Below are 56,296 nucleotides of genomic sequence, written 5' to 3' on the forward strand. Positions count from 1 at the left end.
AAAATCAGTATAGTTTTGATTTTAGAAAAGAATAAATCTGCGAATCTGCGGCGGTATTAAATGGTCACTAATTCACTGATTATTTTTTATGATGGTGTAAAGATGGTGTATGTATTTTGTATCGAAAATCAGTATAGTTTTTATTTTAGAAAAGAATAAATCTGCGAATCTGCGGTGGTTTTAAGTGGCCACTAATTCACTTATTATTATTTGATGAAGAGTTAAAAACGGTGATGTAAATCTTTGTTTGAATTTTTGCAGGAATCCAAGGTTTAAAGTAATTTGTGGACAATTTTTTATTCTAAATTTAGTAATGCGAATAAACCCGCCTAGATTTCTAGAATCGTAATTTCGGCATTGTTTAAATCTTTTGTGAGGTACAATTGGCAGGAAAGACGCGTAGATTCATCTATGTAGCCTAAACGCTCTAATGTGGTAGGCTCGTTCCGTTCCTTAATTAAGGAGTCGCCTGTGATTCCTTTTGCAGTGACAAGACAGGTTGCACATCGGCCCACGCCGCCACACTCACCAAAACTTTCTAATAGGAATTCTTCCTTTAGCAAAAACATCAAATTAGGATATGCGCCGTGATGTGTACTCACCTGATGTATGGTGTCATTTTCTATTACCGTGAATCGTATGGGAGCTTGGTTAGAATTCAAAATAAGTGGACTTTAAACAAAAAACGTCCCGATGGATCGGGACGTTTTCGTGAAGTTTATTGTATTAGCAATACTCGTTGTATGCGTCTTGTAAGTTCTCAGCAATTAATTCAGCTGGGCGACCTTCAATGTGGTGACGTTCTAGCATGTGTACTAATTCTCCGTTTTTGAACAAAGCCATAGCTGGCGATGATGGAGGAAAAGGGAACATGTGTTGTCTTGCAGCATCAACAGCATCTTTATCAACTCCTGCAAAAACAGTAATTAAATGATCTGGTTTTTTTGCTCCTTCTAAACTCATTTTAGCTCCCGGACGCGCATTTCTAGCAGCACAACCACATACAGAGTTTACTACAACTAGCGTAGTACCTTCTAATTTCATTGCGTTTTCAACTGCTTCTGCACTATGTAAATCTTGAAAACCTGCTGCTGTTAATTCAGCTTGCATTGGGTTTACCATTTCTTGTGGATACATATCGTTATATTTTAAATATTAATTTTGAATTAGCAAAGTTACGAAGTTTAAAAAGAACTCTATAAGATGAACTATAAAGTTTTGTTATTGTTTGATAGTTATTGATTTTGCTAGAATAGATAACGAACGCACCTAACCAATGCACTAATAAAAGGCATTTTTGGACACTTTAAAATTACTTTTATATCTTCGTAAAAAGAGGTCTCTTCATCTAAGAATTTAAAAATAAGCGCCGGACGCCCTTTTTTGAACATAGACGAGAAAATGCTTGCGCCAAGTTCGTTATGTCTATCTAGAATATCGAGCAGCAGCAAATCGTAAAACCAGAACTTCGTTTTGGTATGAAATTTTTTGAAGTCGGATTCTCTTTGTAAAAATGAAACAAGCTTGGTTGATTTTTTGTCCGAGCTTTTAAAGGTATAGCCTGTACTAGCTTTCGTCCATCCACCGGCAGTACCGATGTTTAATACCCGTTGGGTGTTTTTTTTCCAAAAGGGATAGCAGGTCATCGGGATACTTCCTTGTTCTTTTTCGATTATTTCGTATTCTGTAACTTCGAGGTTTTTTAGGTATTTTTTAATTTCGTTTTCATATTCTTCTTTTGCTAAAAGCGTATGCGAAAACAAAGTATATTCTAGTAAAGCTTCGGTTGTAGAAGTAGGCAAAACATACATAAAACGGGTATTGCCCTTTTGCTCCACAGAGAAATCCATGAAAGTAGCTTGCTCCGGATTAAAAGCGGCTTCTTTGCTTTTTATAAACCAACCTATAAAGTGCTGTTGTAAAACGGGATATTTAGTTTGGCTTCCGGCTTCTATTTTTCGATAAATGCTATTGAAAACTTTATCAGTCGTGAAACTTTCAGATGCTGTAGCAACGTAAACGTGTGTTTTAAGTTCGTTAATATCCGTTACTTCCTCATTAAAAAAAGTGATATTTTTTTGTTTCGAAATTAAATCAAATACTTGATTGTAGAAATCCAGTCCTTTTACTTGGTTGTATTTATAAGGCTTTAGTTCTAAATCCCGACTAAAGTCAGCATTAGCAAATAAAGCCAAGTCCCATTTTTTAGAAATAGAAGCTTCCCAAATTGATTTATCCTCTTGCCAGAAACACCAGGTTCTATCATTGGTTTTCTTACTGTCGGCGTCAATTAGTAAAATAGACTTATCTATGAATTTTCCAGATAAAATCATTTTGTATGTGGTCATCAATGCCGCTAAACCCGAGCCTGTAAAAATGTAATCGTAGTGTTTCATAAAGTGAAAAGGAAATTGCTCTCAAAAATAAGAATTACTTGCGAAGCTAATCCGTTTTAATTAAAAAATCTAACTCCTACAAATACTGTTCTTGGCAAAGAGGGTCCGTAAACAAAATTACTATCACGATTTTTACCAGAATCAAAATTAGATTGATACTGGTTGAACATGTTTTTTAGTCCGCCATAAATTTCAAAATTCATATTGTATTTTTCGCTCGGAATTGTATATGCGATTTTACTATTCACTTCAGAAAAGGTGGGTGTATTTAAAAACTCATCTGTTGTTTGATTTTCTGCTCCGGCAAAGTGAGCGATTTTCATTGTTCCGGTAAATACATAATTTAGATTCAATTTTAATCGATCCGTTGCAGTCATAGTAAGATTTGCAAATCCATAAGTATTAGGAGTTCTTAGGAAATCTTTAGTTGGAGCAACGCCTTCTATATAATTCACCTCGTTTTCATAAGTACTGGTTTGAAAAGTAAAACCCGACTCTAATTGTATTTTTTGATTGTAATTAGCGCGTAATTCTAGAGTTACCCCTTGAACTGTTGCTCCGTCGCCATTTTGTTTTTCGAAAACCTGACCAAATTCATCTTGACCGATATTTTCTAATACAAAAGCATCATTTAGGTGGGTATAAAAACCTTCCAACGTAAATCCTCCAATGAATTTTTCGGTTGCCTTGTCATAATTGATCGAAGCGCTCCAGCTTTTAGAACGTTCTTCAATTAAATTTGGATCATAAATAACTCTTGAAACACCACCACCCGCAAAGGCAATATGTAAATCAGTATCAAATGCTTGGGGAGCACGAAAACCAGTACCGTAACTTAATCGGAATTGTGTGTTTTTGCGAAATTTATACAACAACGCTAACCTTGGACTAAAAACTACCTTATCTACTAAATTATGAACATCCATACGAACACCCGAAAGTAAATCTATGCTTGGTGTGATTTCCCAGTCACTTTGTATGAAAGAACCAAAATCTTTGGTGTGTTGATCTACTAAATAATTGTACGAGCTTATTTCATCAAAAACTTTATCAGAAATATACTCTGATCCTACAGTGAAAGTATTAGTACCGTTCAAAAATTCATCTAATTTATAATTGAATTGTAAGCCCCCTTGAATTGTTTCAGTGGTCGAAATACCGTAAGGTGGATTTATTAAATGATTTTCTACTTCGATTGGATCGTCAGGAAAGATACCGGTATAATGCTTTCTATCTGTGTTTTGCCATGCTGCGTAAGTTATCAATGAAGATTTTCCGTCGTTAAAATTAATTTGGTAATCTAAACTTCCCAACCATATTTTGTGCTTACGTTCTTCGGATTGTTGCGTTAAATAGGCCGGCTTATCTACCATTTCACCACCAAATCGGTATTCGTTTAGATTACTTAAACTAATTTCAATTTTCTGATCTTTGGTAGGTTTAAAAAATATATTCGCCCCTAAAGAGTTATTCTCAATCATTGGGATTTCCGAAAAGTTATCGCCATTTTGATCATAATATCCGCGTTCTCTATGAGTCATAAAAAGGGAGATTCCTGCATTTCTATCGTCAGAAACAAAAGAGGCATTACCGTTCACCAAGTAGTCATTAGATTGACCATCCATATTTTGATAAAAAGTATTCAGTTCGAATGAGTCTTTTTGAGGGATTTTAGTGATCACATTCACTGTACCACCAATGGCGCTAGAACCGTATAGTGAGGAGCCACCACCACGAACAACTTCAATTCGGTCAATCATATTTACAGGTAATTGCTCAAGTCCATATAATCCCATTAACGGACTAAAAATAGGTCTGCCGTTAATAAGGATTTGGGAATATCCTCCAGCTAATCCATTCATTCTAAGTTGTTGGTAGTTGCAAGTTTGGCAATCAGTTTCAACACGAAGACCAGGCTGAAATTTCAACCCTTCGGATAAGTTACAAACTTGTAAATTATTTAATGTTTTACTGTCCAGAACATTCACAACGACGGGACTATTTGTTTTTCGTTTGAATGTTTTTGTTCCCGTTATTACTACTTCTTGCAAGTCATTTTGAAAATTAGTTAAATCAAAATTGACAACTTGCATTTGATTGTCTTTGATTTCAATCTTCTTTTTCACCGTTTGAAAACTGATGCCGCTTAACTGAACTTCATAAGTTCCCGCATTTAAATTGGTAAAAATAAATTTACCATTAACATCGGTTTTAGTGCTTTTTGCACCTGGATTTAATAAAACCTTTGTATTAGGAACAACTTCATTTTTTGAAAATACGCTACCAATGATTTTACCTTCTTGTGCATTTAGTAGTACTGTGATAGATAAAAAGAGTAAAGTAATTATTTTTTTCATTTAGGTTTAAATTAATTTTTAGACAAATCTAAAAATTATATGTGATAAAACAAAAAAATACAATTATATTTGTCTCAAATAGTTATACGATGGGTAAATCATTAGAAGAGGTAAACGAGTCTGTTTCAACTCAGAATAAAAAATCAGTTTTCCGTAAAATATTAGCATTTTTTGGTCCTGCCTACTTAATAAGTGTTGGATATATGGACCCGGGAAACTGGGCAACGGATCTTGCCGGAGGGAGTCAATTTGGTTATTCCTTACTTTGGGTTTTATTAATGAGTAATATCATGGCGCTTCTTTTACAAAGTTTAAGTGCGCGATTAGGCATCGTAACCCAGCGCGATTTAGCACAAGCTTCACGCGAAACCTATTCACCTTTTATCAATTACATCCTTTATTTCTTGGCAGAGATTGCCATCGCAGCCTGTGACCTTGCTGAGGTTTTAGGAATGGCGATTGGTATTAATTTATTGTTTGATATTCCGCTGATAGAAGGAGTAATGATTACGGTTCTGGATACGTTTTTATTGTTGTTTTTAATAAATAAAGGGATTCGAAAAATGGAAGCCTTCATTATTGCTTTAGTACTGGTAATTGGGGTTTCTTTTATTTTCGAAATGATTTTTGCACAGCCAGAAATGGATAAAGTACTATTAGGTTTAATCCCGACAATGCCTAATGAAACTGCGCTATACATTGCCATTGGTATTATTGGAGCTACGGTGATGCCTCACAATTTATATTTACACTCATCATTAGTACAAACCCGAAAGTTTGACCGTTCTAAAGAAGGAATTAAACAAGCTTTGAAATACAATTTCATCGATTCTACAATTGCCTTAAACCTTGCTTTTTTTGTCAACGCCGCTATTTTAATTTTGGCAGCAGCCACATTTTATAAAGTTGGTATGCATAATGTTGCCGAAATTCAAGATGCTCACAAATTTTTACAACCGCTTTTAGGGACTAAATGGGCGCCTATACTATTTGCTGTGGCTTTGATTGCTGCAGGACAGAGTTCGACAGTTACAGGAACTTTAGCCGGACAAATTATCATGGAAGGCTATTTGAATTTAAGAATCCAACCTTGGGTACGTAGAATTATTACACGATTAATTGCCATCATCCCAGCTGTAATTGTAATTACTATTTTTGGGGAAGGCGTAACTGGAAAACTGTTGATTTTTAGTCAGGTGATTTTGAGTTTACAATTGGGATTTGCGATTATTCCGCTGATTCACTTTGTGAGTGATAAATCAAAAATGAAAGGATTTCACATAGGTAAATGGACGCAAATGGCTTCCTGGACTGTGGCTTCGATTATTGTAATCTTAAATGGAAAATTAGTTTTAGATGAAATCACCGGTTGGTTAGAAACTTCTGAGAACCCAATTGTGCTTTGGCTTACCGTAGTTCCATTGGCTTTTGCTTTCTTAATTTTATTATTATATATTGTAATCAAACCTTTTATTTCTAAGTCAAAAGTAAATTTCCATAATCATTCACCACACAATTTAAAGCTTCGATTTTCTAAATCTGAAGCTTATGATAAAAGGAATATTGCTGTTACCGTCGATTTCTCAAGTGCTGATGAGGTTGCTTTGAACAGCGCCTTTGAACTTGGAGGAAAACAAGCTAATTACACTTTAATTCATATTGTAGAAACCGTGGGAGCGTTGATTTACGGTGAGAATATTGATGATCACGAAACATCGGTCGACGAAAAACTACTGAATGAATACAAAGAAATGCTTTCTGAAAGAGGTTTTAAAGTGGATATTCAGTTAGGCTTTGGAAAACCAAATAAAGTAATCCCAACAATCATAAATGAAGGTGCTTTTGATGTTTTGGTGATGGGAACACACGGCCACACTGGTTTCAAGGATTTGATTTTTGGAACAACCGTAGATAAATTAAGACATAAAATTACGATTCCGTTATTGATTGTGAAAGATTAAATTCTTTAATTAATTTGCTATTATTCTCAGGAGCTATTTCCTGCTCCTGAAACATTGGGAGGCTATCTCTATTAAATAAAAAACAACACGGATTTTCGCTTTGATTGCAGCTAGGATATCTGCAATCAAAAATCGTTAATCATCAATCAAAAACTCAATGACTTTTTCAGAAGAAAATTACCTCAAGGCCATATACCATCTTACTGTAGTTTCAAATACGGATGTGAGTACTAATGCAATTGCCGAAATGATGGAGACCAAAGCTTCCTCAGTGACGGACATGATCAAAAAGTTAGCAGAGAAAGACTTGGTTAATTATAAAAAATACCAAGGGGTTTCCTTAACGGATGCAGGGAAGCTTGCGGCTAAAATGATTGTTAGAAAACACCGCCTTTGGGAAGTTTTCTTAGTAGAGAAATTAGATTTTTCTTGGGATGAGGTACATGATATCGCAGAACAATTAGAACACATCAAGTCAGAAAAGCTGATTAACAAACTAGATGACTTTCTAGGTAATCCTACCGAAGATCCTCATGGTGATCCAATTCCTAATGCACAAGGACAAATTTTAAAAGTGGATAAACAATTACTTTCAGAACTGCTTGTTAGTAAAAGCGGAATATGTGTGGGAGTTAAAGATACTTCATCTGAATTTCTAAAATATTTAGATAAGCAAGAAATTGCTTTGGGATCAAAAATTGAAATCATGGGTAAAGAGAGTTTTGATTTGTCCTTAAGAATAAAGGTAGACGGGAAGAATTTAACGATTTCGAACAAAATAGCAAGCAATCTGTTTGTAAAGGTAAATTAGGATTCTAAGACTATTTTTTGTGCATAAATATTAAATAAAAATCATGAAATACAAAATTACTTTCGTCGTTTTATTGTCAAGTAGTTTAGGTAATTCTCAATTGATAGTACCAAAAGCGGTAACTCAACAAATGAGTGCTGGATCATAGCCTGCGGGATTACATTTTTTATACCTAATGTCTCTGAAGATAATGTTGAAGACGCCAGTAAAGAGGTTACAAAGCCTTTTAAAGGTGAGGATACAAAAATCAGAAGGGTAGTGAATTTTATTTAGATAACGCTGCAATTGACAAAATTAGCACTAGTACAATAGGTATTGATCAGGTTATCGCTAAAACTGACAGCGGTTACAATTACACTGTTTTTTTTAATATGGGTGGTTTGTTTCTAGATAATGGATATAGTGCTGAGAAATTTCAATATGCCTATGATATTGTGAAAAGCATTGCTGTCAAAGCATCTGAAATGCATATGGATGGCGTTTTAGAGTCAGAAAATGAAGTGCTTGAGTCTTTAGGAAAAGATAAAGAAAAGTTAGCTAAAGGATCTGAAAAACTAGAAAAAGAAATTAAAAAAGCTAAGGATTTAATAAAAGATAGCGAAGATGAAATTCAAAATAATATTAAAGTGATGAAAAGCAAAACTGACGAAATCGAGGCGCAACGCCAGAAAGTAATTATGTTGCAGAACGTCAAAAAGAGCATTAATTAATTAGTAATCTTTTAGTATTAAAAAACGCAAAGTAGTATTGAACTGCTTTGCGTTTTTTTTTGTTAGCTATTAAAGTTGATCTTCTTAATGGCAGCCACAATCATCAGTCCCGCAATTACCAGATGGTTTTTTCTTCTTAAAAAAGTATTTCTTAATTAGAAAACCAACGGCTAAAGCTAGAATTGTAAAGGCTATTATTTCTTGAAACATAATCTTTTATTTTAAAATTTGATAGGCAATCAGCGCTACGATATAAGCAAATCCACTCATGAAAATAAGTTGACCTACGGGCCATTTCCAAGAGTTAGTTTCCTTTTTTGTTATGGCAAGTGTGCTGGCACATTGTAATGCAAAAGCATAAAACAATAACAATGATATTCCAGAGGCAAAATTGAATACTTTCTCGCCAGTTTCTGGATTTATTTCAGCAGCCATTTTATTTTTGATAGTATCTTCATTGTCGCTACCACCTACACTATAAATTGTTGCAAGTGTTCCCACAAAAACTTCTCTAGCGGCAAAAGAACTAATAACCGCAATTCCTATTTTCCAGTCGTATCCTAAAGGAGAAATCGCGGGTTCAATGCTTTTTCCCATAATCCCGATGTACGAATTCTCTAATTTATAAGAAGACACTTTACTCTCTAATTCTAATGGAGTTAAAGAGGTGTTTTCCGCTTTTGACTGAATTATTTCTTCGGCATTATTGAATTTTTTTCCTGGTCCGTAAGAAGCTAAAAACCACAAAACGATAGAGATTGCCAGGATAATCTTTCCAGCACCATAAACGAAGGCTTTTGTTTTTTCGATCACGTTAATCGCCACGTTTTTAAACATGGGCAATTTGTAATTAGGCATTTCGACCACGAAGAAAGTTTTTCCTTTTATTTTCATTACTTTATTCAAAGCATAAGCTGAGAATATTGCCATTCCGAAGCCTAAAAGATACAAAAGCATCAACGTTAAGCCTTGAAGATTAAATATCCCTAAAACATGCGTGTCTGGAATAACAAGTGCGATAATAATGGCATAAACAGGTAATCTAGCAGAGCACGTAGTAAACGGAGTTACTAGAATTGTAATTAATCGTTCTTTCCAATTTTCTATGTTTCTAGTCGCCATAATTGCAGGAATAGCACAGGCGGTTCCAGAAATTAAAGGCACAACGCTTTTACCAGATAAACCAAATTTTCGCATGATTTTATCCATCAAGAAAACTACACGACTCATATAGCCACTTTCTTCTAGGATCGATATGAAAAGAAATAAAAAGGCAATTTGAGGGATGAAAATTAATATTCCGCCAATACCAGGAATGATACCTTGAGATATTAAATTTGTCAAAACTCCTGCGGGTAGTGATTCACTAGCTAAGGCGCTTAAAGATGCAAAAGAACTGTCTATAAATTCCATTGGAATTTTTGACCACTCAAAAATCGATTGGAAAATGACAAACAAAATAAGAAAGAAAATTGCATAACCCCAAACCTTATGTGTTAACACGCGGTCTAGTTTACTTCTAAAATCTTTTGCGACTGTAGCATCTATTTTTAAACTTTCTTTTAAAACGTCATTAATAAATTGGTAGCGCTTGATGGTTTCTTTTTGCTGTAAACGTTTTAAATCAGAATGAGATTTAGTAAAAGAACCTTGAATCTCTTTACGTTCTAAATTTAAGAAGTTTACATCTTGGGTAATTACCAACCATAATTTGTAAATTAATTGGTTAGGAAATGCTTTGCGTAAGCTATCAAAATATTCGGGATCAATTACGGAGGCATTCAGGCAAGGTTCGCTTGAAATGGTTTTGTAAGTGATTATTAATTTTTTTAATTCGTTTATTCCAAAACCTTTCCGAGAACTCACCAAGGCAATTTTTGTCTTTAAATGTTCTTCTAGGTAGGGAATGTCTAAAGTAATCCCTTTATGTTCCATTCTGTCAGCCATATTAATGACAAGAATAGTTGGAATTTCAAGGTCTTTTATTTGGGTAAAGAGTAATAAATTTCGTTTTAGATTTTCTACATCTGTCACTACAAGGGCAACATCAGGATAGAGTTTGTCGTTTTTATTTAAAAGTAATTCGATTACTACGTTTTCATCAATAGAACTAGCATTAAGACTATAAGTTCCGGGTAAGTCTAAGATATTTGCTTTAACATTATTGGGTAATTTGCAAAAACCTATTTTTTTTTCAACCGTAATCCCAGGATAATTTCCTACTTGCTGGTTTAATCCTGTAAGTTGATTAAAAACGGAGGTTTTACCCACATTAGGATTTCCTATTAATGCTACATTGATATTTTGATTAATCATTTTATAATTGGATTTTGATTAATTCAACTTCAATTTCTGCGGCTGTTTCCACACGAATGGCCAAGTGAGAACCATTTATATCTAAATATAGGGGATCGCCAAAAGGTGCAATTTGAAGCAGTTCAACCGTATTACCAGGTAAACATCCCATCTCAAGTAATTTCAAAGGAATGACATCAATATCAAAATCTTTGATAATTGCCTTTTCTCCTTTTTTAAGTGAATTTATTGTAGTTCGCAAGACTTATTTAGATTGAATTAATATTGCAAAAATACATATTATAATACTAAATCATATGATAATTATCACTTTTATAACGTCTGTTGAATATATTAAGAGTATGAATAACTGGTAAAAGCCTAGTGTCTAAAAAGTAAAAATTATTTTTTAGCTTATTACTCGTTGCTTAAAAAATTAATGTCGGTAATTAATTTTTCGATGTCCTCTTTTTTTGTGCCATCATAAAAACCACGTACCCTTCTTTTAGCATCTACAAGAACAAAGTTTTCGGTATGAACCATATCGTATAGTTCGCTTGGTTTTCCTAATTTGACAGCCAAATACGATTTTCTGGCCATGGTGTAAATCTCTTTTTTATCGCCAGTAACTAGATTCCATTTTTTATCATCAACGCCATACTTTATCGCATATGCTTTTAAAACAGGAACACTGTCAACTTCTGGAAACACGGTATGAGAAAGCAACATCACTTTTGGGTTGTTTTTGATAGCTTTTTGGACTTCAAATAAATTAGCCGTCATTTTTGGACAAATCGAACCACAAGTCGTAAAGAAAAAATCAGCGACATATATTTTGCCTTCGTAGTCTTTTTGAGTAATCGTTTTTCCATTTTGATTGGTAAACGAGAAATCAGCAATGGTGTGGTACTTACTAATATATTGCACGGTACTGTCTACTAATTCAGGATTTACATCAGACGGATTGTAGATAGGTAAGGTTTTGCTAGGCTTTAATGCGCCGTAAAACAAGTATAAAGTGATGGCTGAGAAGACTATGAAAATACCAATAAAAATTCGGTATTTCTTGAAAATAGATTTCATAAAAAAAATAATTTATGCAAAAATACAAAAAAGGCAGCTTTCAAACGTAAATTTATGCAATTGTAATTTTAATATGATATTAAACATTTTTATATTTTTTATCAATAGCTTTGTAATATTAACTAACTCAATTAAAAAAATGAAAATAAAACTGAATAAGGGACTTCTTTTAGTGATTCCCGCAATAATTGGATTTGCTGAGGCGCAAGCTCAAAAAGTTACGTCAGTCAAAGAACCGGGAATTAATACCACGTTCTTTGATAATAAAGTTAAGCCCGCAGATGACTTTTTCCGCTTCGTAAATGGAACTTGGCTTGATAAAACCGAAATTCCTAGTGACAGAACTTCTTGGGGAAGTTTTAATGAACTACTTAAAAAAACTGATAAAGATGCGTTGGCAATTTTAAAAGATGCTTCTAAAAATCCAAAATATAAATCAAATACGGATCAAGGAAAAGCAATAAACCTTTTCAATTCAATTTTAGATACTGTAGCAAGAGACAAACAGGATATAATTCCGTTACTACCTTATCTCGCCAAAATTGATAATGTTAGGAACATTCAAGATTTACAGAAGTTGCTAATTGAAATGGAACCTATCGGAGGTATTGGCTTTTTCGGAGTTGGAGTAGGTGCTGATGACAAGAACAGTGCTAAAAATTCATTGAGTATTGGTGTTGCGAGATTAGGTTTGGCAGATAAAGATTATTATTCATCAGAAGAAAAAGACACCAAAGAAAAAAGAGAGAAGTACGAGCAACATGTAAGTAGAATGCTACAATTTATAGGTGAAGCTCCAGAGCAAGCTAAAGTAAGTGCAGCCAAGGTTCTAGCTTTAGAAACAGAGATGTCTAATCCCCGTTTGGATAGAGTAGAGCGCAGAGACGGTAGATTGCAATACAATCCTATGACTATTGCAGAATTGCAGAAAATGACACCCGCGATTAATTGGAAAGAATACTTTACTGGTATTGGCTTTACAAAGCTAGACAGCGTAATTGTTTCACAACCTAAGTATATGAAAGCCTTGCAAACTATTTTCACAGAAAATAATGTGGCTGCTTGGAAAGAATACATGAAGTGGAACTTACTGAATAATTCAACGGGATTATTATCTACAAAAATCGAAGAAGCTAACTTTGATTTCTACGGAAAAACGTTGACAGGGGCAATCAAACAAAGACCTCGTGAAGAGCGTGCGTTGCAAACTGTTAATGGAACTGTAGGTGAAGCTTTAGGGAAATTGTATGTTGAGAAAATGTTTCCTGCTCAAGCAAAAGAAAAAGCAGAGAAAATGATTCGTAATATTATTTTGGCGTACCAAAATAGAATCAATAATTTAACTTGGATGTCAGCAGAGACAAAAGTGAAAGCGATTGAAAAATTGAATAAGATTAGCATTAAAATTGGATATCCAGATAAATGGAAAGATTATTCTAAATTAGAAATTAAAAGTATTGCAGACGGTGGAAGCTATTTTGAAAACATGAAGAGTCTTTCTCGTTGGAATTTCCAAAAAGATATCGACAAGTTAGACAAAGCAGTTGATAAAACAGAATGGTATATGTCGCCACAAACGGTAAATGCCTATTACAATCCATCTTATAACGAGATTGTATTTCCAGCAGCGATATTACAGCCACCTTTTTACAATTACCAAGCTGATGAGGCGGTGAATTACGGAGGAATTGGAGCTGTAATAGGTCATGAAATTTCTCATGGTTTTGATGATTCAGGTGCTCGTTACAATGCCGATGGTAATTTAGTAGACTGGTGGACTGCCGATGATTTAACACAGTTTACAGCTCTTGGTACTGCGCTTTCTAATCAATACAGTGCGTTGGAACCACTTCCAGGTGTTCATGTTGATGGAAAATTTACTTTAGGTGAAAATATTGGAGATTTAGGAGGAGTAAATGCCGCTTATGATGGTTTGCAATTGTATCTAAAAGACAATAAAAATCCAGGTCTTATTGACGGATTCACACCAGAGCAACGTTTCTTTATTGCTTGGACTACAGTTTGGAGAACTAAATCTCGTGATGAAGCGATTAAAAATCAGGTAAAAACAGATCCACATTCTCCAGGAATGTACCGTGCGTATGTTCCAGTTCAAAATGTAGATGCTTTTTATAAGGCCTTCAATATTAAAAAAGGAGATGGTATGTATATCGAACCTGAAAAAAGAGTTAAGATTTGGTAGTCGTTAAACTATTATAGATAAGAAGTCCCAAGTGAAAGCTAGGGATTTCTTATTTTAAAAAAGCACACGTCAACAAATGTTAAAGTTATTCTAATTGAAAATTACTTTTATATATTTATAAATTATTTCTATTACTATTTCAAATAGTAGGAATAAGCAATACGAAATCAACTAATTAACTAAAAAAAATGAAAAAAAACAGCAATAGGTCGTTACTTTTTGTGATTCCTGCACTTTTAGGACTTACGGTGACACAGGCACAAACAGCTTCAACGGCGAAAGAGCCTGGTATTAATGTCAATTATATGGACAAGGCGGTAAAGCCCAGTAATAACTTTTTCCGTTATGTAAATGGTACTTGGTTAGATAATACTGAAATTCCATCTGACAGAACGCGTTGGGGAAGTTTTGACGAACTAAGACAAAGGACAGATGCTGATGCTTTGGCAATACTAAAAGAAGCTGCAACAAACCCAAAATACAAATCAGATACTGATCAAGGGAAGGCTATCAATTTGTATAAAACAATATTAGATACTGTAGGGCGCAATAAATTAGGGATAACTCCATTAAAGCCCTACTTGAAGAAAATTGATGCCGTTAAAAATACTAAGGATTTAGAAGCCTTATTAATCGAAATGGAACCTTTGGGAGGAATTGGTTTCTTTGGTGCTAATATTGGTGCCGATGCTAAAAACAGCAATAGGAATGTAATTAGTGTGGGGCCTGGTGGTGTCGGTTTACCAGATAGAGATTATTATGTTTCTGAAGATGCTGACTCCAAAGAAAAAAGAGAAAAATACGTGCTGCACGTTGCAAAAATGCTTGGGTTCCTTGGTGAAAAACCAGCCGAAGCTAAAGCACATGCAGAACAAATTCTAGCGCTTGAAATCGAAATGTCAAAACCTAGATTTGACCGTGTAGAAAGAAGAGACAGAAGGAAGTCGTATAACCCGATGACAATTGCCGATTTACAAAAGTTGACTCCATCAATTAACTGGAACACGTATTTTACAAAAATAGGCTTGAAAAATGTAGATTCTTTAATCGTTTCACAACCGAAATACATGACTGCTTTTGAGTCCATTTTGAAGGAAAACAAAGTGAACGACTGGAAAGCCTATATGCGCTGGTCATTGTTAAACAGAGCGTCAAGTCAATTAACAACTGCGATTGAAAATGCAAATTTTGAGTTTTACGGAAAAACATTAACAGGTGCTGTAAAGCAAAGACCTAGTGATGAACGCGCACTGCAAGTAATCAATGGTAGAATAGGGGAAGCTTTAGGAAAGTTATATGTAGAGAAAAAGTTTCCAGCTGAAGCCAAAGCCAAAGCAGAGAAGATGATCAAGAACATCTTTGTCGCTTTTGAAAACCGAATCAATAATTTGACATGGATGTCTCCTGAGACTAAGGTGAGTGCAGTTGAAAAACTACACAAATCAAAAATTAAAATTGGATATCCTGATAAATGGAAAGATTATTCTAAGCTTGTTATTAAAAGCCCAGAAGAGGGGGGTACTTATTTTGACAATGCAAAAAGTATGGCTAAATGGTCATTCGAAGAAGATTTAGTCGACTTGAACAAACCTGTTGATAAAACAAGATGGGGAATGTCACCACAAACCGTGAATGCCTATTACAATCCGTCGTACAATGAGATTGTATTTCCAGCAGCTATCTTGCAACCGCCTTTTTATAACTACCAAGCTGATGAAGCGGTAAATTATGGTGGAATTGGAGGAGTTATCGGACACGAAATTTCTCATGGCTTTGATGATTCAGGATCAAGATACAACGCTGATGGAAATTTAGTTGACTGGTGGACTGCTGAAGATTCAAAACAATTTGCAGCTTTAACAACGGCTCTTGCAGATCAATACAGCGCATTAGAACCGTTGCCAGGAACTTTTGTTGATGGTAAGTTTACTTTGGGAGAAAACATTGGTGATTTAGGAGGTGTAAGTGCCGCTTATGATGGATTACAATTGTACTTGAAAGAAAATGGAAATCCAGGGTTAATTGATGGGTACACGCCAGAACAACGTTTCTTTATTTCTTGGTCAACTATATGGCGTACTAAATCTCGTGATGAGGCTATAAAAAACCAAGTAAAAACAGATCCACATTCTCCGGGTATTTACCGTTCTTATGTACCGTTGCAAAACATTGATTATTTCTATAAAGCATTTAATATTCAGCCGAATGACGGAATGTTCATCGCTCCAGAAAAAAGAGTTAGAATCTGGTAGAAAAAAATAATTTATATCAAAAGAAATCCCAAGTTAGCGCTTGGGATTTTTTGTTTATATTACTTTGGCGAAAGCCGAAAATTGATTGTTTATTTTATACTGGCTGCAGCCAATCGACGGGTTTTTCTAATGGAATGATTAACCATGTACAAACCAAAAATAGTTATTCCTCCTCCAATTGCGATCGCCATTGATAGTGATTCTCCAAAAATTACGGCACCTAATAAAACGGCCACAATGGGGTTAATGTAAGCATAAATACTATTTATTTCTGGAGGCAGTTTTTGTAACATATAGACGTAAGCAATAAACGTTAATACGGAACCTATAATGACCAAGTAGGCAATGGACCACCACGAAATTGCTGGAATTGACAGAATGTTAACTCCAGTTCCAGTAGCACCTGTAACGGCAAAAAGAATAAAGCTCGAAAGCAACATTTGCAAGCCAAGGCTAAAATAAGGATTAAAAGTAGCTGCTTTTTTCTTCGTGTATAAGCTTCCAAAAGCCCAACTAATCGTTGCGATTAAGGAAAGAAGAATTCCAAATCTAAAATCAGGTTGTAGGAAATCGCTAAGGTGGTCATAGAAAATGACGCAAACGCCACTAAAACTGATTATGAGTCCCACAATTGCTAGCCGTGCTAATTTTTCGCCTCTAAAAAAAGTAATAATAACAATCCATAAGGGGAAAACGGCATTTAAAATTGCCCCTAAACCACTACTGATAAATTTTACGCCCCAGGTACTCAGTCCGTTGCTTAAGGCAAAATTGAGAATACCTAAAATGATGATTGTTTTCCACTGTTTTCCCTTAGGCCAGGCCTCTTTTTTGTACAAGAAAAAAGAAACATAAAGTATTCCTCCTATAAGTTGTCTTATCCCTGCCAATTGTAATGGCGGCATATACCTTACCCCTTGTTTTGAAGCGATCCATGTGGTTCCCCAAAATAAACATACGCAGGACAGTGCTAATATTGGCAATCCGACAGCGTTTATTCTGGTGGAAAGAGCAGCTTTAATTTTAGTTTTCACTTTATAGATCCGTTATTGTAAAAGTATAGTCAAGGTTTTTTACTAATTTATCCGTTAGAATTGTTTTTCCGAGCGAGGGTTTTTCGTGATTGAACGTGGGCGGAATTAAATTTAATTTTAATGCTTTTTGGGTATAATAGACTTTGCGAGAAGGGTGCACTGGAGTCGCCGCATTATACGTTTCTCCCCAAGAGTTCTTTTCGATTATTCTAAGAATAATACCAATACAGTCCGTTTGATGGATTAAATTAATAGGGGCGTCAGGATTTTCAAGATTCTCCTTAGCTGCTATAAATTTAATTGGATTTCTATCTTCGCCAATCAAACCTCCAAAACGAAGAATGGTGGTTTTAAAACGACTGTTGTTATGCAAAATACCTTCCACTATAGCTAATTGTTTTCCGCTTTCAGAATCAGGGTTTAATGGAGTTTCTTCAGTTACTTGGTCATTAGCGTCGCCATATACTGAAGTTGAACTTATAAAAAGGACATTTTCAATTGTTGATTTTTCGATAAATGGGATTAATGCCTCTATTTTACTAACAAAGTTTTCTTTGTTGGTTCCCCTTAACTTGGGAGGAATATCAATTATCAAAATCGAGCTGTCTTTCAAAAAATCTGTGATCCTGCCAGTAACTCCATCGGTTTCAAGTGAAATTAAAAAGGGATGAATGCCTACGTTTTCTAATTTCGAAATCTTATCTGCAGAAGTTGTCGAGCCATTTACACGAAATTTTTTTTCTAATAAAGCTTTCGCCAAAGGGAATCCTAACCAACCACAACCTAAAACGCTTGTTTTTTTCATTGTAATATCCAATTTTCAATAAATTTAAGAAGCATAGCAAGCTACGCTAGTGCAAATTTCAATAAAATTATCTGACTTTGGTAGTATCACTTGCAATTAGTTTACTTTCTTTTTTAACGGATTTAGAAGGTATGGTAACAAGAGGTACTTCAGTAACTCTAGGTGTTGGTTTTATTCTTTGCTTGATAACTACGGCATCAGTGAGGACGAAAGGAGTTGGCATCATCCAATCAGCCCTTTCTGTAATCGAAAATAATGGATTTCGCATTAGATCAAAGGAGCTTTCTATCAGTTCCATATCAAAAACAGTTCCTGCGTTGATGTTGAATTCCATTTCAAGCGGGGTATTATCCACTACATAATAACTTAATATTTTCTTGCCTTTTCGGTTAAACTGCTTTTCTTTTTGATTCATATGAGTGGCGCCATTCGCTTTTAAATTATAGAATTCCATCTTTTTATTAGCAAAAACATCATAACGATTTACCAATCGGTTTGGAGAAATGCGAAGTTTAAGATATCGTTTATTTCCAGCGATACTGTCTTTCAAAAATTGGATAGTTGGTTTTAGTAGTTCCTTTTTTGGAGCAGCCGCCGCATATGTGAAACCAGAATTGTATTTGCTGAACAATGGCGTTTGATTCAAAGCTGTAGCAGGTTGTGGGTTTTCACCCAAATATTGTTTAGTCCAGAAGTCAAGATTGACATCATATGTCGCCCAATTGGCCGTATCAGTATCGGCATTGTAGATGTACAACAAACTGTTCGATTTTGCTTTTCCTTCTTCATAACCGGATTCATAATGTGCTTTCGCAAAAAAGCCAATTGAGAGAACTAGAAAAAGAAAGGACCACAATCCTTTTTTGTTGAAATTACCCAAAGTAGGTAACAATAATCCAAAGGTTAAAACAGTAAGAATAGCGCTTCCAAACAGTACTTTTAACCCCAAACCTATGGGGAACATTTGTATAAAAGGAACTAATAACAGCAATGCTGGAATGCTAAAAATAAGGTTTAGTGTTTTGTTACTCTTTTGCGTGATAATGTAGTAACCAAATAGGAAGATGCCAAAATAAACAGGAATGATAAGAAACCCAGCGCCTTTTAAATAAACAGCCAATAGTCCATTAAGAATTAACCAAATAAATAATGGGGCCACATAATGATTTACGGTTACTTTTTTTGATGAGAAAAGGTGATAAAAAAACAGGGTTATCGCTAACGCCAGCAATACGAAAGCAGCAATGTAATCATGGCCATTATAGGTGAATCCATTCAATAAGTCATTATACTGCGGATAGAGTTGTAGTAATCCTTTCCAACCAAAAAAAGTAATGAGTCCAGTAAAAATTAGCGAACCTAAGAACGGTATAAATCCTCTCGCAATTCTTTGAATGGTTAGTATTTTTTTGCCAATTCCGATGAAAACTAAAAATAGAAAGAGTACGAATGCTATAATAACCATTGGTAATACCCAACTAAAAGGATAACTTATAAATGTAAATGGGATGGTGAAGTAGACATAATCTTCAGCAGATTTTGTCGTATTCAAATCAGCATTCGAAAAATAACTCAGCAAAGGCATCAAGTAAGTTCCCTGATGAGCTAAGGTGTTTTTGTTGAGGTGATTGATATCATCTTGGGCAGTATGGTAATTATAGTGATCGTCAATAAACGCAAAGTTATACCCCTGAATACTTTTTTGTTCTCTAAAAACAGTTAGATCAGTGTCATTAGGTAGCATTTTATAAATACTGTACATTAATGAGTTTGATACTGGAAAAGTTGCATTCGCAGCCGAAAATTCTTTTACCATACCCGAATTTCCTGCATTTGTTTCCATTAACATATAGCTTGGCCCCGAAGTACCGCGGGCTTCGAAATTAAGGACTAAGCCTACTTCCTTTGCCCAGTTGTGTTGGGTTACAAAAAGAGCCGCTCCATTTAACCCTAATTCTTCTGCATCCGTAAACAGGATGATAATGTCATTTTTATGGGTCTTTTTATTATACAAGAAGGCACGAACGCTTTCTAGTATTGTGGCTACTCCAGATCCGGCGTCGCTAGCGCCATGAGAGTAGGAATGTGGTGCACTGTCGTAATGAGAAAGCAGCAGCAATGCTTTAGAATTACTGGAAGTGCCTTTGATTCGAGCTAAAATATTTTTTGATTTCACTAAATTTCCCCATTCTGTCAACGTGTAGCCTTCCTGGGTTGAGGTGGTCAGTCCTAATTTCTGTAGTTCTTTTTGTAGATAAACAGCAACTTGCTCGTGATTTTGAGAGCCAACATAATGAGGTTTTTTCGAAATTGCTTTTACTTTTTCTAATGCCCTTTCAGTTGAAAATTCGGAAAGTGGTATCGTGTTGTCTGAGGTCCATTGGGGCATCATAGTAAGGAAAATCACTGCTAGAACGCCTAAAATAAAAACAACAGCAAAAAGAGAGGAAAGGCTTTTTTTCATATTTTGGGAAATTGGGGGGTGTGGTATTAAGTGTCTTTTTTGACTAACATATAGTAATCATTGTCTAGTAGCATGTAGCCTAAGTCATATAGGAAATAGTAGGTATTCCCTGTTTTGGTATTCAGTATATTAGTGAAGAATTCAAAATCAAAACCTTTGCTAAGGAGTTTTGCTCGCGTTGTTTTGGATTTTCCGTCGGGATTAAGTTCAGATAGAATGCGATAATTTTTGCGCAACTTGTTATTGATGTTGCGCATGTAATTGTTACTGTCTTTGTTGATTTTGTTATTATAGGCATTGCGACAACCATCGCTGCAGAATTTTTTATCCTCTCGACCCACAATTTTCTCACCACATTCTAAACAATTCTTCATGATTTTAATTTTTTCAAACTATATAAATCGTGTCTTCTGTCTTTCATTGTGTTTACACTTCCATGCTCGTGTAATTCCTTTAGCAGATTAATGTCGACGTCAACAATTAAAGTCATCTCTGTATTAGGTGTTGCCTCTGCTTTGATTCCGTTACTAGGAAAAGCAAAATCAGAAGGCGTATAAACTGCAGCTTGTGCATATTGAATATCCATATTATTTACTTTTGGTAAATTCCCAACACAACCGGCAATAGCTACATAACATTCGTTTTCAATAGCTCTTGCTTGCGCACAATGTTTTACACGCGTGTATCCGTTTTGAGTGTCCGTTAAGAAAGGAACGAATAAAATATTCATACCTTGATCTGCCATTAGACGAGAAAGTTCTGGGAACTCCACATCGTAACAAATTACGATTCCTATTTTTCCACAATCAGTGTCAAAAGTCTGAATAGTGTCGCCGCCTGTAATTCCCCAATGAAAAACTTCATTTGGTGTAATATGGATTTTACGGTACATTTCGTTTGTACCATCGCGTTTGCAAAGAAAACCTACGTTGTATACGTGTTCGTTTTCTATAAAAGGCATACTTCCTGTGATGATATTGATATTGTAGGAAATCGCAAATTCTTGAAATTTTAATTTTACAGCTTCGGTATGCTTGGCTAATTCTCTAATCGCTTCTGCCTCCGACAAATGGTTGAAATCAGCCATTAATGGCGCCGTAAAAAACTCTGGGAACAAAGCAAAATCACTGCCGTAACCAGAAACGGTATCAATAAAAAATTCGGCTTGGTCAAAAAGAGCATCTAAATTAGTTAACGAACGCATTTGCCATTGAATTAATCCTAGACGTACTACGCTTTTTGTAGTGTTAATTAACTTTGGGCTATCATCATAATAAATATTGTTCCATTCTAATAAAACAGCATATTCTAAAGACTCTGTATCGCCTTCAAGGTAGTTTTTAAGGACACGAAGTTCATGGAAATCATTGCTTAGCTGAAAGGATAAAACAGGATCGTAAATTTCTTTTTTCTTTACTTTTTCGATATAAATTTTAGGGGTAATTTCATTTTTAAATTTTCCGTAATTAGGGATTCGTCCCGCAAAAATGATAGATTTTAGATTCAATTGTTCACATAGTTCTTTTCTAACATCATACAAACGACGACCTAATCGAAGTCCGCGATATTGAGGATTAATGAAAACATCAATACCATATAAAACTTCTCCTTCAGTGTTGTGCGTTGAAAACGAAAAATTTCCTGTAATTGCTTTATAAGAACGGGTTTTAAAAGCGAAATCTTCTGTAACTAATAATGATAGTGCTGAACCAACGACTATTCCATCTACTACTATTACCAATTGCCCTTCAGGAAATTTCTTTAATAAAAGTTCTATTTGATCTTCTTTCCAAAATGACTCTGCCATTTCTGGATAAGATTCAATCATGGATTTTTTTAATTCTTTATAATCTTCAGTTTTTAAGTTACGTAACTCAATTGACTTAATATTTGCTGGCATAAATGGTGTTTATTTTTTGCTAAGATAAGAAAAATAGTATCCGTTTACAAACGGTTACAAGTATTTACAACCGAAAGTAATTGAACGTTAACCGAATAAATTTTTCAAAGTATCTAATCTTTGCAATGTCGAAATCAAACAACAATGATTTTAATAATATAAACCACAAAAAGAATCTGAAATGAGTTCAGATTATAACATTTAAATTTTACACGCCATGAATGCATTAAGAAACAAAGTACAGTTGATCGGACATTTAGGAAATGATCCAGAAATCAAAAATTTTGAGGGAGGAAAAAAACTAGCCACTTTTACATTAGCCACTAATGAGAGCTATAAAAATGATAAAGGAGAAAAAGTAGAGGAAACGCAGTGGCATCGATTAATTGCTTGGGGAAAAACGGCCGATATTATTGAGAAATTCGTTACTAAGGGTAAAGAAATTGCAATAGAAGGGAAGTTAGCTCACAGGAGTTATGATGACAAAAATGGGGAGAAACGCTATGTTACTGAGGTAGTCGTAACGGAAGTCCTTTTGTTAGGGAAGTAGTCGTTTATAGATTATTGAAAAGTCCCGGTTTACAGTTTTTTTAAACGTGTAAGCCGGGACTTTTGTTTTTATTAGGGAACGTAAATGTTGTTTATAGTCTTGGGAGATTATTAAGTAAATCAAATCCAGGACACCGTTTGCATCTTTTGTGTTCTCCTTTTTTATATTTTTCACAGCATTCAGACTTAAGGCCTTTTTCATTCTTGCCGTTTTCAAGGAGTTTGTTTTTATCCTTTTTGGATTCTTTATTTTTTTTCTTTTTACCCAATTTGTAAAAATTTAAAACCAGAATAAAGAGGTCTTTTATTTATATACTGTAAAACGTTTTTATTATTTAACTCCCTTCACATTTGGTTGTTGAATGTCCCTGTCAAATAAGTACAAGCCTCCTTTGTCGTCGCCTATCAGGTGGATCTTATCTAATATGTTTTTAGCTTGTGCTTCTTCTTCAATTTGTTCTGCGACGAACCATTGTAAAAAATTGTGCGACGCATAATCCTTTTCAGTAAGGGCAATATGAACCAGTTCGTTTATAGCATTGGAAACAAAAACTTCATGTTTGTATAGTTCTTCAAACATTTCCTGGAATGTTTCATAATTTGTTTTTGGCGCTTTTAATTCGGTAACTTGAGCATGACCGCCACGTTCATTTATGAATTTCATTACTTTAAGCATATGGATGCGTTCTTCATCTGATTGGGCATACATGAATTTCGAAATTCCTTCTAACCCATTAGTTTCAGACCAAGAAGCCATAGAAAGATATATTTGCGAAGATTCGGCTTCGATACGAACTTGTTTGTTCAGTGCTGTTTCAATAGTTTTAGATAACATAATAAAGGTGTTTCTTGTAAAGTTACAAAAAAACGAGTACTACTGATTCATGATTTCTTGAAAAAAAGCTACAAATTGGGACAAATGTAAGCCGTCCATTAATCCGTGGTGTACATGAATTGACATGGGCATGCTTCTTTTTCCAGTTTCTAAAACTGTCATTTTACCAAAAGAGATCTTGGGGCAACTATCTGGAAAAGTATAACTTCTCGCATGAGATAAGGAAGTAAAGTTTAGCCATGGTATTGCCGAAAAGTGAATTACGTTATCGTTTTCAAACGTTCGAGTAAAAAGTCCGGTAGTATTCTGAATACGCTCAATTTCAGCTAATGCAGTTTCTTTAAAGACATTGAAATCAGGGTTGTAACGTATTAAAGAGAAGCCAAAAGTGCCGTCTGCACGACCTATAGTTGCTGAAGCGTCAATGCGATCGTAAATGTATATTTTGTCTTCTAAAATACGGTATCGAAAAGGCTCGTTGCTATTGACTGCGACTAATGTTTTGTGGAGATAGTATATGAAAAAGGAAGCTCCTAGTTCTTTCGATTTTGTATAGGCATTGGTACAATCAATAGCTATTGTAGCGCCAAAGAAAGGTTCTTCAAATTGTTTAAAAAAATGGAAGTGTTCCTTACGGGGCCAATTATCGAGATCTAAAAGTGTTTTCAAATTTTTTAACTTTATTTAGTAGTCAAAAGTACAGCAATTCTTTTAATTACGCCTTTAATTTATAAAGTAAGCTAAAGCTTGGGTAATAGTATTACATTCTTTTTTACGTTTGTTAAAAGAGGAGTGTAAAAGGAAAGATAAGATTATAAAAAAAGCCCTAAAAGGAATTCCTTTTAGGGCTTTTGTATAATCTAAGAATAAATTATTTTATTCTGAAAGTAACTTTTCTAACTAATTTTCTAGCACCTTCTGAATCTTTTTCAACTGAAGTATCTTCACCAGCAGCGATTACATTCAATCTATTAGCATCAATATTAGCTTTCATTAAAATCTTTTTAACGTTAGCTGCTCTTGTATTAGACAATTTGTCATTGTAAGCAGATCTTCCGATTTCGTCAGCATGACCAATAATATCAACAGATGCAGTAGGATTGTTTCTTAAGTAAGTTAAGATAAAATCAATACCTTCAGTAGATACAGTTGTTGGGTTTGTTTTGTCAAAATCAAAGTAAGTAGCTACATAACCACCGTTGATTAAGCTTTTAATCAATTCGTTATTAGTTACTGTAGATTTATCGTTTTTGTTAACGTAGTTTGCTAATAAATAGTTTTCTAATTCGTCAGGAACGTTATTGTTATTTAAATCAATAGCTCTACCTTTAGAATCAACCATCACACCAGAAACTGTGTTTTTTTCAAGATCTAAATAATCAGCAACACCATCTTGATCAGTATCAATCAACATAGTTTCAAGGTTATCAACTCTTTCTGTTAAAGCTGAAACATCTTTATCTACAAGAGTAATCCAGTCAGCATGTTTAGCATTTTTACCTAAGTAAACTGTTACACCTACAGTACCATTAAAAAGAACTCCACCGAATCCTCTTGAACCAACAGTGCTTGCAGCGTCAAAAGCAAGTTGTTGCTTAGCGTTAAGGATAGTTGTGAAATCTCCTGTTAAAGCAACTCTGTCAGATAATTTAATTTGACCAGTTACACCAGCCATGAAATTACCCATTCTGTCTTTTTTATAAGTAGGATTTTCGTTTTCTAAAAATGATAAACCAAAACCAGCATGACCTAATAAGCCAATTGTGTTAGTCCAAGTTTCGAAATTCATGATTCTTCCTAAGTTAGCTACACCTTGAAGGTCTACTCTATAGTATTTTGAATCAAAACTTCTTGAATCTTCACCTTCTTTAAAACTATTGTATCCAAAATCAGCTTTTAAACCAAATTTGTTGTTAAACATGTATCTAGCTCCTAAGTCAGCTACATATGAGCTTGCTACTGCAGTTCTATAACCTGCTGTCATAGGTCTCATTGGTTTGTTAAGTCCGCCAGCTAATTCAACTGACCATTTGTTAAATTCAGGATTAATCGTTTTTACAGGCTCAGTTTGAGCTGATAATGTTGCGAATGCCGAAGCACAAATCAACGTAAGTATTACTTTTTTCATTTTTTTCTATTTATTAGAATTTGTGCAAAAGTAACTCATTTTGTTTAATAAGAATTTTCGAACAGTAAATTATATAAAAATTAAAGTAAATTCCATAAAAAAAGGAAAAAAATGTAAAAATACCAACTTTATATTGCGTTTTTATTAAGGTAAAAGGGGTTTTTTAGGGCGATTTCATTTTCAATTCTGGGACTCATATTATTTAGCACCAGTTTTTTAATAGGAAAATGCACTTTATTACAGCTGTTTTAACACATCAGATATTTTTTCGTAGGCCATAAAATTTTCATGTACTATTTTGTGATCAATTTTTTCGTGCGCCCAAGTTGTATGAAATGGGATATGAACGGCATGCCCGCCGATGGCCAGAACCGGTAAGACATCTGATTTTAGAGAGTTTCCAATCATGAAAAACTCCTCAGGTTGTATTTCCAATCGTCGGATTAAGTCGCTATAATCGATTTCTTGCTTATCTGACATCACTTCGATATGGTGGAAATATCGCCCTAATCCTGAGTTGTGTAGTTTTCTACGTTGGTCTAGTAAATCGCCTTTGGTGGCAACAACTAGTTTATATTTTCCGTGTAAGGCTTCAAGAGTATCTTCTACGCCTTCTAATAATACGATAGGTTTTTCAGTTAATTCTTTACCGTACTGTATTATTTTTTCAACAACTTCAATAGGGATTGTATTATTAGAAATGGTCATCGCAGCCTCAATCATTGAAAGAATGTAACCTTTGATACCGTAACCGTATAATTTTAAGTTATCAATTTCTATCTTAAACAATTCTTTTGAAATCCCCTGATGTGATAGATAATCACTCATTAAACTACAGAATTTTTCTTCTGTTTCGGCAAAATAGGTTTCGTTAATGAATAAAGTGTCATCTGCATCAAATGCAATTACTTTTAAATTTTTCATGTTATTTTTTTTTGGTTCCAACGAGGAATCCTCATTAGAATTTGTTAACTGTTTTTTATCGAAAGTGTTTTGGTGTAAAAGGTAATTCGGATACCTAAAAGTAAAATAAGACCACCAATAATCATATTTAAGGTAATTTTTTCATCTAGAAACAACCAAGCTAAAATGGATGTAATAACAGCTTGCGCCAATAAACTCAGCGAAACTCTTGTGGGGCGCATACTTTGCGTCGCATAACTAATCGATAGCCAAGCCATCAATTGACACACTACCGCCTGAATGAGTAAAACGAACCAACCCATATCTGAAAAGCCAGAAAAAGGTTCGTTCATCCAAATGCATACTATGGCTAAATAGACCGTGGATGCCAGCAAACTGATGGTCATAAAAGAGAGTACGTCCATTTGAGAAAGTACTTTTTTACTCACTAATAAATAAATAGAGTAAAATATCCCTGATAATACGGCCAGAATAAAAGCGTTATCAAAATCCAATTCGAGAAAAAATTTAAAACCCACTAACATTGCCATTCCAAATAATGCCACTGTTGTTCCAATCCAGAAATTAGTTGCAGGCTTCGTTTTTAAAAAAACATAGGAAATAATACCCACCCATAGTGGGGACAAATTAGTAAGCAAGGAAGCTTGAGTAGCACTCGATTCTTGAATAGCAATATTCCAAACGGCCACATCTGAGGCAAATAATACGCCACAAAGTATCGCTAGTAGTAAATATTTTTTCTCAGGAAGCTTAAATTTTTTAGTAATAAGAATATAAGGCAGTAATAAGGAAAAAGCAATTGCCATTCTATAAAATGCCGAAATCAAGCCGGGAGTTAGTCTTAGTTTAACTAATATTGGAAAAATAGAAATACAAAGTATTCCAAAAGCGAGAGCTAATCTTGGTTTTGCGTCGGTCATTTTTCCTGCTATTAACTATTAAAAACACGAATTTCACGAATTTTTACCAATTTATTAGTGTCAATTCGTGAAATTCGTGTTTTAATTTTTTAATTAATTTATAGTCTCACCATTCGCTGCTTCAGTATCCGGATTTACAAAAACTAATTTCCCTTCAGTATTAGTGGTCATTAAGATCATTCCTTGACTTTCTACACCGCGAAGATTTCTTGGAGCCAAGTTCACCAAGACAGTTACTTTTTTACCAATGATGTCTTCTGGTTTAAAACTCTCTGCAATTCCTGACACAATCGTGCGAACGTCGATTCCAGTATCTACTTTCAAGATCAAAAGCTTGTTTGCTTTAGGCATTTTCTCTGCTTCCAGAATGGTTCCAACACGCAAATCCATTTTTGAGAAATCATCAAACTGAATCGCATCTTTCTGTGGTTCTGCTTTTTTGTTTTCGGCAATGTTGGCTGTTTTTGTAGCTTCCAATTTGTCTATTTGTTTCTGAATTTCCTCGTCTTCAATTTTGGCAAAAAGCAATTCAGCTTCACCAATTTGGTGTCCAGATTCAATCAAATCAGATGTTTCTGAAATTGTAGCCCAAGATAATGGAGATTCTATTTTTAATATTCGTGATAACTTAGTTGCTGTAAACGGTAGGAATGGTTCGCAAAGCGCACTCAAAGCAGCTGCAATTTGAAGGGCTACATACATTTGTGTTTGTACACGGCCTTCATCGGTTTTTATCATTTTCCAAGGCTGTTCATCAGCCAAATATTTATTTCCTAAACGCGCTACGTTCATCAATTCGCCCAAAGCTTCACGGAATCTATATCGTTCAATAGAACTAGAAATTACTGCTGGATAGGCTTTCAGCTCTGTTAAAGTCGCCTCGTCTACTTCTGAGAATGTGTTCGGACTAGGAACAATTCCGTTGTAATATTTATTGGTTAAAACCACCACACGATTAATGAAATTTCCAAAGATCGCTACCAACTCATTATTATTTCTAGCCTGAAAATCTTTCCAAGTAAAATCGTTGTCTTTAGTTTCTGGTGCATTAGAAGTTAGAGCATAGCGCAAAACATCCTGCTGACCTGGAAATTCCTCTAAATATTCGTGCAGCCAAACCGCCCAGTTTTTAGAAGTCGATAGTTTATTTCCTTCTAAGTTCAGAAACTCATTTGCAGGAACATTGTCAGGCAAAATATAAGATCCTTCGGCTTTCAACATCGCAGGGAAAATAATACAGTGGAAAACAATATTGTCTTTCCCTATAAAATGAACCAACTTAGTGTCTTGATCTTTCCAGTACGGCTCCCATTCTTTTCCTTCGCGCAAAGCCCATTCTTTCGAAGATGAAATATAACCAATCGGTGCATCAAACCATACATATAATTTTTTTCCTTCGGCACCTTCAACGGGAACATCAATTCCCCAATCAAGGTCACGCGTTACCGCACGAGGCTCAAGTCCGCCATCAATCCAAGATTTTACTTGTCCGTAAACATTGGGTTTCCAGTCATTTTTATGCCCAACAAGAATCCATTCTTTTAAGAAATCTTCGTAACGATCCAAAGGTAAAAACCAGTGCTTCGTTGACTTCATAATAGGAGTTTCTCCCGTAATAGTAGATTTTGGGTTTATTAAATCCGTAGCGTTCAAAGTCGAACCACATTTTTCGCATTGATCACCGTACGCTTCCTCGTTACCACATTTTGGGCAAGTTCCTATAACGAAACGATCTGCTAAGAACTGATCTGCCTTTGCATCATACAATTGCTCGGTTACTTGTTCTATAAAATCGCCTTTTTCATACAATGTTGTAAAAAATTCTGATGCCGTATCATGATGAATTTTAGCCGATGTTCTAGAATAATTATCAAACGAAATTCCAAAGTCAATAAACGATTTGCGAATAATTCCATCATACTTATCAATTACTTCTTGCGGAGTAATTCCTTCTTTCTTGGCTTTCATAGAAATTGCCACACCGTGCTCGTCGCTTCCGCAAACAAACAAAACGTCTCTACCTTGCAATCGCAGGTAACGAGAATAAATATCTGATGGTACATAAACACCCGCCAAATGGCCAATGTGAATAGGTCCGTTTGTATAAGGCAATGCCGCTGTAATCGTATATCTTTTTGGATTCTGTATCATATAATTATTTTTAGATTCTGAAATTAATTCAGAACGAGGTGCAAAAATATGAAATTATTTATTGTCTTCCTGAGCACAGTCGAACGATTAGGAGCTATTTCCCGCTATTCGTTGCAATCTTTTACTTTTTAAAGAAAAAAGTAAAAGGATTTCCACTGCTATCGGGGCTAGGGATTTGAGATTTACAGAATTTTTGTGTTGATTATACACGTCATTGCGAGGTACGAAGCAATCCCACTTAGTACTTCTATGTCAGTTTTATTTTAAGTTTTGGGGATTTCTTGGCATAATAATATGGTAGGTAACGTATGGAGTTTAGTAAATTGATTTATGATATAAAGTCATTAATGTTTACATCGGCAGTTCAATTCTTATATTACAAGTAGTCAATCAAAGTCATTAATTTTTTATAATTATTATTTAATTGCGAAATATTGGTAACAAACTACCATCAAAAGGGGGATGGTATTATTTATACAGTGCATCAATATTGAATACTTTATTCCGTATTTATTAGCAATATAGCCTAGGTAAAAACCACCTAATATTCTAGGAAAAATCTTTAATACAGTATGCGTATCAAGTATAGGATAGTTGCTTAAATGTAGAAGTCCAAACACGATAGAAGTTAAACATAAAAAGAATAAAAAATAGTTTGATATAAAACGATTGAAAGTTCGTCTAAATTCAAAATTGAAAAATAATATTAGACTTAAAGTGATTAGCCCTAACATTAGTGGTGTTAAAACCCACGATTGTGAAATAAAGGTAAAAAAAATAGCAATTAAACATAATGTCCATAGTATTATATTTAATTTATTATTTACAACAAATAATCCCCTCATTGAAAATTCTTCAATTATAGGGATTATTATTACAGCCATCAGTAATTTTTCAGGCGTTCTTAAAAGTTTTAAATCATCTGCCTGAAATAATGGCTTATTAAATATCAGATACGTTGAAATTAAAAAAACAATGTTGATTACAATAAGAATTAAAAAGAGGTATATAAAGTCGAAGGTCCAGTCCTTCTTTAGAAATTTATTACTAAGCATTTGCATAGTATTTGATTTTTTATATTTCAATAATGTTAGGTTAATCGTAACGATGTTATTAATTTTTAACAACCATGGCAATGGTGAAAATATGTCTGTCTAAAGTTTTTTTGTGAGATTATCTTAATTTGTATCTCATTATTAAAGAGCCTTTAGAGTATAATTAGTCCAGCCTTCAATATCAATTTCCCTTATTTCTTTAGCATTTAACTCAAGTAATTTTAAATTTATGGAATTCATTTTTTTAAGGTGCTGACTGTTTTTTGGAGAAAAGAATTATACACTTGTTTTTGTCTTCGTAAACCTACTAAAAAGATTGTTGATGAATGAATTTTTCTAAGATTAATTTATTGAATTTGTCAGTGAAATTTTCATATTATGAGTTAAGTTATTGGATACAAAAACTTGAAAGTATTTATTTTGTTCTTGGGAATGTTAAATAAAACTGCATAAAAGATTTTCATTGCAATCAGGGCCAGAAAATTGTTTCTCAACAAGTACTTAGCTGGAAATAATAAAAGGATAGCATTAGTTAATGAGATGGTGCAGATCTAAATAAATTATTAAAATTTTGTAACTTTGAATTTAGCTTAAAAGATTAGGAAGGTATTTAAATATCCAAAGTAATATTTCAAGTACAAAGAACTCAAAGTGAAGCTTTAAAATTACTTAAGTGACTTCAGAATATAAAATAAATTCGAATGAATAAAAGTTACATAACATGTTCAGAATGTGGTACGGTTAACTTAAATAATGAGTATTGTAGCAACTGCGGAGCGATACTGGATGTTGTTCTCAAGCGCAGACTTGAACGCGAAAAAAAAATTAAAGAGAAAATTGAGCGAAAAGAAAAAACAAAAAAAGAGCCAAGTAAAATTGAACTATTTTTAAAAAACGGTGCAGAACACCCTAACCTCGTAGTGCGAATTCTTTTTAAAGCCGTGTATTCAATTTGGATTTTCTTTGCAATAGTCATTGGAGCACTTATTTCATTGGTTGTAGCAGCTGCAGCAGGTTAAACAAATAATAGAAATGAAGATATCGAAACAAAATCGCCAGGATACTTTTTTTAAAAGACAGGCTACGAGTGAAAATTTATTGTTGAGAACAGTCACTAAAGTGTTTAGTTCCTCTTGGGGAATAGGAGCGCTTCTAGCAGCTATTTCGGCTTGGACAGCCGGTATTTTGTATGTTTAGAAGAGTTGTTTACATTGTGATGTTGCTGACCGCTATGACAATCTACGTCATGCAGCGATTCAGCTTGCCATTACCTTTTTTGATCAATAATTATGTTAATGATTTGCTGTGTCTTCCCTTATTGCTGGGCGCGATGACCTTTTTAATCAGACGTCTTAAAAAAGATAATTCCTTTCAGTTCTCCATTGGGTTTGTTATTTTTTTGGCTTGCTATTATTCTTTTTATTTCGAATATTATCTACCAAAAGTGAATCCAAGATATACTGCAGACTGGATTGATGTAATTTTATATTTTTCAGGCGGATTTATTTTCTACTTTAGTGAAAAGCATAAAAACACAAGACTTTCGTGATAGTAATTTTTAATAGTTAATTTAAAGGAGAGTAATGTTATCGGTGAGATTTTACCCCTTTCCTGTTATATCGTTATTTATATTTGTAAACGTAATTAATGAAGCTTGTAAATTATGGCAAAAGGATCCGAAAAAAACACTAAAAACAAAGCGTTGCATACCAAATTGCTAAATCGAAAAAACGCAAAATTGCAAGAAGAAAAAAAAGAAAAGGCATTGCGCTTGAAAGCTTTGGTTACAAAAATGAATCAGAAGAAGAATAGTGAGGATTCTGAATCCAAATAAAATTTTACTTGAGTTATTATCCCTCATTATTTTATCCGAAATTTGTCCCCAACTTATTAAAAACAAATCCACATGGAATTCGGTAAAATCATTATTTCAGAAACTGCAGCAGCTAGTGAAAACCCACAAGACGTTATCAACTCTAATATTTCGGTAATCAACTTGATGCGCGAAGAGAAAATAGATGATGATTTAATTCATGAAGATGCGTTGATGAGTTATTATTTAGATTATTATACTTCCCAATATACCGAAGGTAATTTTGCACAGTTTGTGTACAATTCTCAATGGAATTTAGAGCTAAACGAATTAATTGAAGAAGGTTTACAATTGCTTGGCGCTGAAAAGCATTTGGAATTATTCCAGCAGCAATGCAAAAAAGTCAAATTGATGAGTAGCGTTAAGAGAGATAAATTCTTTAAAGGAAAACTAGAAGGAGTAAATCCAGTAAGAGATTTAATGAACAGTGATACTTTTTTCGAAATAGAAGAAAACTTAGTGCACCTAAATGCTGATTTTTTGAAATCTCATCCAGATCTAGAAGTGCTTTCGGTAGATGATATGTTTGCAGTTCTTGAAGAATTTGTAGGACATGAGATAAAAAGAGCTTAGTTATTTAACGGCGATGTGCAAATAAACAGAAAGACCTTAAAAGCTTTTGGAGGGTCAATTATCCTTTCAATTAGTACTTACTTGTAGCGTATTTATCTAACAAAATAATTGGTTTTTTAATTTGGTTATCCACTATAACGTATATTTGTAGTATATATAATGTATTTAATTTTGAAACGCTTATGAATTTATTATCAGATGCAACCAGGGAGAAATTTAAAAAAGTTAGTACACCTACGATAGCGAGCTGTCTTTTTAAAAGAGGACTAAAAAATCAATTTATTCAAAATGTAAAGCCATTAAAATTGGGAAAACCGACCATGGTTGGTGAAGCCTTTACGTTGCGATACATTCCTGCACGTGAAGATTTGAATCCCATGGAAGTGTTTAGGGACCCAAAACATCCACAAAGAGTCGCGATTGAAGAGTGTCCAAAAGGCGCTGTATTAGTTATTGATAGCCGTAAAGATGCTAGAGCAGCTTCTGCTGGAGATATTTTGGTAACTAGATTGATGATGCGAGGGGGAGCTGGTATTGTAACTGATGGCGGATTTAGAGATTCTGCAGGTATTGCTAATCTGGATATGCCGGCTTATCATCAAAGACCTTGTGCGCCTACTAATTTAACTTTACATCAAGCTATTGACATAAATGTGCCAATAGGATGTGGTGATGTTGCTGTTTTTCCAGGAGATGTAATTGTGGGGGATGATGACGGAGTGATGGTAATTCCGTCTGAGATTGCTGATGAAGTTGCTGATGAATGTATTAAAATGACACTCTATGAAGACTTCGTTTTAGAACAAGTGGCTAGTGGTAAGTCCATAATAGGTTTATATCCTGCGACGGATGAAAGCAATCTAGTAACGTTCGAGACTTGGAAAAAAGACAGACAATAGTACTTATCGGAAAGGTTTTATAAACTATTTTAAATAATAGAAAAAAGGCACAAGCTTAAAACGATTCGTTTTGCTGTGCCTTTTTTAATTTTATATGGTATTGCTATTTAGTAAATTCTCCGTTCAGCAGTCTCCAAATAGTTAACGGATTGCCTTTTTTTAATGCTTCTGGCAAAAGGAAATCAGGATAATCCTGAAAGCAAATAGGTCTGGCAAATCGTTTTATTGCATTTGTCCCGACAGATGTTGATTGTGACGCTGTAGTCGCCGGATAAGGTCCTCCATGTACCATAGAATGACAAACTTCAACTCCTGTAGGATATCCGTTTAAGATTAAGCGTCCCACTTTTTTCTCTAAGATTGCAAACAGTTCGCCGTATTCAGCAAGATCTGCATCAGTACCAAAAATGGTTGCGGTAAGATGTCCTTTGAGGTTTTTAGCCGCTTCAAGAATTTCTTTTTTTGATTGTGCTTCGACAATGATATTAGATGGTCCAAAGTTTTCTTCTTCTAAAACTGAGTTTTCTAAGAATGCTTTTGCGCTTGTTTTTAAGATTTGTGCAACAGCGGTAGTTGGTTCGCTACTGGTTTGTCCTTTTCCTATTTCTTGAATTGTACTTAAGCTAAGCGTATTCTCTATTTTGGTGCTGTAAGCATTTCTGATTCCTGAGGTTAACATCGTTGCTGCTGAAACGCCACTTATTTTGTCGATTAAGATGGAATTGAAAGCACTAGCATTTTCTGATTGTTCAATAAAAGTAAGTCCGGGTGCGGTGCAAAATTGTCCGCCATTTAATGTAATTGAACCGGCTAAACCTATAGCAATTGTTTCTGATTTTTCTTCTAGAATTCGGGGTAGGATAAAGACTGGATTTGTGCTTCCCATTTCGGCAAAAACAGGTATGGGTTCCGGTCTTGCATTAGCAAGGTCAAACAAAGCTTTTCCACCTTTGAAAGAGCCTGTGAAGCCTACGGCTTTAATATCGGGGTGTTTTACTAATGATTCTCCCGCTTCATTTGTATTTCCTTGTACTAAGGAGAATATCCCTTCGGGCATTTGACAAAACTGAATTGCTTTATGAATCGCAGTAGCGACCATTTGCGAAGTGCCCGGATGCGCGGGATGTGCTTTAACTACTACTGGACAACCAGCTGCTAAAGCAGATACGGTATCTCCTCCGGCAACCGAAAAGGCTAATGGAAAGTTGCTCGCTCCGAATACGGCAACTGGCCCAAGTGGTATTAGCATGTGTCTAATATCTGGTTTAGGTGCGGGGATTCGGTCTGGAATTGCTGTGTCGATTCTGGCATCAATCCATGATCCTTCACGTACTACCTCTGCAAATAACTTCAGTTGATTTACTGTTCTTCCTCTTTCTCCTTGTAACCTAGCAAGTGGTAGAGCTGTTTCTAGGTGGCATCTTTCTAGAAGTGCATCCCCTAGATTTACTATTTCAATTGCAATTTGTTCTAAGAAAAGTGCAATAGAGTTAGAGTCCTTTTTTTTATAAGTGTCAAATGTATCTTTTGCTTTTTGAACTGCTTGATCCACTTCTTCTACTGATGCATTGATAAACATGCCTTCTAGTAGGGCGTTAGTTGCTGGATTTACTGCATAAAAGGTTTTAGTAGTACTCATTATTTTTGAGGTTTTATTATTTGTATTTATAGAATATGATGACTTTTTTTTACATTAATGTAAAAGAAAAGAGGAATAAATTGGGGATTGTTTTTTATTTTCTTAAAAAATAGATATATTTGGCAAACCAAATTGGTAAACCAAATATAAGGTTTAAAATAATAAAAAACAAACGTTAAACATTTCTGTTCTTATTGCGATGTTTTCGCATTATAAATAATAGTCAGGTAAATCAGAAAAACACAACGGATTTTGAGAGACGATGGAAAAAAAGTTTTCTAGCTAAATGCGACTTCGACTTTGAAATGAATAGTTCAGATATGGTATTAATTATAAAAAAAAATAATAATGAATTGCATTAAAGATAATTGGTTAAAAACGGCCGTTTTGGGATTGCTATTATTAGTATTTCAAAACGGAATCGCTCAAGGACATCCTAGCCTAGTGCTAACTAAAAAAGGAGTTCAGGAAATAAAAGCGCAATTAGGTAAAGTCCCTCTTTTTGATGCTTCGGTTGCTGAGGTTAAAAAAGAAGTAGATGCTGAAATGGCTTTAGGAATTGATGTGCCGTTGCCTAAAGATTTTTCTGGTGGATATACACATGAGCGCCATAAAAAGAACTGGTTGATGATGCAAAGAGCAGGTGTTTTATACCAAATTCTTGGTGATAAAAAATATGCAGTTTATGTAAAAGATATGTTGATGGCATACACTAAATTATATCCTACTTTACCATTACATCCTCAGGAGCGTTCTTATGCTCGTGGTAAATTGTTTTGGCAGGCATTAAATGATTCTAACTGGTTAGTATATGTAAGTCAAGCTTATGATTGTGTATATGATTTCATTGGAGCCAAAGACCGCGCGCTTATTGAGAAAGATTTATTCAAACCTTTTGCCGATTTTATTTCTACAGGTTCTCCTCAATTTTTTAACCGTGTACACAATCATAGTACCTGGGGGAATGTAGCTGTTGGTATGATTGCCTTAGTAATGGATGACGCCGAATTACTAGATAGAGCGTTGAATGGCCTTAAAGAAGATACTTTGCCGGTAGGGATGAAAGATAATGATGGTGGGTTAATAAAAAAAGAAGGTCAAAAAACAGGGTTTTTAGCAAATGTCGATGAACCTTTTTCACCAGATGGATATTATAATGAAGGACCTTATTATCAACGGTATGCGATGTACCCGTTTATGGTTTTTGCAGAAGCATTACAGAATACTAAACCTGATTTAAAGATTTTTGAATACAAGAACGGAATTTTAGTTAAATCTGTTTATGCATTGTTGAATTTGACAAATTCAGATGGAGAGTTTTTTCCTTTGAATGACGGTCAAAAAGGGATGTCGTATTATTCAAGAGAATTAGTTTCGGCTGTGGATATTGCTTATTTATATGGTGGTAGAGACGCTTCTTTGTTGTCTATTGCTGAAAAACAAGGGCGTGTGCAGTTAGATAATTCAGGTATGGCAGTGGCTTTAGGAGTTAAAAATAAATTGGCAAAGCCATTTGTGAAAAAATCGATTGACTTGTCTGATGGATCAGATGGGGAACAAGGTGGTGTGGCCATTATTCGAAATAAAACCAAAGATGATGAATTGACTTTGGTCATGAAATATGCCGCTCAGGGATCGAGCCATGGACATTTTGATAAATTGTCATTTTCATATTATAATAATAGTTCAGAGATTTTACAAGATTATGGTTTGGCACGATTTGTTAATATTGAACAAAAAGGCGGCGGAAATTATCTGAAGGAGAATTCTACTTGGGCAAAGCAAACTATAGCGCACAATACTGTTATTCAAAATGAAACTTCTCATTTTGATGGTGATTTTGAAAAGGGGACTCTGTTTTCATCCAAAAAATATTTGTTTGATGTCAGCAATCCTAAAGTTCAAATCATTAGTGCGACAGAAGATAATGCTTACCCTGGAACAAAAATGCATCGTACCATGGTGATGCTGGAGGCGGAAGGTTATCAAAGACCATTGTTATTAGATATTTTTCAAGTGGATTCAAAAACTGCAAATCAGTATGATTTACCGTTTTATTATTTAGGACAAATGATGACTGCTAATTTCAAGTATGAAACTCCTAAAACATTGGAGCCTTTAGGGAAATCATTTGGATACGAGCATTTGTGGAAAGAAGGAATAGGAAAAGCTGGAACAGGAAACACTAAATTCTCTTGGATGCATGATGGTAGTTTTTACACACTGACTTCGGCAACAAAGCCTGATGATGAGTTGTTATTAGTTCGTTTAGGAGCTAATGATCCTAGTTTTAATTTGCGAAGAGATGCAGGAATTATTATTCGTAGAAAAAATAGTCGAAAAGCCACTTTTGTCAATGTTATAGAAACACATGGAAGCTACAGTACTGTGACGGAGAATGCATTGAATGCTTCTAGTTCGGTTGCTAATGTTGAATTAGTGTATGAAGATAATAATTATGTAGCAGTAACTATCGAAAATAAAAATGGAAGTATTTCTTTGTTTATCTTAGCAACAGCAAATAATTCTGCAGATCAAAATCACACATTAGAAATAAAAGGAAAAACCCATTCATGGGTTGGAGCACATTATAGTTCAACAATTAAATAAATCAATATGCAAAGTTTTGGAGCAAGTAAAGAGTTTTTACTAGGAGATGAGATTGAGTGGGAAGTAGTAGGTGAAGGAGTGAAACGCAAAATCATGGGTTATGATGATACGATCATGCTAGTGAATGTGGATTTTAAAAAGGGAAGTATCGGGCCTTTGCACGAGCATTACCATGCACAAGTAACGTATGTAGTTAGTGGTGAATTCGAAGTAAGTATTGGTGATGATAAGAAATTGCTAAAAGGGGGAGACTGTTTTTATATTCCGCCTCATGTATTGCATGGTGCATTATGTTTGGCTGATGGTGTTTTGATTGATGTATTCAGTCCAATACGCGAAGATTTTATGAATAAAGAGCATTATTAGTTTAAATAAATATTTGGTTGGAGGTAAACCGCAAGGCATTCATTAGAATGTTTTGCGGTTATTTTTTTTTAAAGTTTTTCGAAGTTGTAAAAGCTAACATCGATACGCTTATTTAAAGTGCAAAAATAGTATTGTCTTTTAATTATATGCTAGAGGATATATTTAGGTTTGTAACACGTTCGTTGTCTTTCAATATGCTGAAAATTAAAAAATTAACACTATTTTAAAGGTTTATATAAATAAAAGAGACTTTTATTTTTTTTAATTGAAATTAGTTTCTATATTTGGTTCTCCAAAGTGGTTTACCAAACTGGTAGGTTATTAAACACTAGTTTCTTAAGCAAGTAAATTTTAAAATAAAATTATAAAAATGAATTTACAATTTTCAAAAATTGCACTTCTTACGTCATTAACTATCGCTACTGTTAGTTATGCTCAGGATAGAAAAGAGAAGAAGAATAAGACAAATATTGACTTGTCGCACTGGACAGTGACAACGCCAGGGGAAGACCCTAATAAGCCAGGTAAAACCTTAGATTTAGACTATCCTGAAATATTGGATTTTGCTTCAAATGATGCTATTAAAAAGTATATGTATGAAGACTTAAAAGATAGATCCATTGTTTTCTATGCTTATCCATCAGGGACATCAACGGCTAATAGTCATTTTTCAAGATCAGAGTTGAGAGAAACGATGACAGTAGGTGATAAAGATGTAAACTGGACTTTTGCTCAAGGAGGAAGAATGAAAGGGACTTATGCTATTGATCAAGTTTCTAAAGAGGACGACGGGAAGTACAGCCGCGTTATTATAGCGCAAATTCATGGTAGACTATCAGATGCACAACGAGATTTAATAGGTCAAAAAGACAATAATGCAGCTCCAATATTGAAAATTTATTGGGATCAAGGAAAGATTAGAGTGAAAACTAAAGTGCTGAAAAATCGTAATGCATCTTTAAAAGAAATGCTTTCAGCAGATGCTTGGGCTGACGATGAAGGGATTAATTTTAAAGAAAAAGTTGATTTTAACAAGTTTACCTTAGAAATTAAAGTTTCTGACGGAAGATTAGAAGTGATTCTAAATAATTCTGAATCCTTAGTTTATAATGACATTAATATTAAAAAATGGGGCGTTTTTGAGAATTATTTTAAGGCTGGAAATTATTTCCAATCGAAGAATGCAGGTTCATTTGCTAAAGTGAAAATATATTCTTTAGAAACATCTCATTAATAGAATTTTAATAGGTTGTTTTTTAAAATAGTACTTTTTAATTTCTATATTGTTTTTTTTTATAAATTTACCAACCAATCTGGTTAACCAGAGTTTTTAATTAAAATTAGGATGTATGAAGTTAGAAGTAATTGCCAGAAAAGATAATAAGGAATCCTTAAATGAGATCATTGGAAAAATTAGAGATTATATAAATTATAAAAATTTAGAACCACAGGATAAGCTTCCGTCAGAGCGTATGCTATCAGAAAAATTTGGGGCGAGTAGAAGTAGTGTTCGTGATGCAATCCAGAAATTGGAATTTTACGGTATACTAAAATCAATTCCTCAAAGTGGAACTTTTGTTGCAAACATTGGTAAAATAGCCATCAATGGTATAATAGATGACATTTTGAGATTGGGAACATCTGATTTTAAATCATTGGTAGAAACAAGGATTTTAATCGAATTGAAAACCGTTCGCCTAGCGGCTACTAGAAGAACTGAAGAAGATTTGGTAAACATCAAAGCGGCTTTAGATGCTTATGCAGACAAAGTAGTTACTGGTGAAGATGCGGTACAAGAAGATTTAATATTTCATTTGGCTATTGCCAAAGCGAGTGGAAACAGTACGATTAATAGTTTAATGTTAATCATTACTCCTGAAATTTTAACCAACTTCGAAAAATATCACGTTTGTGATAAAAATGAGAGTGATGGTCTCGAAAGGATTAAGGAACATACCGAGGTTTATGATGCCATTGTTAATCAAAATCCACAGTTAGCTAAACAAAAAATGAAGGAACATTTCAAAGCATTATATGAATATTGTTATAATGTAAAAGAATAATAAATGAAATAAGTCGTGAAAAATGTACTTAGTAGCTACAGTGCATTTAGAACTTAAAAAACAACTCTTTTTTAGATTTTAATACAAATTTCACCTTATTGAAAAATAGAGGTATAGGTATTTTTTGGCTTTTTTTAAAGCGAAAAAAAAGCTTAAAATAAACGGTAAAAATATGAAAGTAAAAGGATTAAGATGGTGGATTATAGCATTGATATGTTTAGCTACAGTAATTAATTATATAGATAGAACTGCATTTGGAATCATGTGGCCAGAGATGGGTAAAGATTTAGGAATGGATGAAGCTGACTATGCGATTATGCTAAATATCTTTATGATAACCTATGCGGCAGGAAAGTTTTTATCAGGGAAATTGTATGATATTATTGGAACTCGTTTGGGTTTTACAGTATCGATTATTTTGTGGTCTGTAGCTTCCATTTTCCATGCATTTGCCAGAGGATTATTTTCATTAACTCTTTTTAGAGGACTTTTAGGATTAGGTGAAGCGGGTAACTGGCCTGGTGCTGTAAAAAGTAATGGCGAATGGTTTCCAGTAAAACAACGAGCCATTGCGCAAGGTATTTTTAATGCTGGAGCTTCATTAGGTAGTGTTATTGCTCCCGTTCTTATTGCCTTTTTATATGGAGCATACGGTTGGAGAATGACTTATATCATCATTGGTGCTTTAGGAGTTTTATGGGTTATTCCGTGGTTGTTTATTAATAAATCAACACCAGCGAAGCACCCTTGGATTACTGAAGAAGAATTAAATCTTATTGTTGGTAGTAGTATTGCTGATAGTAGTAAAGTGGATCATGGTGCTGCTGTTGTAAAGGAAAAAGGTCTAAGCGTTGCAAGTATTTTAAAACATAAGGAAGCTTGGGGAGTATTAGTAGCTAGTTTTTTCATAGAGCCTATTTGGTGGTTGTTTGTGGGCTGGATGCCATTGTACCTTCATTCTGCTTATGGTTTTAGTATTGTCGAAATTGGTTCTACTATTTGGATATCCTATTTAGGAGGAATGGCAGGAAGTCTTGTAGGTGGATGGTATTGCGGAAAATTAATTGAAACAAAATCAGTTGATGCCGCAAGAAAAATTACGATTGGAATTGGTTGTGCATTGATTTTAGCGGGATTATTAGGAATTATCTTTTTCGTCGATGGAGAAAGCGCTATGTCGTTCATATACATTGTTGCTGTGGTACTTTTTGGTTTTCAATTTGCTATTGGAAACTTACAAACCTTATCAAGTGATTTGTTTAAAGGACCATCTGTGGGAACATTAGCCGGTTTAGCCGGAAGTGTTGGAGCAGTATCAGTAATTATCATGAACTGGTTGATACCAAAAATCACAACAGTTTCTTATACTCCAGCATTTATTATTATAGCGGTATTAGCTCCGTTGACTATAGGATCAATACTATTTTTAATAAAAAGAATACAGCCGGTAGCATAAAATAAATAGCATAAAAAATAGAGTAAAAAACAAGGATTTTAAATAATTAAAATAGAGTAAAATGGGTAAAGTAGAAGGAAAAATTGCAGTTATTACTGGTGCAACAGGAGGAATTGGTTTTGCAGTAGCTAAAAGATTAGGTAAAGATGGATATACTGTGATTTTGAACGGTATAGAAGATAAAGTTGGTGCTGAGAAAGTTGCAGAACTTACTGCTGCTGGAATCAAAGCTGAATATTACGGATTTGACATGACAAATGACGAAGAAGTAACTGCTAATATCACTAAAATTGGTGAAAAATATGGAAAAATTGATGTTCTTGTAAATAACACTGGTGGTATTGGTGTTAGAGCTAGATTTGAAGAAATGACAACTAAAGAATACAAATTCGTTATGGCTTTGAATCTTGATTCTGTATTTTATGCTTCAAGAGCTGCTATTCCTTTCCTTAAAAAAGGTGAAAATGCTTCAATTATTAACTATACTTCAAATGCTGCATGGAATGGTGGAGGACCTGGAGCTGGTATTTATGCAGTTTCTAAAGGAGGAGTACAATCGATCACTAGAGCTTTAGCTAAAGATTTAGCTGAATACGGAATTAGAGTAAATGCAGTATCTCCTGGTACAATTGATACTCCGTTTCACGCTCAAATTAAAGCGACTAAACCTGAAGTTTTTGCTTCTTGGAAAAGTAGTGTTTTATTAGGAAGACTTGGTGAGCCAGAAGAAGTAGCTAATGTAGTTGCTTTCTTAGCGAGTACTGATGCTTCTTTCATAACAGCAGAAACGATCCAAATTGGTGGAGGTCAAGCTCTAGGGATATAATTAATTTTTTATAAAATAAGGGACTTAAGGGATTTGAGTAAATGCTTTGAATCTAGGTATGATTGCAACTGATTTCACGATGAGATAATAAAAGATCAATTTCGTACAAATTTTGCAGCTGGAACACCATTAAGAGGAGGAGGAAATACTTGTGAGGTAGCAAATTTGGCTCCTGATGAATTCTCGTCATTAACTGGAAAGGACTGATATCGATAGAGATTTGGCTTTTAGCTAAAAATAAATTAAGTTACAACCTAAAAAAAAACGGTTGTTTTTAAACCGATTTAAGATAGAAAGCAAAGTTTTACTTTGCTTTCTATCTTTGTAGTTAATTGTTTTTTAATAAATTTTGAATTTAATAAAGATGAAAAAAGTGATCACTTTCGGTGAAATTTTACTCCGTTTATCGACCGATAGACATTTGAGATTCTCTCAAGCAGAATCTTTCAAGGCTACTTATGGTGGGGGTGAATTTAATGTGGCAGTTTCATTAGCCAATTATGGTATGACTGCAGATTATGTGACTAAGATACCTAATAATGAATTAGGAATTAGTGCCTTAAAAGAAATGCGTAAACTTAATGTAGGTTGCGACAATGTTTTGTTTGGTGGTGACCGACTGGGAATTTATTTTTTAGAAACAGGAACTAGCACACGTGCTAGTAACGTGATCTACGATAGAGCGAATAGTTCTATGGCTAATTTGCAAAAAGGAGAAATTAACTGGAGAGAAATCCTGAAAGGAGCGACTTGGTTTCATTGGAGTGGTATTACACCAGCTTTATCTCAAAATGCAGCCGAAGCTTGTTTAGAAGCAATCGAAATAGCTTATGAAATGGGCTTAACTATTTCAACCGATTTGAATTACCGTGCAAAATTGTGGACTTATGGCAAACAACCCAAAGACGTAATGCCAGAAATGTTAAAGTACAGTAATGTAATTCTGGGCGATATTGATACGGCTTATTTTATGTTAGGCTTAGATAAAGTGGATCCTGATTATACAAAAAGTGAGGCATTACCCGCTTTGTATGATAAAATTTTCGAACTCTGTCCTGAAATGAAATACGTAGCTACAACATTGCGTTATTCTGTAAGTGCTTCTCACCAAAGAATTGGTGGTGTCATGTATGATGGTAATAAATTGTACAATGCTGCTGTTCAAGAGGTGACTCCAGTTGTGGATAGAGTGGGTAGTGGTGATGCATTTATGGGTGGGTTAATTTATGGTTTGAATGAAGAACCTATGGACAAACAAAGAGCTTTGAACTTTGCTGTTGCAGCTTGTTGTTTGAAACACACTATTTCAGGAGATTATAATTTAGTAACTAAACCAGAAATTGAAAAATTACTATCGGGTGATTTCTCAGGAAAAGTTTCAAGATAAATATATAAAAAACTATGGCTCAATTTACAAGAATAGAAGTAGCAGAAGTAATGAAACAAACAGGAATTGTTCCTTTGTTTTATCATAAAGATGTAGAAGTAAGTAAAAAAGTTTTAAAAGCATGTTATGACGGAGGTGCCCGTTTGTTAGAATTTACTAGCAGAGGTGATTTTGCCTTCGAAACCTTCGGAGCTTTAAGCAAATATGCCATTGCCGAGCTTCCAGGAATGATTTTAGGAGTAGGTTCTGTAACAGATGCGGCAGCTGCTTCATTATACATGCAGTTAGGTGCTAATTTCATTGTGACACCAGTATTTAGGGAAGATATTGCAATTGCTTGTAATCGTCGTAAAGTATTATGGTCTCCTGGATGCGGTACATTAACTGAAATTGCAAGAGCAGAAGAATTAGGCTGCGAAATTGTAAAATTATTCCCTGGAGATATCTTGGGACCTGAATTTGTAAAAGGAATCAAAGGACCTCATCCCTGGACGTCTATCATGCCTACAGGAGGAGTTTCGCCAACAGTTGAAAACTTAACAGCTTGGTTTGAAGCAGGCGTGACTTGCGTAGGATTAGGTTCGAAATTAATCAAAGCTGATGCGGATGGTAATTTTGATTTAGAAAAAATAGAATCTCTAACAAGAAAGTGTATCGAAATTATTAGTGACCTTAGAAGCTAAAATTATTTAAGAATACCCCTTTAGTCGAAAGACTGATTCACTAAAAATCCCAACTTACATGTATTTGTAAGTTGGGATTTTTTTTTATCTGCCTCTAGCTAATTCGCTTCTGTAAAAATAATTATCAGGACAGCTTATGCCATAAAAAAAAACACCCAATAACTTCTTGTCGAGGAAAACAAGGGTCATTGAGTGTTACAAAAACAAAACTCCAAAACTAACTTCTATTTAAATTTAATAAAAACATTTATGTTTAGTAACCAGGATTCTGAGTAATTGCATTTTTAGTGTTTGTTACAATTTCAACATTTGGAATTGGTGATAACTCAAATTTTGGATCATCAACTTTTGCTTGTAGTTGTGCAGTTGTATATGGATTGTTAAACTGTGTGTAGTAAGTACTCATTAATAAAAAGTGATTTTTCATAACAGCTTTAGCATTTACTGTTGGCATTGTCGTTGTAAAACGCAACAAGTCAAACCATCTTTGATCTTCCATAGCAAATTCCCATCTTCTTTCGTTTGCAACCGCTTTTTCAAAGTTTGCTTGTGTGCTTACGTTTGCGGCAGTTATAGCGGTTGTAATTGATCTCGTATGCACTTGGTTTAAATAACCTAAAGTAGTTGCGTTATAAACACCTACAGCTTCACAATACATCAACAATACGTCGCTATATCTTAATACAGGCCAATCTAATTCAGAGTCATTTTGACTAGCAACCGCTATATTATGTTTTCCTGACCAGAATAACTGAGAAGTAGCAGGTGTAGCAGTCTTTGTTTTTATATTAAAAGCTCTTCTTGTATCAGTACTCGCATAAGAGGTGTACAGTTCTGGAGTTGGGTTGTTGTATCCACCTCTTGTTCCAGTTGGGTATACTAAACCACTTATTTTTTGATCTGTTGTACTTGAAAATAAATTCGATAAAGATTTACCGTACCCTAATGATCCGGATTTAAAGCGAATAGCAAAAAGAATTTCAGCATTTAATTCATTAGTAGATGAGAATACATCGGCATACGGAGTAGTGCCGGCTGTAAGAAGACTATGCCCACTACCAGAAATTACATCAGTTAATAAAGGTAGTGCATCTGACTTTTGACCTAAAGTAAGATATACCTTAGCTAACAATGCCTCTGCAGCCCATTTAGTTGCAGCTCCACCAGTTCCTGCTGTTGCAGCATATTTTGCAGTAGTACAGTTGTCTTTTGCGTTTTTTAAATCCGCAATTATGAATTTATAAATATCTGCAACACTTGATCTAGAAAGCAATAATGCTTCATCTGGTGTAACAATTTTATCTAACAAAAATACACCTCCATAGGTTCTTACTAGATTAAAATAGTGATATGCACGCATAAAGGAAGCTTCCCCGGCAATTCTTTTTCTTTCAGAAACTGACAAAGGAAAAGTACCGCTAATCGTTCCATAATCAATCGTTCCAGCTGATTTATTGTAAGTAACACCAAGTGCGTCCTCTAAACCATTAATACTACGTATGCTTGTGTAAGTTGTCGCCCAATACTGCTCGATAAACAAATCAAATGAAGGCGCCTCAAAAACATCATTACTTATTATTTGTAAATTTTGAGGATTAGTAGTTCCATAGTTATTAAGGTAGGTATTGTCTGAGCGTACTTCAGTTAACATCCATTCATAAGCTATAGGTGCTCTTAAAGTACTATAGCAACCATTTAACCCAACAGTAAAATCAGATGTGGATTTGTAAAAGTCCGATTGAGTTGGCGTATTTACGTTTTCAACGTCTAGGCTGTCTGAACAACTTGCTAGTGAAAAAACCGAAAATAAAATAAAGAGTTTATTTATTTTGTTGTAATTTTTCATATTTATATTTTTAAAAAGTTCTAAAAAATTCATTAAAACGATTCCGTTTCTTATCAATTATTTTATTAAAAACCAATTTCTACACCAAATAGAACCGTTTTTTGTATTGGGAATCCACCTCTTTGATATCCATCAATTAACGGACTTGTTTGTGATGTTCTAGCTTCGATGTTAATACCTTTATAGCTATTGTTGTTCACAAATAATAAATTTTGTCCTGTTAAAGAAAATCTTAAATTAGATAATTTAAGTTTTGACGCATCAAAATTATACCCAAGAGCAACTTCTCTTAATGTAAAGTAGGTAGCATCTTCTACAGCAGCATCAGTAAATAAAGGGTTAACTCCATTTGTTAAGTAAGGTGTCTTACCATCTCCTGGATTACTAGGACTTACCCATCTATTCCCCATATAATTTGTTACTCTTTCTTTGATTTCGTTATAATTAACATCACCATTGATTAAATCTCCTCCAATAACTCCTTGTAATGTGAAATTTAAATCTAGGTTTTTGTACTTAAAGTAGTTTGTAAAACCCCAAGTCAAATCTGGATAAGGATTTCCTAAAATAACGCGGTCTTTAGTGTCGATTACTTTATCCCCGTTTACATCGACAATTTTCAATCCACCTTCTACAAGATCACCTGTTAAGGTAGAAGTTAAACCAGCAGCTTTGGCAGCATTAATATCGGCAGTACTATTCCATACACCATCTGTTTTGTAGCCAAAGAAGCTAATTAATGGTTGTCCTACGATAGCGTAGTTGTTTAATCCATTTCTACCATCAATTGTAGGTGATATTAAAGATGTTTTATCTCCTAGTTCGGTAATTTTATTTTTAGCTTGTGAAATGTTAAAGTCAGTAGTCCAAGTAAAATCTTTTGTTTTAATATTTACAGTAGATAGCTCAACTTCAAATCCTCTATTTTGTAAACTACCTGCATTTGTAATTATAGAGCTTGATCCTGTTATTAATAGCGCTGAATTTTCAAGTAATAATTTTTCAGTATTCGATTGAAAAACATCAATATTTAAGTTTACTCTACTTTTAAACATAGACAAGTCAAATCCTAAGTTGGTAGAGAACGTTCTTTCCCAAGTGATGTCTTTGTTACTGTAAACACTCGCTAAATTTGCAAGTCCAGTTGAAACAGTACCGTTTCCTATACCGCTTACATAGTTAGAACTATTTAATGTTGATTGGTATAAAAATGGTGTAATAGCATTGTTTCCAGTAGCTCCATAAGAAGCTCTAAATGCTAATCTATTGATAGCTGTAACATCTGCTAAAAAGTTTTCTTTTGATACTACCCATCCTAAAGAGACCGCTGGGAAACCTCCCCATTTGTTACCTACGTCAAATAATGAGCTTCCGTCAGTACGATAACTAGCACTAAGTAAATATTTGTTTTTGTAGGCATAATTTAATCTTCCAAGGAATGATGTTAAACCTGTAGTGATGTTTGATTGAACAGGTTGTAAAATAACTGTAGCATAGTTTAAATTACGAATGCTTTCACTTGAAAATGTAGTACCTGCAGTTACTAGTGACTTAGTATTTGTAGTTTCATAGGTAGCACCAGCTAAGGCTGTGAAATCATGATTTCCAACAGTTTTGTTGTAATTTAAAGTGTTCTCAGTTAAGAAATCGTAAAAATGGGAACTTGTGTAAGTCGCATAATTTGGGTTTCCAAATCTAGCTGCATTTGTTTCACCAGTTTGTGTTCTTTCTGAATTTCTAAAGTAAATACTTTGAGTCGTTTTGAAGGACAAACCTTTAGATACGTTAAAAGTTAATCCAGCACTTCCTTGAAAACGGAAATCATTTGTGTGATCGTCTTGCTGAGTTAAATTACGAATAGGATTTGTATTCGATGTATTAAAAGGTCTGTTGTTTGTATTGTTAGATACTGTATAAGGGTTTCCTTGTGGATCTATACTTGAGTATGATATTCCTGAAAAATCATCATCCTCTGCAAAATCTCCTGCTTTTATGTTTCTAGTAGGGTCTTGTGCGTTAATGTAATTGGCAGTTTTTTGAGTATGATAAACTGGCATAAAACTTGGGAACCTAGCAAAATCTATAAAGTTAGCAGCAGGCTTTTCAGTTTGAGTATTCGAAGGATTCAAATTAACGTTTAATTTAATTTTATCTGTTAATTGAGAATCAAATTTAAATCTGAAATTTAATTTTTGGTAATTACTTTTCAACATCAAACCTTGATCATTCTGATATCCTGTTGAGATGTAGAAGCTATTTTTCTTACTACCACCAGACACATTGAATTGTAAATCTTGGTAAAAGGCAGTTCTTAATGCTTCATCTTGCCAATCTGTTCCTTTACCATCTAAAAGTTCTTTTTCGATAGCATATTGAGATTGAAATTTACCCAAAGATCCAATAGTATTTGCAAGAGTAGTTCCTCCAGTCCATAATGGATCGTTAATACGTAAAGCAGATTCAGCATATAATAAATTTACATATTCTGTTGTGCTCATAACATCATAAGTTTTAGAAGCGCTTTTGATACCTGTTGTGTTACTAAATTTAAATTTAGTTTTACCTTCCTTACCTTTTTTTGTTGTAATTAAGATTACTCCTCCTGCACCTCTAGATCCGTAAATAGCAGCAGATGCAGCATCTTTTAAAACCTCAACCGATTCTACATCAGCGTTGTTTACAGATCCCATTCCGTCAGCCATAGGTTGTCCATCTACCACGATTAGTGGTCCAGAACCAGCATTAACAGAACTAATACCTCTAATGTTTATTTGAGAAGTAGCTCCTGCTTCTGATGATATGTTTTGTACTCTAACACCCGCAATTTTTCCTTGAATTGCTTGATCTAAACGTGATACTGGTGCATTCTCAATTTTATCGCTCTTCAATTTAGCTACAGATCCTGTAACGCTGGAACGTTTTTGTGTTCCGTATCCTACTACAACTATTTCGTTAAGGACATTGTTAGCTTCCTGTAATGAAACATTAATGACTGTGTTTTTACCCACTAGAACTGATTTTGTATCAAATCCTAAATAAGAAAAGCTTAGTGCTGACTTTGCACTATTTGCTACTACTGAATATTTCCCGTCTAAATCAGTTACGATACTATTGCCATCGACAGAAACAGTGGCATTGGGAATAGCTTGACCAGTATTATCAACAACTTTTCCTGATATTTTAATTTTATCAGTCTGAGCATTCATAATAGATGAGAAAACCAGGAGAAACATTAAAATCGTTTTTTTCATAATTTAATCCTTTTTGTTAGTTTTTTTTGTTTGAAATAGCCTTTCAATTTTTATTGCTACATCGATTGAGTATGTTTAAAATATTGAGTCTTGATTTTAATTAAAACTAAACAACCAAACTGGTTAACCAATCAACAAAGCGAACTTAACTTTTTTTTAACCAATAAAAAATAGGAAAGGATAGAAAAATTTAAAAAAATGAAATAAAAAACACAATTCGTTATTATTATTAAATTCCATTACATAATTGTATTTAAAATACGGATTTTATTGATTTTAATTTATGTATAGAAGCGTTTTACATGCTGTAAAAGGCTCTGTAATTGACAGTAATATAGGAAATAGACTGTTAATTAAATTATTTATCTTAAAAATTACTAAAATTTTGAAATCTGGTAAACCAGTTGATGAAAAAGCGATTTTAAATTAGCCAGACTTTAGAAATGAAAAACATTCTTAAACCTTTTATAGTCTACGATGAGTTGCTTTCTACGTCTATTTCTAAAAAGCTCATTTTTTATGCTAAAAGAGCAATTTTTTACTCGTTTTTTTTTAATTATTGGTTTTTTAATCCCATTATTTTGAATAAACAGCAAAAATATTTTTTTTAACAAAAAAATAATACATATATTTGGTGAATCAGATTGGTAAACCAGATTGGTGCGTCAATTTTCAGGATTCAATATTATTTAATTACTAACCAATAAAATATTACTTCTAAATGAAATGCAAAATTTAATTTAAAAGGATTGTTTAATCCTTTAGTTAACTAATTTAATCACAAACAAATTGACCATGAATTTAAAAATTAAACTAACATTAATGCTACTATTGATATTCAATGTATCATTATTTGCACAAGACGGATATAAAATATCTGGTACGGTATCAGATGAGGGAAAAATGCCAATTCCTGGTGCCAACGTAATTGTTGCCAAAACGACAAATGGAGTGGTAACTGACTTCGATGGAAATTTCCAATTGGAAGTTAAGCGTGGAGATGTACTCCAATTTTCGTATTTAGGTTATGTAAAGCAATCTATTACTATAACAAATCAAAAGACACTTAATATAATTATGGTTGAGAATGAAAGTCAACTTGACGAGGTTGTCGTTGTTGGTTATGGTTCTCGAAAAAAGAGTGATATCACTGGAGCTGTATCTTCGATTAAGGCCGAAGAAATAAATGCATTTCCTGTAGCAGACGCAGCTCAAGCTCTTCAAGGACGTGCAGCTGGTGTAGTTGTTCAATCTAATAATGGTGGTGAGCCAGGAGCGCCTATCGCTATAAAAATTAGAGGTAACACTTCTATTGGTGCAAGCAGTTCTCCTCTTATTGTGGTAGATGGTTTTGTGGGAGCGACTATGCCACAGGCTAGTGATATTGAATCTATTGAGGTTTTAAAAGATGCCTCGGCAACTGCTATCTATGGTTCTAGAGGTTCTAATGGGGTGGTTATGGTTACTACTAAAAAAGGTAGAAATGGAAAATTAACTGTTGAAATGAATAGTACCTATGCTACTCAAAATACTGCAAACAGAATAGACTTATTAAATGCAGATGATTTTGCGACTTATCAAAATAGGATAATTACGAATGGTGGTGGTAGTACTCCATATGTTCAAGGAACTGCAAATACAGATTGGCAGGACTTAATTTATAGAGGTGGTAGTACAGCGAATCATCAACTTTCTTTTTCTGGAGGTTCCGATAAAATTAATTTTTATGCTTCTGGTAATTATTTTAAACAAGATGGTATTATAATTAATTCTGATTTTGAAAAAGCAACGTTCTTAACAAACGTAGATGCACAAGTGACTGACAAATTAAAATTAGGGCTTAATCTTTTTGGAAGTAGAGCAATTAAAAATGGAGTTGCTACCCAATCAAACGGGTCAGTTTCTGGAGGTGGAGATGATGTGATCACATTAGCAATGAGAATGGCGCCAGATAAACCAATAAGAGAGGCAGACGGAAGTTTTTCTACAAATGATAAAATAGGGGACGAAGTTGATAACCCGTACGCTGTTGCAACGGAGAGAATAGACAATACTAAAACGGATAACTTTAGAGCAAATTTTTATGCCAACTATGATATTATAGAGGGACTAGCTTTTAAAACTACTTTTGGTTTAAGTAATGAAAATAGAACTAGAGGAATTTTTCTTCCATCAACATTAATAAAATCAGGTTCCGGTGGAGGAAGAGCTACAATCGAAAATTACCGAAATTCAAATATTTTGAGTGAAAATTATTTGACTTATAAAAGAGAAATAGGTAAAGGAGATTTAACGCTATTGGCAGGGTATTCTTATCAAAAAAATGTAACAGAAAGATTTTCTGCTGGGGCGAGTGGTTTTCTTTCCGATAGTTTTTCTTTTTACAATCTAGGGAATGGAGCAACTTATTTACAACCAAGTTCTTCTTTAAGCGAGTGGGAAATTCTATCTCAATTTGCTAGAGCAAATTATGATTATAATGATAAATATCTATTAACTGCTACGGTAAGAAGAGATGGAGCATCAAATTTTGCAGCCAATAATAAGTATGCTATTTTTCCTTCAGGTGCAATAGGTTGGAAAGTATCAAAAGAAGACTTTTTGAAAGATAATGAAACTATTTCCAACTTAAAATTAAGAGCAAGTTATGGTGTTACGGGTAACCCATCAATTGCCCCGTACCAATCCTTAGCAAGTTATTCAAGTATTTATGCTTCTAGTAATGGACAAACTGTAAATACGATTACGCCATACCAACCGGCTAATCCAGACTTGAAATGGGAATCTTCATACCAAACAAATTTTGGTGTAGATTTAGGGTTGCTAAATAACAAGGTATCGCTTTCGTTAGACTATTATAACATTGACACTAAAGACTTAATTTTAGAAAACACGGGTTTACCTCAAACTTTAGGTTACCTTAATGATAAAATTTTAGCTAATCTAGGAGAGATTAATAATAAAGGATTTGAAATTACTTTGAACACTAAAAATATTACTAATAACAATTTTAGTTGGACTACGGATTTTAATTTGTCTTCTAATAAAAACAAAGTAGTAAAATTAGTAAAAGGTATTGATTTGTTTGATAATGCCGCTCCAAGTTATATGTCAGGTACTATTAGTAACACTTCTATTTTAAGAGTAGGTGAAGAAGTTGGACTTTTTTGGGGATATGAATATAAAGGGGTTTATCAAGGAGGTGCTTTACCTGCAGGAACACTTACTTTACCAGGTGGTGTAGCAGGAGATCCATTATTTGCAGATACTGATGGTAATACTAAACTTGAAGCAGCGGATAAAACGATAATAGGTAATCCTAATGCAGATTATACTTTTGGTATAACTAACAACTTTAGCTACAAAAATTTTGATTTGAACATCTTTTTCCAAGGTTCTCAAGGTGGAGATATTTTTAATATGACTAATGTACAGTTGTTTAATGGTGATTCAAATACGACTCAAGACTTTTTTAATAATGCTTGGACTCCTACCAATACCGACACAAACACACCTCGTGTTGGAAATAATAGTAATAGAGAGATATCTTCTCGTTTTGTAGAAGATGGTAGCTATATTAGATTGAAAAACATAGCGATAGGGTATAATTTTCCATCGACAATTATTGAAAGTTTAGGTGTAGAAAACCTAAGATTGACGGTAAGCGCGCAAAATTTATTGACTTTTACAAAGTATTCTGGTTTAGATCCTGAGGTGAATTATTTTGGAAGAAGTGGTGATAATAGCAGATCGTCTAATACCGTTCAAGGGTTTGATTTTGGAAATTATCCAACAGTTAGATCTGTAAATATTAGTCTTAATTTGAAATTTTAATCAAATAATTAAAAATATAAAATATGAAAACATATAAATATTTAATCCTGCTATTGGTAGGTTTATCAATCGTCGGATGCTCAAATTTAGAAGAAGAGCCTGTAGGTTTGTTGTCACCGGAAGGTTTTTTTAGCACTCCAAAAGATATACAAACAGCAGTGAATGCTACTTATGGGCACATGATTAACGAACAGTTTTGGGGAAGAAAACAAGCCATAGCATTAATGTTACGTTCTGATATGGTGGATCTTGCATCTACAGAAACAGAAAGAATGGAGATGAACAATCTTACTACTTTGACTGATAATAAAATGATTGACAACTTTTGGCCAAGATCGTATCAAGCAATTGCTGCTTGTAACGAGGCTATTGCAGGTGCTACGCATGTAGATGTAGCTGATGCGGTTAAAAATCCAATTACGGCACAAGCTCATTTTTTAAGAGCGTTTATGTATTTTCATCTAGTAAGACAGTTTGGAGCTGTTCCTTATATGGATAGTCCAGCAATACCAGCATCGGCAACTATAAGTAGAGCACCAGCAGCACAAGTGTATGATAATATTATCGCTGATTTGGAATATGCAATAACTTGGTTACCCAATACAACGACATCAAGAGCAATACCCTCAAAAGCAGCAGCACATTCTTATCTGGCTTTAGTGTATTTAACAATGGCAGGGAATACAGATAATGCTGTGCTTTTAGGAAAAGCATTCAGTGAAGCTAAACATGTGATTGATAATAAAGCACTTTATAACTTAGATTTAGATGGAGATTTTCAAAATTTATTTAATGCCAATAAAATCGATGCTTCTAAAGAACCAATATTTGCATTAGATTATAATAATTTTGAGGGGTCTGACAATGGTTATGATCAATTGGCGCCAATGACGGGTATTAGAGGAGACGATAGAAATCAAGGTGGAGGTTGGTCTGTTGCTGTTCCAGCTCTTAAAGTATATACAACTTGGAATGCAAACGATTATAGAAGAGCAGTAAGTATGTCTGATGGAGCATCAATTAATGGGACATTAGTGCCTTATACTAACTTTACGATAAGTGGCCATAAGTTTGCTAAAAATCAACCTTATATCGCTAAATACGATCGTTATCCAGGAGCATTTGCTCGTATAAATGCTAGAGCAACAAGTCATAACTATTCTATGATTCGCTATGCAGAGGTATTATTAATTGCTGCCGAAGCATCTATAACAACTAATAATGCATTAGCACGTACTTATATCAATGAGGTAAGAGCTAGAGCTAGAAAAGGTGGTGCAACTCAGAAAGGTGGTGTTGAAGTTACAGTTGGTGCAAATGCTTTACCGGCAGACCTTACTGGAGCAGTTACTGTTGCAGATGTATTAGAAGAGCGTAGATTAGAGCTTGCTTTTGAAGGTATAAGATGGTATGACATTGTTAGAAGAAAAATGGGCGGTGCGCCATATAACGTATTTAGTGCTTCTGGATTAGAAGGTGCTAAAGCAGGTTTTACTGATGATGATTATTTACTACCAATACTTGCAAATGAGATAACAAGAAATCCTAACTTATTGCCTCAGAATCCTGGATACTAGGGTTGAAATAATTTTTAAAAATTTAGTTTTCTTTGGGTTTATTGTATTAAATCAGAGCTAAATGTTTGTAATAAACAAATCGTTCTTTAAGAGAAACTAGTACAAAAATAGGGGTTGTTAAAAATAATCCCCAAAAATAGAATTAGTTGATTAGTTTTGTTTTTAGTAGATATACCGACTTGAATTTTAGGTCGGTATATTTTTTTTGATATGTAGGTAAAGTTTTAAAAAGGTCGCTTCTTAACAGTTAAAATAACCATGACGACTATCCAGTACTAAATTTTGCTAAATCAACACTGTAGCTCATTTTAAGCAGGCTCTATGCCTCTGTGAAACATCAGAGGTTTGAATGATATGACTTCGTAAAATCAAGTCGGCTAAAAAGTTTGTTCGGATCTAATATTGACAAGCTCTATTAACAGGATTGTTGATAAAAGCTAAAAGTAAAAGAATAGGTTTTAATAACGGTAAGTTATAGAATGAAAAAAGAATAGCCACTAATTTGGAAAAACCGGTCAAATTGACCACCCAATTCCAGTGCAAATTGACCACCAGTTCCGGAGTAAACTGACCACCCTAT

Annotated in this window: 46 protein-coding genes; 22 read left to right on the top strand and 24 right to left on the bottom strand. The window is 34.2% G+C overall.

Annotated elements, in window-relative coordinates; genetic code table 11:
* Nucleotides 1-329: 329 nt before the first annotated feature.
* The 4 genes from QO182_RS16450 to QO182_RS16465 form a co-directional block, all read right to left on the bottom strand.
* On the bottom strand, nucleotides 330-662 hold the full coding sequence (locus QO182_RS16450; RefSeq protein WP_371562856.1) for a hypothetical protein: 333 nt from the start codon (nucleotides 660-662) through the stop codon (nucleotides 330-332).
* A 64-nt stretch (nucleotides 663-726) separates the two neighbouring features.
* Nucleotides 727-1,137, bottom strand: a complete 411-nt coding sequence (locus QO182_RS16455) for a BrxA/BrxB family bacilliredoxin (RefSeq protein ID WP_074720125.1) — start codon at nucleotides 1,135-1,137, stop codon at nucleotides 727-729.
* 110 nt (nucleotides 1,138-1,247) lie between these two features.
* Nucleotides 1,248-2,396: a lycopene cyclase family protein gene (locus tag QO182_RS16460; protein WP_371539776.1), complete on the bottom strand. Its 1,149-nt coding sequence runs from the start codon at nucleotides 2,394-2,396 to the stop codon at nucleotides 1,248-1,250.
* Between the two features lie 56 nt (nucleotides 2,397-2,452).
* A complete protein-coding gene (locus QO182_RS16465; protein WP_371562858.1) occupies nucleotides 2,453-4,753 on the bottom strand; it encodes a TonB-dependent receptor domain-containing protein in 2,301 nt (766 codons plus the stop codon).
* An 89-nt stretch (nucleotides 4,754-4,842) separates the two neighbouring features.
* On the opposite strand from QO182_RS16465, the gene QO182_RS16470 reads away from it, so the two are divergent.
* From QO182_RS16470 to QO182_RS16480, 3 genes are all read left to right on the top strand, one after another.
* Complete coding sequence (locus tag QO182_RS16470) at nucleotides 4,843-6,714, top strand: Nramp family divalent metal transporter (RefSeq protein ID WP_371562860.1); 1,872 nt, start codon at nucleotides 4,843-4,845, stop codon at nucleotides 6,712-6,714.
* A 157-nt stretch (nucleotides 6,715-6,871) separates the two neighbouring features.
* Complete coding sequence (locus QO182_RS16475; protein ID WP_371539783.1) at nucleotides 6,872-7,525, top strand: metal-dependent transcriptional regulator; 654 nt, start codon at nucleotides 6,872-6,874, stop codon at nucleotides 7,523-7,525.
* Between the two features lie 371 nt (nucleotides 7,526-7,896).
* Nucleotides 7,897-8,235 carry a hypothetical protein gene (locus QO182_RS16480; RefSeq protein ID WP_371562863.1) on the top strand — a complete coding sequence of 113 codons (339 nt, stop codon included), beginning with the start codon at nucleotides 7,897-7,899 and terminating at the stop codon, nucleotides 8,233-8,235.
* A gap of 84 nt (nucleotides 8,236-8,319) precedes the next feature.
* Here QO182_RS16480 and QO182_RS16485 read toward each other — a convergent pair whose 3' ends face one another.
* From QO182_RS16485 to QO182_RS16500, 4 genes are all read right to left on the bottom strand, one after another.
* Nucleotides 8,320-8,445 carry a FeoB-associated Cys-rich membrane protein gene (locus tag QO182_RS16485; protein ID WP_371562865.1) on the bottom strand — a complete coding sequence of 42 codons (126 nt, stop codon included), beginning with the start codon at nucleotides 8,443-8,445 and terminating at the stop codon, nucleotides 8,320-8,322.
* 6 nt (nucleotides 8,446-8,451) lie between these two features.
* A complete protein-coding gene (feoB, locus tag QO182_RS16490; RefSeq protein WP_371562867.1) occupies nucleotides 8,452-10,551 on the bottom strand; it encodes a ferrous iron transport protein B in 2,100 nt (699 codons plus the stop codon).
* A 1-nt stretch (nucleotide 10,552) separates the two neighbouring features.
* Nucleotides 10,553-10,792 carry a FeoA family protein gene (locus QO182_RS16495; RefSeq protein ID WP_026707881.1) on the bottom strand — a complete coding sequence of 80 codons (240 nt, stop codon included), beginning with the start codon at nucleotides 10,790-10,792 and terminating at the stop codon, nucleotides 10,553-10,555.
* A gap of 155 nt (nucleotides 10,793-10,947) precedes the next feature.
* The gene (locus QO182_RS16500; protein WP_371539794.1) at nucleotides 10,948-11,613 is read right to left on the bottom strand and encodes an SCO family protein; all 666 of its coding nucleotides are present in this window, start codon (nucleotides 11,611-11,613) and stop codon (nucleotides 10,948-10,950) included.
* A 139-nt stretch (nucleotides 11,614-11,752) separates the two neighbouring features.
* Here QO182_RS16500 and QO182_RS16505 point away from each other — a divergent pair, with 139 nt between their 5' ends.
* Nucleotides 11,753-13,816 (top strand): M13 family metallopeptidase, encoded by a 2,064-nt coding sequence (locus QO182_RS16505; RefSeq protein ID WP_371562869.1) that lies wholly within the window; start codon nucleotides 11,753-11,755, stop codon nucleotides 13,814-13,816.
* Nucleotides 13,817-14,004: 188 nt separating this feature from the next.
* Complete coding sequence (locus QO182_RS16510) at nucleotides 14,005-16,068, top strand: M13 family metallopeptidase (protein WP_371539798.1); 2,064 nt, start codon at nucleotides 14,005-14,007, stop codon at nucleotides 16,066-16,068.
* An 89-nt stretch (nucleotides 16,069-16,157) separates the two neighbouring features.
* Here QO182_RS16510 and QO182_RS16515 read toward each other — a convergent pair whose 3' ends face one another.
* The 5 genes from QO182_RS16515 to QO182_RS16535 form a co-directional block, all read right to left on the bottom strand.
* Nucleotides 16,158-17,102 carry a DMT family transporter gene (locus QO182_RS16515; RefSeq protein WP_371539800.1) on the bottom strand — a complete coding sequence of 315 codons (945 nt, stop codon included), beginning with the start codon at nucleotides 17,100-17,102 and terminating at the stop codon, nucleotides 16,158-16,160.
* A gap of 1 nt (nucleotide 17,103) precedes the next feature.
* Nucleotides 17,104-17,907, bottom strand: coding sequence for an SDR family NAD(P)-dependent oxidoreductase (locus QO182_RS16520; protein ID WP_371562871.1), 804 nt, complete (start codon nucleotides 17,905-17,907; stop codon nucleotides 17,104-17,106).
* Nucleotides 17,908-17,974: 67 nt separating this feature from the next.
* Nucleotides 17,975-20,299 (bottom strand): M28 family peptidase, encoded by a 2,325-nt coding sequence (locus tag QO182_RS16525; RefSeq protein WP_371562917.1) that lies wholly within the window; start codon nucleotides 20,297-20,299, stop codon nucleotides 17,975-17,977.
* Between the two features lie 98 nt (nucleotides 20,300-20,397).
* Nucleotides 20,398-20,745 (bottom strand): hypothetical protein, encoded by a 348-nt coding sequence (locus tag QO182_RS16530; RefSeq protein WP_371539806.1) that lies wholly within the window; start codon nucleotides 20,743-20,745, stop codon nucleotides 20,398-20,400.
* Nucleotides 20,742-22,271 carry a GNAT family N-acetyltransferase gene (locus QO182_RS16535; protein WP_371539809.1) on the bottom strand — a complete coding sequence of 510 codons (1,530 nt, stop codon included), beginning with the start codon at nucleotides 22,269-22,271 and terminating at the stop codon, nucleotides 20,742-20,744. Before QO182_RS16535 ends, QO182_RS16530 begins: the two co-directional genes overlap by 4 nt.
* A gap of 217 nt (nucleotides 22,272-22,488) precedes the next feature.
* Here QO182_RS16535 and QO182_RS16540 point away from each other — a divergent pair, with 217 nt between their 5' ends.
* Nucleotides 22,489-22,821, top strand: a complete 333-nt coding sequence (locus QO182_RS16540) for a single-stranded DNA-binding protein (RefSeq protein WP_371539810.1) — start codon at nucleotides 22,489-22,491, stop codon at nucleotides 22,819-22,821.
* 91 nt (nucleotides 22,822-22,912) lie between these two features.
* Here QO182_RS16540 and QO182_RS16545 read toward each other — a convergent pair whose 3' ends face one another.
* The 8 genes from QO182_RS16545 to QO182_RS16580 all read right to left on the bottom strand — a co-directional run bounded on the left by QO182_RS16545 (nucleotide 22,913) and on the right by QO182_RS16580 (nucleotide 30,839).
* Entirely contained in the window at nucleotides 22,913-23,089 is a 177-nt protein-coding gene (locus QO182_RS16545) for a hypothetical protein (protein ID WP_371539812.1), read from the bottom strand.
* Nucleotides 23,090-23,151: 62 nt separating this feature from the next.
* The gene (locus tag QO182_RS16550; protein ID WP_371539814.1) at nucleotides 23,152-23,655 is read right to left on the bottom strand and encodes a ferritin; all 504 of its coding nucleotides are present in this window, start codon (nucleotides 23,653-23,655) and stop codon (nucleotides 23,152-23,154) included.
* Nucleotides 23,656-23,694: 39 nt separating this feature from the next.
* Nucleotides 23,695-24,324, bottom strand: coding sequence for a CatA-like O-acetyltransferase (locus QO182_RS16555; protein WP_371562873.1), 630 nt, complete (start codon nucleotides 24,322-24,324; stop codon nucleotides 23,695-23,697).
* A gap of 202 nt (nucleotides 24,325-24,526) precedes the next feature.
* Nucleotides 24,527-25,783 carry an OmpA family protein gene (locus QO182_RS16560; protein WP_371562874.1) on the bottom strand — a complete coding sequence of 419 codons (1,257 nt, stop codon included), beginning with the start codon at nucleotides 25,781-25,783 and terminating at the stop codon, nucleotides 24,527-24,529.
* A gap of 237 nt (nucleotides 25,784-26,020) precedes the next feature.
* Nucleotides 26,021-26,707 carry an HAD family hydrolase gene (locus tag QO182_RS16565; protein WP_371539821.1) on the bottom strand — a complete coding sequence of 229 codons (687 nt, stop codon included), beginning with the start codon at nucleotides 26,705-26,707 and terminating at the stop codon, nucleotides 26,021-26,023.
* 44 nt (nucleotides 26,708-26,751) lie between these two features.
* A complete protein-coding gene (locus QO182_RS16570) occupies nucleotides 26,752-27,627 on the bottom strand; it encodes a DMT family transporter (RefSeq protein ID WP_371562877.1) in 876 nt (291 codons plus the stop codon).
* A 93-nt stretch (nucleotides 27,628-27,720) separates the two neighbouring features.
* Nucleotides 27,721-29,778 carry a methionine--tRNA ligase gene (metG, locus tag QO182_RS16575; protein WP_371562880.1) on the bottom strand — a complete coding sequence of 686 codons (2,058 nt, stop codon included), beginning with the start codon at nucleotides 29,776-29,778 and terminating at the stop codon, nucleotides 27,721-27,723.
* Between the two features lie 416 nt (nucleotides 29,779-30,194).
* Entirely contained in the window at nucleotides 30,195-30,839 is a 645-nt protein-coding gene (locus QO182_RS16580; RefSeq protein ID WP_371562919.1) for a type II CAAX prenyl endopeptidase Rce1 family protein, read from the bottom strand.
* A 695-nt stretch (nucleotides 30,840-31,534) separates the two neighbouring features.
* Between QO182_RS16580 and QO182_RS16585 the strand changes: the two genes are divergently transcribed.
* The 6 genes from QO182_RS16585 to QO182_RS16610 all read left to right on the top strand — a co-directional run bounded on the left by QO182_RS16585 (nucleotide 31,535) and on the right by QO182_RS16610 (nucleotide 34,178).
* Nucleotides 31,535-31,852 carry a hypothetical protein gene (locus QO182_RS16585; protein WP_371539830.1) on the top strand — a complete coding sequence of 106 codons (318 nt, stop codon included), beginning with the start codon at nucleotides 31,535-31,537 and terminating at the stop codon, nucleotides 31,850-31,852.
* Nucleotides 31,853-31,865: 13 nt separating this feature from the next.
* On the top strand, nucleotides 31,866-32,030 hold the full coding sequence (locus QO182_RS16590; protein ID WP_371562883.1) for a hypothetical protein: 165 nt from the start codon (nucleotides 31,866-31,868) through the stop codon (nucleotides 32,028-32,030).
* Nucleotides 32,023-32,382 (top strand): hypothetical protein, encoded by a 360-nt coding sequence (locus QO182_RS16595; protein ID WP_371562884.1) that lies wholly within the window; start codon nucleotides 32,023-32,025, stop codon nucleotides 32,380-32,382. The genes QO182_RS16590 and QO182_RS16595 overlap by 8 nt, the downstream gene beginning before the upstream one ends.
* 114 nt (nucleotides 32,383-32,496) lie before the next feature.
* On the top strand, nucleotides 32,497-32,667 hold the full coding sequence (locus QO182_RS16600) for a hypothetical protein (protein ID WP_371562887.1): 171 nt from the start codon (nucleotides 32,497-32,499) through the stop codon (nucleotides 32,665-32,667).
* A 72-nt stretch (nucleotides 32,668-32,739) separates the two neighbouring features.
* Nucleotides 32,740-33,279, top strand: coding sequence for a hypothetical protein (locus QO182_RS16605; RefSeq protein WP_371562889.1), 540 nt, complete (start codon nucleotides 32,740-32,742; stop codon nucleotides 33,277-33,279).
* Nucleotides 33,280-33,461: 182 nt separating this feature from the next.
* Nucleotides 33,462-34,178, top strand: a complete 717-nt coding sequence (locus QO182_RS16610) for a ribonuclease activity regulator RraA (protein WP_371539844.1) — start codon at nucleotides 33,462-33,464, stop codon at nucleotides 34,176-34,178.
* Nucleotides 34,179-34,281: 103 nt separating this feature from the next.
* On the opposite strand, the gene QO182_RS16615 is transcribed toward QO182_RS16610, so the two are convergent.
* A complete protein-coding gene (locus QO182_RS16615; RefSeq protein WP_371562892.1) occupies nucleotides 34,282-35,817 on the bottom strand; it encodes an aldehyde dehydrogenase (NADP(+)) in 1,536 nt (511 codons plus the stop codon).
* A 348-nt stretch (nucleotides 35,818-36,165) separates the two neighbouring features.
* Between QO182_RS16615 and QO182_RS16620 the strand changes: the two genes are divergently transcribed.
* From QO182_RS16620 to QO182_RS16655, 8 genes are all read left to right on the top strand, one after another.
* Nucleotides 36,166-38,427 carry an alginate lyase family protein gene (locus tag QO182_RS16620; RefSeq protein ID WP_371562895.1) on the top strand — a complete coding sequence of 754 codons (2,262 nt, stop codon included), beginning with the start codon at nucleotides 36,166-36,168 and terminating at the stop codon, nucleotides 38,425-38,427.
* Nucleotides 38,428-38,433: 6 nt separating this feature from the next.
* Nucleotides 38,434-38,793: a cupin domain-containing protein gene (locus QO182_RS16625; RefSeq protein WP_371539853.1), complete on the top strand. Its 360-nt coding sequence runs from the start codon at nucleotides 38,434-38,436 to the stop codon at nucleotides 38,791-38,793.
* Nucleotides 38,794-39,163: 370 nt separating this feature from the next.
* A complete protein-coding gene (locus QO182_RS16630; protein ID WP_371539855.1) occupies nucleotides 39,164-40,027 on the top strand; it encodes a polysaccharide lyase family 7 protein in 864 nt (287 codons plus the stop codon).
* A gap of 115 nt (nucleotides 40,028-40,142) precedes the next feature.
* Nucleotides 40,143-40,856, top strand: coding sequence for a FadR/GntR family transcriptional regulator (locus QO182_RS16635; protein ID WP_371539857.1), 714 nt, complete (start codon nucleotides 40,143-40,145; stop codon nucleotides 40,854-40,856).
* Between the two features lie 172 nt (nucleotides 40,857-41,028).
* Nucleotides 41,029-42,312, top strand: coding sequence for an MFS transporter (locus QO182_RS16640; protein WP_371539860.1), 1,284 nt, complete (start codon nucleotides 41,029-41,031; stop codon nucleotides 42,310-42,312).
* Between the two features lie 61 nt (nucleotides 42,313-42,373).
* Nucleotides 42,374-43,138, top strand: a complete 765-nt coding sequence (locus QO182_RS16645; RefSeq protein WP_371562898.1) for an SDR family NAD(P)-dependent oxidoreductase — start codon at nucleotides 42,374-42,376, stop codon at nucleotides 43,136-43,138.
* Between the two features lie 364 nt (nucleotides 43,139-43,502).
* A complete protein-coding gene (locus QO182_RS16650; RefSeq protein ID WP_371562901.1) occupies nucleotides 43,503-44,525 on the top strand; it encodes a PfkB family carbohydrate kinase in 1,023 nt (340 codons plus the stop codon).
* 14 nt (nucleotides 44,526-44,539) lie between these two features.
* The gene (locus tag QO182_RS16655) at nucleotides 44,540-45,208 is read left to right on the top strand and encodes a bifunctional 4-hydroxy-2-oxoglutarate aldolase/2-dehydro-3-deoxy-phosphogluconate aldolase (RefSeq protein WP_371562903.1); all 669 of its coding nucleotides are present in this window, start codon (nucleotides 44,540-44,542) and stop codon (nucleotides 45,206-45,208) included.
* A 253-nt stretch (nucleotides 45,209-45,461) separates the two neighbouring features.
* Here the strand turns inward: QO182_RS16655 and QO182_RS16660 are convergent, their stop codons facing one another.
* Both QO182_RS16660 and QO182_RS16665 read right to left on the bottom strand, forming a co-directional pair.
* Complete coding sequence (locus QO182_RS16660; protein WP_371562906.1) at nucleotides 45,462-47,054, bottom strand: RagB/SusD family nutrient uptake outer membrane protein; 1,593 nt, start codon at nucleotides 47,052-47,054, stop codon at nucleotides 45,462-45,464.
* Nucleotides 47,055-47,119: 65 nt separating this feature from the next.
* Nucleotides 47,120-50,305, bottom strand: coding sequence for a SusC/RagA family TonB-linked outer membrane protein (locus QO182_RS16665; protein ID WP_371562909.1), 3,186 nt, complete (start codon nucleotides 50,303-50,305; stop codon nucleotides 47,120-47,122).
* A gap of 795 nt (nucleotides 50,306-51,100) precedes the next feature.
* Here QO182_RS16665 and QO182_RS16670 point away from each other — a divergent pair.
* Together QO182_RS16670 and QO182_RS16675 are read left to right on the top strand one after the other, a co-directional pair.
* On the top strand, nucleotides 51,101-54,139 hold the full coding sequence (locus QO182_RS16670; protein ID WP_371562912.1) for a SusC/RagA family TonB-linked outer membrane protein: 3,039 nt from the start codon (nucleotides 51,101-51,103) through the stop codon (nucleotides 54,137-54,139).
* A 23-nt stretch (nucleotides 54,140-54,162) separates the two neighbouring features.
* A complete protein-coding gene (locus QO182_RS16675; RefSeq protein WP_371562914.1) occupies nucleotides 54,163-55,716 on the top strand; it encodes a RagB/SusD family nutrient uptake outer membrane protein in 1,554 nt (517 codons plus the stop codon).
* The last annotated feature ends 580 nt before the right edge of the window (nucleotides 55,717-56,296 follow it).

It is taken from the genome of Flavobacterium sp. Arc2, assembly GCF_041431385.1.
Lineage (GTDB): Bacteria > Bacteroidota > Bacteroidia > Flavobacteriales > Flavobacteriaceae > Flavobacterium.

Coding starts and splice junctions, on each gene's coding strand:
- QO182_RS16675 (WP_371562914.1), top strand. CDS start 54,163: ATGAAAACATATAAATATTTAATCCTGCTATTGGTAGGTTTATCAATC.
- QO182_RS16535 (WP_371539809.1), bottom strand. CDS start 22,271: ATGCCAGCAAATATTAAGTCAATTGAGTTACGTAACTTAAAAACTGAA.
- QO182_RS16465 (WP_371562858.1), bottom strand. CDS start 4,753: ATGAAAAAAATAATTACTTTACTCTTTTTATCTATCACAGTACTACTA.
- QO182_RS16585 (WP_371539830.1), top strand. CDS start 31,535: ATGAATAAAAGTTACATAACATGTTCAGAATGTGGTACGGTTAACTTA.
- QO182_RS16520 (WP_371562871.1), bottom strand. CDS start 17,907: ATGAAAAAAACAAGCGTTTTAGGTTGTGGTTGGTTAGGATTCCCTTTG.
- QO182_RS16550 (WP_371539814.1), bottom strand. CDS start 23,655: ATGTTATCTAAAACTATTGAAACAGCACTGAACAAACAAGTTCGTATC.
- QO182_RS16590 (WP_371562883.1), top strand. CDS start 31,866: ATGAAGATATCGAAACAAAATCGCCAGGATACTTTTTTTAAAAGACAG.
- QO182_RS16485 (WP_371562865.1), bottom strand. CDS start 8,445: ATGTTTCAAGAAATAATAGCCTTTACAATTCTAGCTTTAGCCGTTGGT.
- QO182_RS16660 (WP_371562906.1), bottom strand. CDS start 47,054: ATGAAAAATTACAACAAAATAAATAAACTCTTTATTTTATTTTCGGTT.
- QO182_RS16460 (WP_371539776.1), bottom strand. CDS start 2,396: ATGAAACACTACGATTACATTTTTACAGGCTCGGGTTTAGCGGCATTG.
- QO182_RS16540 (WP_371539810.1), top strand. CDS start 22,489: ATGAATGCATTAAGAAACAAAGTACAGTTGATCGGACATTTAGGAAAT.
- QO182_RS16530 (WP_371539806.1), bottom strand. CDS start 20,745: ATGAAGAATTGTTTAGAATGTGGTGAGAAAATTGTGGGTCGAGAGGAT.
- QO182_RS16505 (WP_371562869.1), top strand. CDS start 11,753: ATGAAAATAAAACTGAATAAGGGACTTCTTTTAGTGATTCCCGCAATA.
- QO182_RS16475 (WP_371539783.1), top strand. CDS start 6,872: ATGACTTTTTCAGAAGAAAATTACCTCAAGGCCATATACCATCTTACT.
- QO182_RS16645 (WP_371562898.1), top strand. CDS start 42,374: ATGGGTAAAGTAGAAGGAAAAATTGCAGTTATTACTGGTGCAACAGGA.
- QO182_RS16665 (WP_371562909.1), bottom strand. CDS start 50,305: ATGAAAAAAACGATTTTAATGTTTCTCCTGGTTTTCTCATCTATTATG.
- QO182_RS16655 (WP_371562903.1), top strand. CDS start 44,540: ATGGCTCAATTTACAAGAATAGAAGTAGCAGAAGTAATGAAACAAACA.
- QO182_RS16615 (WP_371562892.1), bottom strand. CDS start 35,817: ATGAGTACTACTAAAACCTTTTATGCAGTAAATCCAGCAACTAACGCC.
- QO182_RS16570 (WP_371562877.1), bottom strand. CDS start 27,627: ATGACCGACGCAAAACCAAGATTAGCTCTCGCTTTTGGAATACTTTGT.
- QO182_RS16620 (WP_371562895.1), top strand. CDS start 36,166: ATGAATTGCATTAAAGATAATTGGTTAAAAACGGCCGTTTTGGGATTG.
- QO182_RS16595 (WP_371562884.1), top strand. CDS start 32,023: ATGTTTAGAAGAGTTGTTTACATTGTGATGTTGCTGACCGCTATGACA.
- QO182_RS16565 (WP_371539821.1), bottom strand. CDS start 26,707: ATGAAAAATTTAAAAGTAATTGCATTTGATGCAGATGACACTTTATTC.
- QO182_RS16455 (WP_074720125.1), bottom strand. CDS start 1,137: ATGTATCCACAAGAAATGGTAAACCCAATGCAAGCTGAATTAACAGCA.
- QO182_RS16610 (WP_371539844.1), top strand. CDS start 33,462: ATGAATTTATTATCAGATGCAACCAGGGAGAAATTTAAAAAAGTTAGT.
- QO182_RS16510 (WP_371539798.1), top strand. CDS start 14,005: ATGAAAAAAAACAGCAATAGGTCGTTACTTTTTGTGATTCCTGCACTT.
- QO182_RS16625 (WP_371539853.1), top strand. CDS start 38,434: ATGCAAAGTTTTGGAGCAAGTAAAGAGTTTTTACTAGGAGATGAGATT.
- QO182_RS16480 (WP_371562863.1), top strand. CDS start 7,897: ATGGGTGGTTTGTTTCTAGATAATGGATATAGTGCTGAGAAATTTCAA.
- feoB (WP_371562867.1), bottom strand. CDS start 10,551: ATGATTAATCAAAATATCAATGTAGCATTAATAGGAAATCCTAATGTG.
- metG (WP_371562880.1), bottom strand. CDS start 29,778: ATGATACAGAATCCAAAAAGATATACGATTACAGCGGCATTGCCTTAT.
- QO182_RS16580 (WP_371562919.1), bottom strand. CDS start 30,839: ATGCAAATGCTTAGTAATAAATTTCTAAAGAAGGACTGGACCTTCGAC.
- QO182_RS16605 (WP_371562889.1), top strand. CDS start 32,740: ATGGAATTCGGTAAAATCATTATTTCAGAAACTGCAGCAGCTAGTGAA.
- QO182_RS16500 (WP_371539794.1), bottom strand. CDS start 11,613: ATGAAATCTATTTTCAAGAAATACCGAATTTTTATTGGTATTTTCATA.
- QO182_RS16630 (WP_371539855.1), top strand. CDS start 39,164: ATGAATTTACAATTTTCAAAAATTGCACTTCTTACGTCATTAACTATC.
- QO182_RS16560 (WP_371562874.1), bottom strand. CDS start 25,783: ATGAAAAAAGTAATACTTACGTTGATTTGTGCTTCGGCATTCGCAACA.
- QO182_RS16640 (WP_371539860.1), top strand. CDS start 41,029: ATGAAAGTAAAAGGATTAAGATGGTGGATTATAGCATTGATATGTTTA.
- QO182_RS16525 (WP_371562917.1), bottom strand. CDS start 20,299: ATGATGCCCCAATGGACCTCAGACAACACGATACCACTTTCCGAATTT.
- QO182_RS16635 (WP_371539857.1), top strand. CDS start 40,143: ATGAAGTTAGAAGTAATTGCCAGAAAAGATAATAAGGAATCCTTAAAT.
- QO182_RS16670 (WP_371562912.1), top strand. CDS start 51,101: ATGAATTTAAAAATTAAACTAACATTAATGCTACTATTGATATTCAAT.
- QO182_RS16600 (WP_371562887.1), top strand. CDS start 32,497: ATGGCAAAAGGATCCGAAAAAAACACTAAAAACAAAGCGTTGCATACC.
- QO182_RS16650 (WP_371562901.1), top strand. CDS start 43,503: ATGAAAAAAGTGATCACTTTCGGTGAAATTTTACTCCGTTTATCGACC.
- QO182_RS16470 (WP_371562860.1), top strand. CDS start 4,843: ATGGGTAAATCATTAGAAGAGGTAAACGAGTCTGTTTCAACTCAGAAT.